Consider the following 56,261-nt stretch of genomic DNA (forward strand, 5'->3'; position numbering starts at 1 on the left):
CCGGGGCTGATCGTGCACCGGGCCCGGGTGGTCCGCGGCGAGGTACGCACCGGCGAGGCCGGGCTCGCCGAGATCGACGTGGTACGCCGGCGGGCGATCTCCCGGTCGCACACCGCCACCCACCTGGTGCACCAGACGATGCGCAACTTCCTCGGCGAGTCGGCCACCCAGGCCGGTTCGCTGAACGCACCGGGCCGGCTGCGGTTCGACTTCAACACCCCGACCGGGGTGGCGCCGAGCGTGCTGCACGACGTCGAACAGCAGGTCAACGAGGTGCTGCTGGCCGACCTGGAGGTGCACGCCTTCATCACCTCGCAGGAGGAGGCCCGCCGGCTGGGCGCGATGGCGCTGTTCGGCGAGAAGTACGGCGACGAGGTGCGGGTCGTCGAGGTCGGCGAGTACGCCCGGGAGCTGTGCGGCGGTACCCACGTGGCCCGGTCGGCCCAGCTCGGCCTGGTGAAGATCCTCTCCGAGTCCTCGATCGGCTCCGGGGTACGCCGGGTCGAGGCGCTGGTCGGGCTGGACGCGTTCCAGTTCCTGGCCAAGGAGCACCTGCTGGTCTCCCGGCTGGCCGAGCTCTACCGGATCCCGGGTGACCAGGTCGCCGACCGGGTCGAGCAGACGGTCGCCCAACTGCGGGACGCCGAGCGGGAGCTGGAGAAGCTGCGCGCCCAGTTGGTGCTCGGCGGTGCGGCGGCGCTCGCCGCGGCGGCCCGGGACGTCCGTGGGGTGGCCTTCGTCGGCACCGAGGCGCCGGAGGGCGCGGCCGGGAACGACGTGCGTACCCTCGCCCAGGAGATCCGGGGCAAGATCGACCCGGCCCGTCCGGCGGTGGTCGCGGTGGCGGCCCGGGCGAACGGCAAGGCGTCGCTGGTGGTCGCGGTGAACGGCGCGGCCAAGGATCGGGACGTCTCGGCGGCGGCCCTGGTCAAGGGTGCGCTCTCCGGCCGGGGCGGTGGCAACGCCGACCTGGCCCAGGGCGGCGGCCTGCCGGCCGGTGAGGCGCCGAGCCTGCTGGCGGCGGTCGAGAAGGCACTCGCCGAGGCGTGAGTTCGGGCTCTGGTTGCTCCCCGGCGGGCCGTTGTGATTGGATCTTCAGCCACGACGGCCCGCCGGTTCGGGCGGATCTGCCCGGAGCCGGCCGACAGGATACGGATGATCCAGTTTTCCGGTGCGTAACACGATGAACCGACCTTCCCCTGGCGCGGCACGATGACGGCTCTTCCTCGTGGCGTGCGGCTCGGCGTGGACGTCGGCCAGGTGCGCGTGGGCGTGGCGCTCTCCGACCCGGACGGCATCCTGGCGACTCCGCTGGTCACGCTGGCCCGGGACCTGAAGACCGGTATTGAGGCGATTCCCGCCGATATCTCAGAAATCGCGCGGCTCGTCGAACTCCACGAGGTGGTCACGGTGGTGGTCGGTCTGCCGGTGACACTCGCCGGGGGGCACGGACCGGCGGCGACCCAGGCGAAGGCGTACGCCCGGCGGCTGGCCGCGGCGATCGCGCCGGTGCCGGTCGATCTGGTGGATGAAAGGATGTCGACCGTCGTGGCTTCTCGTAGGCTAGCCGAGCGGGGCGTCCGAGGACGACGTCAACGGGCGGTGGTCGATCAGGCGGCCGCGGTGGAGATTCTGCAGAGCTGGCTAGACAGGCAGCGGAGGCGGACGGAATGATCGACGAGTTGGAGCTCGCGTTCGACGAGCGTGCGGAGAAGGGACGACACCGCCGCGGCGCGCAGCGCAAACGCAACGGCAAGAAGAAGCGTGGCGGGCGGGGGCGTACCGTCGCGGCACTGCTGATGACGTTCGTGCTGCTCGGCGTCCTGGGCGGTGCCGGCTGGTACGGCTTCGACCGGGTGCAGGGATACTTCGTCACCCCGGACTACGACGGCAGCGGCAGCGGTGAGGTCCAGGTCCAGGTCGAACAGGGCCAGAGCATCGCCGAGATCGCCAACACGCTGGTCGCGGCCGGCGTCGTCAAGAGCACCAAGGCGTTCATCGAGGCGGCCCAGGAGAACTCGCGGAGCCAGAACATCCAGCCGGGTGTTTACAAGATCCGCAAGGAGATGAACGCGAAGGCGGCGCTGGGCCTGCTGCTCGACCCGAAGAACAAGCTGGTCAACGGCTTCCTGGTCAGGGAGGGCGCGACCGCCAAGCAGATCTTCAAGGCGCTGGCGGCCGAGACGAAACTTCCGGTCAAGGACTTCGAGACCGCCGCCAAGGACCTGAAGGGGCTTGGCATCGCCGACTTCTGGTTCAACCGCGACGACAAGCAGTCGGTACGCAAGTCGATCGAGGGCTTTCTCTTTCCCGACACCTACGAGCTACCGCCGAACGCCACCGCCGAGGCGATCCTCAAGCTGATGGTGCAGCGCTTCATGTCGGTCGCCGAGGAGATCGACTTCGTCGACCGGGTGCAGAAGGAGCGCGAGATCAGCCCGTACGAGGCGCTGATCGTGGCGTCGCTGGCCCAGGCCGAGGCGGGCAACGCCGACGACCTCGGCAAGGTCGCCCGGGTGGCGTACAACCGGATCTACAGCGGCGACCACTACTGCAAGAACGGCGACGGCCTGACCGGCTGCCTGGAGTTCGACGTCGGGGTCAACTACTACTGGGAGCTGACCGGCAAGAAGACAAAGCGGTCCGGGGACATGACGGACGCGGAACTCTTCGACTCGAAGAACCCGTACCGGATGCACGGCAAGGCCGGTCTGCCCCCCGGGCCGATCAACAGTCCGGGCCAGCAGGCCCTGGAGGGGGCGATGAACCCGCCGCCGGGCAAGTGGCTGTTCTTCGTGGCGATCGACAAGGAAGGCCACTCGGCGTTCGCGGAGACGAACGAGCAACACGAGCGGAACATCCAGAAGGCCCGAGAGAACGGCGTGCTCTGAGGTGACGGCGAGGTGACGCACGAGCGCCGGGCGGCGGTGCTGGGCAAGCCGATCGCCCACTCGCTCTCCCCGGTGATCCACAACGCCGGTTACGCGGCGGCCGGGTTGACCGGGTGGTCCTACGGTGCGATCGAGTGTGCCGAGGCCGAACTGCCCGACCTGGTGGCCGGGCTCGGCCCGGAGTGGGCGGGGCTCTCCCTGACCATGCCGCTGAAGGAGGCGGCGCTCGCGGTGGCCGGCGAGGTCTCGCCGGTCGCCGCCGCGATCGGCGCCGCCAACACTCTGGTACGCCGACCGGACGGCTCCTGGGCCGCCGACAACACGGACGTACCGGGGATGGTCGACGTGCTGACCGGCGCCGGTGTGCCGGCCGGTGCCGAGGTGGTGTTGCTCGGTGCCGGCGGTACCGCCCGGGCCGCGCTCGCCGCCGCCGACCACCTGGCCGCCCGCCGGGTCACCTGCCGGGTACGCCGGCCCGCCGCCGGTGTGGAACTGGCCCGGCTGGCCGACACGCTCGGGCTGCGGTTCGAGATCGCGGACTGGGCGGCGCCGGCCGAGCGGGACGGCGCGGATCTGGTGATCTCCACCGTGCCGAAGGGCGCCGCCGACGGTTTCACGGCGGCGGCCCGGTCCTGGCGGCCCGAGACGGTCTTCTTCGACGTCGTCTACGACCCGTGGCCGACCCCGCTCGCCGCCGCTGCGGCGGCGGCCGGCTGCCGGATCGTCTCCGGCCTCGACCTGCTGCTGGCCCAGGCGATCGGGCAGTTCGAGCAGTTCACCGGGGTGTCCGCCCCGGTGTCCGAGATGCGTTCCGCCCTCGCCGCCGCCCTCGCCGCGAGGTCGATGTAGTTCGGAGACTCGCCCGGACAAAGGCCCGCCCCGGAACGCCGAGGGGAAGGCGGCGGACCGAGGCAGGCCGGTCGGGTGACGAGGCAGGTCATTGGCGGCGCCGGGGCACCCAGTAGAGGATCTGTCCGGCGATCAGCGCGGGGTGGGTGTCGGGCATGGCTTGCAGCGCCCGGGTGAGGTGTACGCCGAGATACATCATCAGTCCGACCCGGTTGCCCTTGAAGCCGATCAGCAGGGCCAGCCGGGCGGGCGCGCAGGGCCAGGGGTCCCGACAGGTCTCGCAGTCATACGACTGGGCCGGAGTGTGTCTGCCGGTCGGGTAGCGCCGCTGGGCGAGCCGCCGCATGTGCCGGTACCAGCGCTCCTGCGGCCCGATCACGGCTAGATCGGGCCGGCTCGCTCGGCACGGTGTGACCGCTCTCCGTAGCGGCCCCGATGGATCTGGGCGGGGGTCAGCGCGCCGGCCCGGCCGATCTGGTGCCGTCCGGACGGCGAGTTCCAGATCGGGTCGTCTCTGCCGTCCCTGCCCTGTCGTGTCCAGTGCACATTGGCCGGCGGCGGTCCGATCGGAGCCGAGCGGGTTACCTTGGGCGAGAACGCCTCCATGCCGGCCCGGTACTCCGCCTCGGTCATCGGTCGCAGCGGGGGGCCGAATGGCAGCGGTATCCGGTTGAGTGAGTCTGGGCAGACCCAGCGGTGACCGCATCGGCAATAGCGCCACAGTCGCCGCCAGTCTCGTCGGTGGGGCCGCCTTCCCTGCGTCATTGGGTCACCTCTCAGTCTCTTCGTCTGCCCTCCACCCTGGACTGAAAGCCGCCTGGAGCGGAAGATAAGCGAGCGAGAGTATCGGAGGATATCGACTAGTTGATCTGGAGTCGGGTGGATTAAGTGAATGACCTACGCGAGATCCTCAGGACACAGCGAACACGGGCGAAGCGAACCCGGGATCAGGTGGGGGCGGCCGTTGGCCTGAGCGGAGCGTCGATCGCGGCGTTCGAGCAGGGCCGGATGATCCCTCAGCCGGACACCGCCGAACGCCTTGACGAACATTTCAAGACCGGAGACCAGATCCAGCGTGCAGCCAGGGAGGCGCGGGAGGATGCCCGGCCCACCTGGCTGCGCCCGTGGACGGAGCACGAGCAGCGGGCAACCATGTTGCGCTGCTTCGAACACAGCCTGATTCCCGGACTACTCCAGACCGAGGCGTACACCCGGGCGCTGCTGGCCAGCGGGAGGCTGCCCGGGGAGGTGATCGACCGGACAACGCAGGTGCGGCGTGAACGACAGGCCGCGACGATCGACCGGCCCAACCCTCCGATGCTGTCTGCGCTCATCTGTGAGGTTGCCCTCAGCTATGGGCCTGTCGACGTCATGAAGGAGCAGCTAGAGCATCTGATCGAGGTGAGTCGCCGGCCGCAGGTGCAGATCCTGGTTGTGCCCCGGGCCGCTGGCCTCCATCCTGGCCTCCAGGGAGCGTTCGTGCTGGCGACCCTTCCGGCACGGGGCCGGGCCGTCTATCTTGACGACCAGCTTCGAGGACGTTCGGTGACCGACGGGGCGGACGTGGACGAACTGGAGCGATCGTGGGAGATCGTCCGCGGTCTGGCCCTGCCGGTAAGCTTGTCGCAAGACCTGATCATGAAGGCGGTCAACAACCATGACTGAGCCGAACTGGCACAAGAGCAGCCGCAGCGGCACCAACCAGGGCAACTGCGTGGAGGTTGCCGACAACCTTCCGGGCCGGGTGCTGGTTCGGGACACCAAGGACCGGGATGGCGGGACCCTGACGTTCGGGCCGGCCGCTTGGCGGGCGTTCGTCGGTGAGGTAGCCCGGCGGTCGTAACCGCCGGAGCCGCGACCAGCGCCCCGCTATCCGGTCAGCCCGGGTGGTGGGGCGTTCCGTCGTCTCTAGCCGTGTGGGGCAACACCTCGCCACGCGGGGTGTCAAGCCTGGAGGCCCAGCGTCGGCACCTAACGGTTGCTTCCCCGGGTGCTGCTGCGGGACGGTCGTTGATGGTTCGAGGACGGTTCGTAGCTCGACGACCAGCTACCTGGGCGGACTCGCACGTCGATGACATACGCGCCTTAGAACTCCTAGCAGAATGACGTTGGGCGTGTCCGACGGTTGCGAGGATCGTTCTGTCCGGACGTGAGGAGGGGTGAGCAGCCGCCGTGGATCGTCTCGGACGAGTTGTGGGCCGAGATCGAACCACTGATGCCACCCCGCCCACCATGCCGGCACCGGTTCCCGTCTGTTCAGCCGGGAAGTTCGGTGATGCTGAGGGCGAAGTCCAAGTTTCCCACCCCGTGGTTGGCGAGGCCCACCGTGACCACGCCCGCTCCTTCCAGCCAGTGCGCCATTTTCAGGCCGCCGACGTCCAGCGGGCGCAGCCCGAGGCTCTCGATGAACGCCTCCACACTTGCCTTGGCCTGCGCATTGTCGCCGGCGATGAAGACGTCGGGCCGACCCTTCTCCAGGACATGACGGAAGATGGTGTTGAACGCCTTCACCACGCTGGCGCTGGCCGGGGCCGCCTTGGCGACTTCCTGCGCGATCGAGGTTTCCTCGCTGTGGGCCAGTCCGTCGAACGTGGCGTTGAAGGGGTTGCTGATGTCGACGATGACCTTGCCGGCGAGAGCGTCTCCGTACTGGGTGACGGCCGGCACGACACCGTCGTACAACAGGGCCACGATGACGATGTCCCCGGCCGGGGCGGTGCCCCATTCTCCCGTCGTGGTGCCGCCGCCGAGAGCCTTGGCTAGGTCAGCGGCCTTGGACTGATCGCGTCCCATGACCTCGACGGTGTTGCCGCCCGCTAACGCCCGCGCGCCGATGGTGCGGGCCATGTTCCCGGTACCGATGATGCTGATGTTGCTCATGAGATGTCCTGCCCTGGTTGTGGTTGTTCGATTCAGATGGCGGTGGTGCCGCCGTCGGCGACGAGTTCCATGCCGTTGACATAGCTGGAGTCGTCGGAGGCGAGGAAGAGGGCGACGGTGGCGATTTCGTCGGGTCGGCCCATCTGGCCGCGGGGGATGAGGGACTCGAACTGGCGCTTGGTGGCCTCGTCGAAGAGTTCTTCCTGCTTGGCGGTGGCGACCTGGCCGGGGGTCAGGACGTTGACCCGGATCTTGCGGTCGCGCAGTTCGTTGAGCCAGACGCGGGCCCAGGCCTGCTGGACGGCCTTGCTGCCGGCGTAGACGCTCCAGCCGGGGAAGGCGCCGAGGGAGGCGTTGGAGCCGGTCATGAGGATGGAGCCGCCGTCGTTGAAGAGCGGCAGGGCCTTCTGGACGGTGAACAGGGTGCCCCGGGCGTTGAGCCCGAACCAGGTGTCGAACTGGGCCTCGGTGATCTCGCCGAGCAGGGCGGGCTCGCCCCCGCCGGCGCTGGCCCATAGCACGTCGAGGCCGCCCTTCTCCCGCTTGACCGTGTCGTACAGGCGGTCCAGGTCGTCCAGGTCGGCGGCGTCGCCCTGGACGCCGGTGACGTTGCGGCCGATCTGCTTCACGGCCTCGTCCAGGGCGTCCTGGCGGCGGCCGGTGATGAAAACGTGCGCTCCCTCGTCGACGAACAGCTTCGCGCCTGCCAGCGCCATGCCGGTGGTGCCGCCAGTGATGACCGCTACCTTGCCGTCAAGCTTTCCCATGATCGCTCCCTTGGGTCGGTGGTGCCGTAAGTACCTGAGGCGACGATGTTATGTACACCGCCCTGTGTGCCTACGGTACGGGGCAGGCCGCCGGGGCGCAAACTATGTACACCGGTCGTTACCCAACTGGGGTACCATGGAGGCTATGACGGAGTTGGAGAAGGGCCCCACGGGCCGCCGCCGCGGCCGGGGCGCCCGCGAGCGCATCCTCAGCGCCTCCCAGCAGCTGTTCCGCGAGCAGGGGATCAACCGCACCGGCATGGACCAGCTTTGCGCAACGGCCCAGGTGTCCAAGCGCACGGCCTACCAGCACTTCCCCGGAAAGGATGAACTCGTCGCCGAGTACCTGCGCCGGTTCGACCCCTCCGTTCTGTCCGGCGTGTTCGACCGCACCGACCTCACGCCCCGCGAACGGCTCCTCGCCGCCCTCGACATCCCCCCCACCACCCCCCTGTGTCCCTACATCGGCGCCGCCGTCGAACTCCACGACCCCCAGCACCCCGCATCCCAGTACGCGCGCGACTACAAGAAAGCCGTCGCCGCGCGGCTCGCCGACACCGCCCGGGAAGCCGGCGCCGCCGACCCTGAACAGCTCGGCGAGCAGCTCGCGCTGCTCATCGACGGCGCCGCGACCCGCACCCGGGTCCTCGACGCCGACGCTTTCCCCACCGCCGCCGCCATCGCCGCCGTCCTCATCGACAACGCCATCCCCGCCACAGCCGGCGACGACCGGCGACGGGAGGAAGTGTCAAGTTAACCTGGCACTCCGCGACCGGGCCGGACGCGCCGCCGGTCGCGCGGCTGCACCCGCTGGTACGCCACACCAGCCGCCCGGCACCTGGCCCCGAGCCGGCGGAACCAGTGCAGCAGGGCGATGGTCCGTTCGACTACCCAGCGGGCGGGTGCCGAGCCCGGACCCGTGCGGTTGGCCGCGTCGGGCGATGACCGGAACGATATGCCTGTCGCGTAGGCGCTGCCGGTGGGTGTCGAAGTCGTAGCCACGGTCGGCGAAGAGCAGGTCAGGACGTTGTCGGGGGCCGGCCGGGCTTGCCGGGTATCGGTGGGATCGCGTATGAGTACACCTACGCCGAACTGGCGGAAGAGCAGTCGCAGCGGCACCCCTGACGTTCGGGCCGGCTGCTTGGCGGGCGTTCGTCGGCGAGATGGCCCGGCGGCCGTAACCGCCAGAGTCACGACCAGCGCCCCGCTACCCGGCCGGTGGGGCGCTCATCTGCGTTCCGCCGGAGCGGGACTGGCGGACGTACGCGACCGCTCAGGTGTCCGTCGGCTCAGGCGCTCCGGTCGGTCCGCCGTCGGTTCGGCCGGCTCCCGTCCCCGGGCGATGGTGAAGACCACCAGCGCGGAGAGGGCGGTGCTGCCGAGCATGAGTACGGCCATCGGCACCGCGCTGTCCTCCGGGCCGAGCCCGGCCAGCGGTGCCAGGGCGGCGGCGATGGACAACTGGAGCGCGCCGAGCAGCGCGGCGGCACTGCCGGCGTGCCCGGGGTGCCGGTCCAGGGCCAGGGCCAGTCCGTTCGGCAGGGTCATCCCGATGCACGAGACGAAGACGAAGAGCGCGACCAGGACGGTCGGGACGTTCTCGGTGACCGCCCCGCCGAGCAGGGCGGCGGCGGCCAGCAGGCTGGCGACCAGCGCGGTGCCGAGTAGCCGGCGGGTGCCGTACCGGTCGAGCAGCCGGGCGTTGAGTTGGCCAACTGCGGTCATCCCGACGGCGTTCACCGCGAAGACCAGGGTGAACCAGCCGGCGGAGAGCGCGAAGACGTCCTGGATCACGAACGAGGACCCGGAGATGTACGCGAAGAGCGCGGCGAAGGCCAGCCCCTGGGTGAGTACGTAGCCGAGGTAGACCCGGTCGGTGAGCAGTCCCCACATCACCCGGGCGGTAGCGGCCGGCCCGCCGGTGTGCCGCCGCTGCGGCGGGAGAGTCTCCGGCAGCCGCCAGGCCACGGCGGCGAGCACCAGCAGACCGATCGCCGACAGCGCGACGAAGACGGCCCGCCAGGAGCCGAACCGGAGTACCAGGTTGCCGAGGGCCGGCGCGGCGGCCGGGGCGACCCCGAAGATCAGGATCAGTCGGGAGAAGTACTTCGCCGCCGCCGCGCCGGAGTAGAGGTCCCGGACGATGGCCCGGGCGACGACCACGCCCGTCCCGCTGGCCACCCCCTGGAGCAGCCGGAGCGCGGCCAGTGCCTCGGCCGACGGGGCGAACGCGCAGAGCAGGCTGGTCACGGTGTACGCGACGACGCCGACCAGTACCGGCCGGCGGCGTCCCCACCGGTCGCTGAGCGGCCCGGTGACGAGCTGGCCGAGGGCGAGGCCGAACAGGAAGGTGGTGAGGGAGAACTGCACCTGCGCCGGGGTGGCGGCGAGGTCGCCGGTCATCTCGGGGAACGCCGGCAGGTACATGTCCAGGGACAGTGGACCGACCGCGGTCAGGGTACCGAGCAGCAGCAGTTGTCCGACTCCCGAGGCGCGGCGGGGCGGTGCTGCGGAGCGCGCTCTGCCCACTGCGGTCCCCCTAGTCTTGGGATAGCCGACACTTTAGCTCTGTGGGCAGAGGTATTGCGATGTGAAGTAGCCGACCCCGGAGGCACCGAGGCGCCCGGGTGACGACGGCAGGGGTGCCGGACCAGGACGGTGCCGGACGAGACGGTGACAGGGGATCGTGACGGTGACGGGATCGAGGATGACCGACGACGTGACGGCCGGCGCGGCGGAGGCGCTCGGCAGCGCCGTGGCCGACCTGCACCGGGTGCTGCGCCGGTCGACGAGTCGACGGATCGGCCGGGCACCGCTGCCGGACGCCCAGGTGGAGGTGCTGCGGCTGGTCGAACGCTGCCCGGAGATCAGCGTCAAGGAGGCGGCGGAACGGCTGCACACCGCCGCCAACACGGTCAGCACGCTGGTCGGCGACCTCGCCGGTGCCGGCCTGCTGGAACGCGCCCGGGATCCGCACAACCGGCGGATCGTCCGGCTCCGGCTGACCCCGGCCGCGCACCTGCGGATCGCCGAGTACGTCGCGCACCGGCGCGACCTGCTGCTCGACGCGCTGCACCGGCTCGACGAGCCGGCCCGCCGGGACATCGTGCGGGCCGCCGGCCAGCTCCACCGGCTCGCCGACCTGCTGGTTGACCAGGAGCGGGCCGACCAGCCGCCCGGGGCGCCGGGTGCTGCCCGTCCGTAGAGCGGGACGGTACGGGCGGTGGGCGGCAGCACACCGGGGCCGTGCCAAACTTGACCGGCGGGCGGCCGGCCCGGTCGCCACGAGGAGAGGGTTGGTCGTGTTGCGCTGGTTGACGGCGGGGGAGTCCCATGGTCCCGCCCTGGTTGCGGTGCTGGAAGGCTTGCCGGCCGGGGTCGAGGTGACCAGCGAGGAGATCGTCCGCCAGTTGGGCCGCCGCCGGCTCGGCTACGGCCGGGGCGCCCGGATGTCCTTCGAGCGGGACGAGGTCGAGATCGTCGGCGGTCTCCGGCACGGCCTGACCCTGGGCAGCCCGGTGGCGATCCGGGTGGGCAACTCCGAGTGGCCCAAGTGGCAGACGGTGATGGCGGCCGACCCGGTCGACCCGGAGCTGCTTGCCGGTCAGGCCCGCAATGCCCCGCTGACCCGCCCCCGACCCGGGCACGCCGACCTGGCCGGCATGCAGAAGTACGGCCACACCGACGCCCGGCCGATCCTGGAACGGGCCAGCGCGCGGGAGACCGCCGCCCGGGTCGCGGTCGGCACCGTCGCCCGGGCCCTACTCCGGCAGGCGCTCGGCATCGAGATCGTCTCGCACGTGGTGGAACTCGGCTCGGTGGCCGCCAAGCCCGGGCTCCAGCCCCGGCCCGAGGACGCCGAGCGGATCGACGCCGACCCGCTGCGCTGCCTCGACCCGGAGGCGAGTGCCCGGATGGTCGCCGAGGTGGACGCCGCCAAGGCCGACGCCGACACCCTCGGCGGCATCGTCGAGGTGCTCGCCTACGGCGTACCGCCGGGGCTGGGCAGCCACGTGCAGTGGGACCGCAAGCTCGACGCCCGGCTCGCCGCGGCGCTGATGTCCATCCAGGCGATCAAGGGTGTGGAGATCGGCGACGCCTGGCAGCAGGCCCGGTCCCGGGGCTCGGTGGCGCACGACGAGATCGTCCCCACCGCGACCGGGGTACGCCGGGTCACCGACCGGGCCGGTGGCCTGGAGGGCGGGATCACCACCGGCGAGCCGTTGCGGGTACGTGCCGCGATGAAGCCGATCTCCTCGCTCAACCGAGCACTGTCCACCGTGGACGTCACGACCGGCGAGCCGGCGACCGCGATCAACCAGCGCTCCGACGTCTGCGCCGTACCCGCCGCCGCGATCGTCGCCGAGACCATGGTCGCGCTGGTGCTGGCCGAGGCGGCGCTGGAGAAGTTCGGCGGCGACTCGGTCACCGAGATCCGCCGCAACCTCGCCGGCTACCTGGACAATCTGGTGATCCGCTGATGGCGCCGGTCTGTGTGCTGGTGGGCGTGATGGGCGCCGGCAAGACCAGCACCGGGCTGCTGGTCGCCAAGGGACTCGGGGTCGACTTCCGGGACACCGACAGCGACATCGAGGTCACGGCCGGCAAGCCGATCCCGGAGATCTTCGTCGACGACGGCGAGGAGCACTTCCGTACCCTGGAACGGGCCGCCGTGGCGACCGCGCTGGCCTCCTTCGACGGGGTGCTGGCGCTCGGCGGCGGCGCGATCCTCGCCAAGGAGAACCGGGCCGCGCTCGCCGGTCACCGGGTCGTCTATCTCTCGGTGGAGCTGTCGGACGCGGTCAAGCGGGTCGGTCTGGGCACCGGCCGGCCGCTGCTCGCGATCAATCCCCGGGCCACCCTGAAGCACCTGCTCGACCAGCGGCGTCCGCTCTACACCGAGGTGGCCACCTGGACCGTGGTCACCGACGGGCGGACCCCGGAGCAGGTGGCCGACGAGATCCTGGCCGGGCTGGCCGGCGACCGGGTCGGCTAGGGTTCGGCCCGTTGGGCTCGGCCCTTTCGACGGTGTGGGGGCACAAGCGGGGCAGCTCGACAGCCTCCCCGCCGGACACCTACCGGCCACCCCTACCCGGCGGGGACGCCCGAGCCGCCGTGCGGCAGGCGTACCGGGTCGGTGGCGGCGCGCAGCGGCTGGCCGGTGGCACGCTCCCGGAGCAGGTCCAGGGACTCGTCGTCCAGCCCGGCCAGGTTGACCGGGTCGGCGGCCGGGTCCCAGGCCGGCGGCGGCAGGTGTCCGTCGCCGATCAGCGCCCGGAGCCGGTCCTGCTCCTCCGGCGGGTGGGTGCTGCTGGAGACCGACCTGGAACAGGTCCGCCGCCGGGTGCCGCCCAGCATCGGCGAGCTGGCTCCCACCGCCGACGGCATCCTGCTGCGGACCCGGGCCGAGGACCTGACCGGGATGGCGCAGCTCCTCGCCGGGTACGCCGCCCGGCGACCACCGCCTGCGGCGGACCCCATCCTCTAGGCTCTAGCCCGATGGACGAACTGACCCGAATTCCGGTCGGCGGCGACCGGCCGTACGACGTCCTCGTCGGCCGGGACCTGCTGGCCGCGCTGCCGCCGCTGCTGGACGGTGCCGAGCGCGCCGCCGTGCTGCACGCCCCGCCGCTGAAGGCGCACGCCGACGAGCTGGCCGAGCGGCTCCGCGCCGCCGGGATCGACCCGCTGACCGTGCCGGTGCCGGACGCCGAGGCCGGCAAGGACATCGAGGTCGCGGCCGGCTGCTGGGAGCGGCTCGGTGCGGCGGGCTTCACCCGTACCGATGCGGTGGTCGGGGTGGGCGGCGGCGCCGTGACCGACCTGGCCGGCTTCGTCGCCGCCTGCTGGCTGCGGGGGGTCCGCTGGGTGCCGGTCTCCACCTCGCTGCTCGGCATGGTCGACGCGGCGGTGGGCGGCAAGACCGGGGTCAACACGGCCGCCGGCAAGAACCTGGTCGGTGCGTTCCACCCGCCGGTCGGGGTGCTCTGCGACCTGGCGATGCTGGACTCGCTGCCGGCGGTCGACCTGGCCGCCGGGCTCGCCGAGGTGGTGAAGTGCGGCTTCATCGCGGACCCGGCGATCCTCGACCTGATCGAGTCGGATGCGACGGCGGCGACGGACCCGTCCGGAGCGGTGGTCCGGGAACTGGTCGAGCGGGCGATCCAGGTGAAGGCGGACGTGGTCTCCGGCGACCTGCGCGAGGCGGGCCGGCGGGAGATCCTCAACTACGGACACACCCTCGGACACGCGATCGAGAAGGTCGAGGGCTACCGCTGGCGGCACGGGCACGCGATCTCCGTCGGCCTGGTCTACGCCGCCGGGCTGGCCTGGCGGGCCGGCCGGCTGGACGAGCCGACCGTGGCCCGGCACCGGACGGTGCTGACCACGCTCGGGCTGCCGACGAGCTACCGCGCGGACGCCTGGCCGGAGTTGCTGGCCGCAATGCGGGTGGACAAGAAGGCCCGGGGCAACCGGCTGCGGTTCGTGGTGCTGGACGGGCTGGCCGAGACCGGGATCCTGGACGGCCCGGACGACGAGCTGCTGTACGACGCGTACGCCGAGGTGGCGGCATGAGGGTCTACGTGCTCAACGGGCCCAACCTGGGCCGGCTCGGCATCCGGCAGCCCGAGGTGTACGGCGCCACCAGCTACGCCGACCTGGTGGCGAGCTGCCAGGCCACCGGCGAGGAGTTGGGCCTGGAGGTGGAGGTCCGGCAGACCGACGCCGAGGCGGAGTTGATCGGCTGGCTGCACCAGGCGGCCGACGAGGAGGCGGGGGTGGTGCTCAACCCGGCCGCCTGGTCGCACTACTCCTACGCGGTCCGGGACGCCTGCGCCATGCTGCGCGGCCCGCTGGTCGAGGTGCACATCTCCAACATTCACGCCCGGGAGGAGTTCCGGCACCACTCCGTGGTCTCGGCCGTCGCGACCGGGGTGATCTGCGGCCTCGGGGTCGACGGTTACCGGCTGGCCCTGCTGCACCTGGCCGCACTGCGGGACCGCTCCGCCCGGGGCTGACCGGCCGTCCCGTCCCGTCGAAACGGGCTGGTCCTGATCAACTGGACGCCCCTAGTAGACTTGCCGGGTCTGTCCGCCCGAATTAAAGATCAAGGCAGGAAATGGCCACCACCAACGACCTGAAGAACGGGCTGGTTCTCAACCTCGACGGCGAGCTGTGGGCCGTCGTGGAGTTCCAGCACGTCAAGCCCGGCAAGGGCGGTGCCTTCGTGCGCACCACGCTGAAGAACGTGCTGTCCGGCAAGGTGGTCGACAAGACGTTCAACGCGGGTACCAAGGTCGACACGGCCACCGTCGACAAGCGCACCATGCAATACCTCTACATCGACGGCGAGGACTACGTCTTCATGGACCTGGAGACGTACGACCAGATCCCGGTGCCCGGCGGCACGGTCGGCGAGGCGGCCAACTACCTGCTGCCCGAGGCGGAGGCGATCGTCGCCACCCACGAGGGCGTGCCGCTCTACGTCGAACTGCCGACCAGCGTCGTGCTGGAGATCACCTACACCGAGCCCGGCCTGCAGGGCGACCGCTCCACCGGCGGCAACAAGCCGGCGACGGTCGAGACCGGCGCCACCGTCCAGGTGCCGCTCTTCATCACCACCGGCGAGAAGATCAAGGTCGACACCCGCGACGGCCGCTATCTCGGCCGAGCCTGATGGCGGAGGGTCCCAAACAGCAGATGCCGGCGCGCCGCAAGGCACGCAAGCGGGCCCTGGACGTCCTCTACGAGGCGGACATGCGGGCCCGGCCCGTCGCCGAGGTGCTGGCCGGCTATCTCCAACGGTTGGAACAGCCGCGCCCCGAGCACCTGGGCTATGCGGTGGGCCTGATCGAGGGTGTGGCGGAGCACCAGGCCCGAATCGACGAGCTGATCGACAGCTACGCCGAGGGCTGGACGCTGGACCGGATGCCGGTCGTCGACCGCAACCTCGCCCGGACCGCCATCTACGAACTGCTCTACGTCGACGAGATCGACGACGCGGTGGCGATCAGCGAGGCGGTCGAGCTGGCCCGGCAGATGTCGACCGACGACTCGCCCCGGTTCCTCAACGGCCTCCTGGGCCGGATCGCCGAGTACGCGACCCGCTGAGCCTTCGGTAGCCGGTCCGTCCGGCGTGGGGGGTTCCCCGGCGTGGTGGGTTCCGTCCGGCGTGGCGAGATTCCGCCCGGTGTGGTGGGTTTCCGCCCGGTGTGGTGGTTCCGGGTTCCTGTGTTCCCGGCATCGCGGTTTCACCCGGGCCGGAGCCGTTCCGGTCGGTTCCGGCCGGCGCGACGACCCGGTCGGCCGCCGAGGTGCCGGTGTCGGCGCCGACCGGGCGACGTCTGTGCACGGCACTGTCGAGCTGCCCCGTTTGTGCACCCAACGGTCGTCGTGTTCCCCGGCGATTTCCCTTGCGACCCTGAGCCGGTTCGCGATGCTCTTGTCGCGCGGGTGCTGCCATTCCATGCCGGCCGGGAGGCCCGGGGGACCGACGCCGGCCGGGGCCGGCCGCGCTGCGGCCGACGGGCCGGGTCACTGGACCTTTCGCGACCGGGACAGCGGGGCGCACAGACGGGGCAGCTCGACAGTCTCCGGCTCGGACTCTGTGCGGGTGGTTGGTGGGGGACCGCGGCGGGGGCGCGGGGATCGTCTCCGGCTCGGACGTGTGCGGGTGGTTGGTGCCGGGAGACCGCGACGGGGACGCGAGGGCCGTCTCCGGCCCAGACCTGGCGAGGAGCGGCGACGGGCAGTGAGGGCGGCTCGGGGGCGAAACGGCTCGCGGGGCCCGCGCCCAGTAGGCACGGACCCCGCGAGTCGGGGGGATCAGGACGCGAAGAGCGCCCGGGGGTCGGCGACGAGCACACCATGCTCGGTGAGCCGCTCGATCAGGCCGGAGGGGGAGGAGTCGTAGACGATCGCGAGCGCCCGCAGGTCGTCCGCGCGAATCGACAGCACCCGTCCGTTGTAGTCACCGCGCTGCTGCTGGATGGCGCGGGCATAGCGGGCGACATAGGCGAGGTCCTCGGAGGCCTCGTCGTACAGCCGCTCGAGGTCGAGCACGATCTTGTTCGTCGGCTCGTGACGGACGCCACTGCCGTCCGGCAGCAGCTCCGAGACGGGCACCCGGTAGAAGTCCGCGAGTTCGGCGAGACGGGAGACCGTCACCGCCCGGTCGCCCCGCTCGTACGAGCCGACCACGACGGCTTTCCACCGTCCGTTTGACTTCTCCTCCACCCCCTGCAGGGACAATCCCTGCTGCTGACGGATAGAGCGCAGGCGCGCGCCCAACGACTTGGCGTATTCAGAGGGCATTCGGCACTCCCAGTGCTGGTCGGGGATCTCCCCAGCGATCGCTACGGAGCGTGACGGTACGGGGATAACGACACGTGGTCAAGTGCTAGTTACCTACCTATTACAAAGATCGTGTTCAGCCGGGCGGTTTCGGCTCGCTGATCCGGAGGTCAGCGACCCGCCGGGGCCGGCCCCGTGGCCAGTGGTAACGTGGCTAGAGCCCCGGCCCGGGCCGCGTCAGGCAAGCGCCGGAATCCGACGTCCTTTAACGACCCGTCCCGTGAGGCGGGGAAGGGGGTCCGCCGTGGCGTACCCGCAGGCTGCTCAGCCGCAGCCGGTCTCACCACCGTCCGTGAAGGTCATCCTGACCAGCGCCGAACTGGCCCGGGTGGTGGACCGAATCGCACACCAGATCCTCGAGAAGACCCAGGGCGCGGCCGGTACCGTACTGCTCGGGATACCCACCCGGGGCGCTCCGCTGGCCCGCCGGCTGGCAGCCCGGATCAACGCCTTCGAGGGCATCGCCGTACCGGTGGGTGTGCTCGATATCACTCTCTATCGTGACGATCTCCGTCGGCACGCGGTACGCGCGATCGGCCCGACCCAGGTCCCCCCGGAGGGGATCGACGGCAAACGGGTGATCCTGGTCGACGACGTCCTCTTCTCCGGCCGGACCGTCCGAGCCGCCCTCGACGCGCTCAGCGACCTCGGCCGGCCCAGTTCGGTGCAGCTCGCTGTGCTGGTCGACCGGGGCCACCGGGAGTTGCCGATCCGGGCCGACTACGTGGGGAAGAACATCCCGACCGCGCTCGCCGAGAGCGTCAAGGTGACTCTCGCGGAGACCGACGGCACCGACGAGGTCAAGCTGATCGGAGGGGCGGCATGAAGCTCAAACACCTGCTTTCCGGTGCGGATCTCGACGCGGCCACCGCCACGCTGATCCTGGACACCGCCGCCGAGATGGCGACGGTGGCCGGCCGCGAGGTGAAGAAACTGCCCGCGCTGCGCGGCCGTACCGTGGTCAACCTCTTCTACGAGGACTCCACCCGGACCCGGATCTCCTTCGAGGCGGCGGCCAAGCGGCTCTCCGCCGATGTGATCAACTTCTCCGCCAAGGGCTCCAGCGTCTCCAAGGGTGAGAGCCTGAAGGACACCGCGTTGACCCTCCAGGCGATGGGGGCCGACGCGGTGGTGATCCGGCACCCGGCCTCCGGGGCGCCGCACCGGCTCGCCAACTGGGTCGAGGGCTCCGTGCTCAACGCCGGCGACGGTACCCACGAACACCCGACCCAGGCGCTGCTGGACGCGTACACGATGCGGGCCCGGCTGGGGCGGATCGCCGGGCTGTCGGTCGCGGTGGTCGGCGACGTGCTGCACAGCCGGGTCGCCCGCTCCAACGTGCTGCTGCTGGCCACCCTGGGCGCCAAGGTGACCCTGGTCGGGCCGCCGACGCTGATCCCGGTCGACATCGGCACCGCGCTGGCGCCCGGCACCGAGGTGTCGTACGACCTCGACGCGGTGCTGCCCACCTCGGACGTGGTGATGATGCTGCGGGTGCAGCGGGAGCGGATGGCCGACTCCTACTTCCCGTCCGCCCGGGAGTACGCCCGGCGCTACGGACTCGACGGGCCCCGGATGGCCCGGCTGCCGGACCACGCCATCGTGATGCACCCGGGTCCGATGAACCGCGGGATGGAGATCGCGCCCGAGGTGGCCGACTCGCCCCGCTCCACGATCGTCGAACAGGTCGCCAACGGAGTCTCCGTCCGGATGGCCGTCCTGTACCTGCTGCTGGGGGGAATGAAGTGATGACCGACGTGACCACCGGAGGTGGCCCGGGGGCGGCGACGCCGGCGTACCTGATCCGGGGAGTGCGGGTGCTCGGCGCCGAGCCGACCGACCTGCTGCTGGCCGGCGGGGTGGTGGCCGAGGCGGGCCACGGCCTGGCCGCCCGCGGGGCCAGGGTGGTCGACGGTGACGGGCTGGTCGCGCTGCCCGGCCTGGTCGACCTGCACACGCACCTGCGGGAGCCGGGCCGGGAGGACGCCGAGACGGTCGAGTCCGGCTCGCGGGCGGCGGCGCTGGGGGGCTACACCGCCGTCTGCGCGATGGCCAACACCTCGCCGGTCGCCGACACGGCCGGCGTGGTGGAGCAGGTGTGGCGGCTCGGCCGCGAGGCCGGGCTGGTCGACGTGCAGCCGATCGGCGCCGTCACCGTCGGGCTGGCCGGCGAGCGCCTGGCCGAGCTGGGTGCGATGGCCGAGTCCGCGGCCCGGGTGCGGATCTTCTCCGACGACGGGCACTGCGTGGCCGACCCCCGGCTGATGCGCCGGGCCCTGGAGTACGTCAAGGCGTTCGACGGGGTGATCGCGCAGCACGCCGAAGAGCCCCGGCTGACCGAGGGCGCCCAGATGCACGAGGGCGAGGTCTCGACCCGGCTCGGCCTGACCGGCTGGCCGGCGGTGGCCGAGGAGGCGATCATCGCCCGGGACGTGCTGCTGGCCGAGCACGTCGGCAGCCGGCTGCACGTCTGCCACCTCTCCACCGCCGGCAGCGTCGAGGTGCTCCGGCACGCCAAGAAGCGCGGGGTACGGGTCACCGCCGAGGTGACCCCGCACCACCTGCTGCTGACCGACGAACGCGCCGCCAGCTACGACCCGGTCTTCAAGGTGAACCCGCCGCTGCGCACCGCCGCCGACGTCACCGCGCTGCGTGCCGCACTGGTCGAGGGGATCATCGACATCGTCGCCACCGACCACGCCCCGCACGCGCTGGAGGACAAGGAGTGCGAGTGGGCGTACGCCCGGCCGGGCATGCTCGGGCTGGAGACGGCGCTCTCGGTGCTGCTCGACGTACTCGGCGAACGGTGGGACCTGATCGCCGAGCGGATGTCCCGGACCCCGGCCCGGATCGCCGGGCTGGCCGAGCACGGCCGCAACCCGGCACCGGGGGTACCGGCGAACCTGACCCTGGTGGATCCGGCGGCCCGCCGCACGATCGACCCGGGCGAGCAGGCCAGCCGCAGCCGCAACACCCCGTACGCCGGGCTCACCCTGCCCGGCCGGATCGTCGCGACCTTCCTGCGCGGCGAGCCGACGGTGCTGGACGGAAAGGCTGTTCGATGAGGCGGCGACCGGCGATCCTGGTCCTGGAGGACGGCCGGACCTTCCGCGGCGAGGCGTACGGCAGCGTGGGGGAGACCTTCGGCGAGGCGGTCTTCAACACCGGGATGACCGGCTACCAGGAGACGCTGACCGACCCGTCGTACCACCGCCAGGTGGTGGTGCAGACCGCGCCGCACATCGGCAACACCGGGGTGAACGCCGAGGACGACGAGTCGGGCCGGATCTGGGTGGCCGGGTACGTCGTCCGGGATCCGGCCCGGATCGGCTCGAACTGGCGGGCCACCGGTGCCCTGGAGGACCGGCTCGCCACCGAGGGCGTGGTCGGGATCGCCGGGGTGGACACCCGGGCGCTCACCCGGCACCTGCGGGAGCGCGGCGCGATGCGGGTCGGGGTCTCCAGCCTGACCGAGGACCCAACGGAGCTGCTGGCCCGGGTGCGCGAGGCGCCCCGGATGGAGGGGGCGGACCTCTCCGCCGAGGTGACCACGGCGCAGCCGTACGTCGTGCAGGCCGAGGGGGAGCACCGGTACACGGTGGCCGCGCTCGACCTGGGGATCAAGCGGAACGTGCCGCGCCGGCTCGCCGCGCGCGGGGTCACCACGCACGTGCTGCCCGCCTCGTCCAGCATCGACGACCTGCTGGCCACCGGCGCCGACGCGGTCTTCTTCTCGCCCGGACCGGGCGACCCGGCCACCGCCGACCATCCGGCCGGGCTGGCCCGCGAGGTGATGCGCCGGCAGCTCCCGCTCTTCGGGATCTGCTTCGGCAGCCAGATCCTCGGCCGGGCGCTCGGCTTCGGCACCTACAAACTGGGGTACGGGCACCGGGGCATCAACCAGCCGGTGCTGGACCGGTCCACCGGCAAGGTCGAGGTGACCAGCCACAACCACGGCTTCGCGGTCGCCTGGCCGGGCCGCGAACAAGGGCTCGGCGCGGTCGACGCGCCGCTCAACGAGGTGATCGACACCGACTTCGGCGGGGTCGAGGTGAGCCACGTCTGCCTGAACGACAACGTGGTCGAGGGGCTGCGGGCCAAGGACGTACCGGCGTTCACCGTTCAGTACCACCCGGAGGCGGCGGCCGGCCCGCACGACGCGGACTACCTCTTCGACCGCTTCGCCGAGCTGATCGGCGACAGGCAGAGTGAAGGCGGCAAGCATGCCTAGGCGGACAGACCTGAAACACGTCCTGGTGATCGGCTCCGGGCCGATCGTGATCGGCCAGGCCTGCGAATTCGACTACTCCGGCACCCAGGCCTGCCGGGTGCTGCGCGCCGAGGGGCTGCGGGTCAGTCTGGTCAACTCCAATCCGGCGACCATCATGACCGACCCGGAGTTCGCCGACGCCACGTACGTCGAGCCGATCACCCCGGAGTTCGTCGAGCTGGTCATCGCCAAGGAGCGGCCGGACGCCCTGCTGCCCACCCTGGGCGGCCAGACCGCGCTGAACACCGCCGTGGCGCTGCACGAGTCCGGGGTGCTGGCCAAGTACGGCGTCGAGCTGATCGGCGCCGACATCGACGCGATCCGGCGTGGCGAGGACCGGCAGCTCTTCAAGGAGATCGTCGCCAAGGCCGGCGGCGAGACCCCGCGCAGCCGGGTCTGCCACTCGATGGAGGAGGTCCGCTCCACCGTCGCCGAGCTGGGCTTGCCGGTGGTGATCCGGCCGTCGTTCACGATGGGCGGGCTCGGCTCCGGGATGGCGCACAACGACGAGGACCTGGAGCGGATCGCCGGGGCGGGCCTGGCGGCCAGCCCGGTGCACGAGGTGCTCATCGAGGAGAGCGTGCTCGGCTGGAAGGAGTACGAACTCGAGCTGATGCGGGACCGGCACGACAACGTCGTGGTGGTCTGCTCGATCGAGAACGTCGACCCGATGGGCGTGCACACCGGGGACAGCGTCACCGTCGCACCGGCGATGACCCTGACCGACCGGGAGTACCAGCGGCTGCGCGATCTCGGCATCGCGGTACTCCGCGAGGTCGGGGTGGACACCGGCGGCTGCAACATCCAGTTCGCGGTCAACCCGCGCGACGGCCGGCTGGTCGTGATCGAGATGAACCCCCGGGTCTCCCGGTCGTCCGCGCTGGCCTCCAAGGCGACCGGCTTCCCGATCGCCAAGATCGCCGCGAAGCTGGCCGTCGGCTACACCCTGGACGAGATCCCGAACGACATCACCCTGAAGACTCCCGCCGCGTTCGAGCCGACCCTCGACTACGTGGTGGTGAAGATCCCCCGGTTCGCCTTCGAGAAGTTCCCGGCCGCCGACAGGGAACTCACCACCACGATGAAGTCGGTCGGCGAGGCGATGAGCCTGGGCCGGAACTTCCCCGAGGCGCTGAACAAGGCGATGCGCTCGATGGAGACGAAGGAGGGCGGCTTCTGGACCGTCCCCGACCCGGAGGGCGCCACTCTTGACGGCACTCTCGCCGCGCTGCGTACCCCGCACGACGGGCGGCTCTACAGCGTCGAGCGGGCGCTCCGGCTCGGCGCCTCGGTGGCGCAGGTGTCGGAGGCGTCCGGCGGGATCGACCCCTGGTTCCTGGACCAGATCGCCGGGCTGGTCGAGCTGCGCGCCGAAATCGTCGGCGCCGCCGTACTCGACGAGGAGCTGTTGCGCCGGGCCAAGCGCGCCGGCCTCTCCGACCGGCAGCTCGCGGCGCTCCGCCCGGAGCTGGCCGCCGAGGACGGAGTACGGACGCTCCGGCACCGGCTCGGGGTACGACCGGTCTACAAGACCGTGGACACCTGCGCCGCCGAGTTCGCCGCCGGTACGCCGTACCACTACAGCAGTTACGACGAGGAGACCGAGGTGTCCCCGTCGGACCGGCCCAAGGTGCTGATCCTCGGCTCCGGGCCGAACCGGATCGGCCAGGGCATCGAGTTCGACTACTCCTGCGTGCACGCGGTACAGGCGCTGCGGAGCGCGCCGCTGGGCTCAGCCGTTGCGTCCGGTCCCGGCGCAGAAGGCGCCGGCTACGAGACCGTGATGGTCAACTGCAACCCGGAGACGGTCTCCACCGACTACGACACCGCCGACCGGCTCTACTTCGAGCCGCTGACCTTCGAGGACGTGCTGGAGGTCTGGCACTCCGAGGACAGCTCGGGCAGGGCGGCCGGCGGGCCGGGGGTGGTCGGGGTGGTCGTGCAGCTCGGCGGGCAGACCCCGCTGGGCCTGGCGCAGCGGCTCAAGGACGCCGGTGTGCCGATCGTCGGTACCAGCCCGGAGTCGATCCACCTGGCCGAGGAGCGGGGCGCGTTCGGCGCGCTGCTGGACCGGGCCGGGCTGCGCTCGCCGGCGCACGGCACCGCCACCTCGTACCCCGAGGCGCACGCCATCGCCGCCGAGATCGGCTATCCGGTGCTGGTCCGGCCCTCGTACGTGCTCGGCGGGCGGGGCATGGAGATCGTCTACGACGACGACACGCTGCGCGGGTACATCGCCCGGGCCACCGACATCTCGCCGGACCATCCGGTGCTGGTGGACCGCTTCCTCGACGACGCGATCGAGATCGACGTGGACGCGCTCTGCGACGCCGACGGCGAGGTCTACGTCGGCGGGGTGATGGAGCACATCGAGGAGGCCGGGATCCACTCCGGCGACTCGTCCTGCGCGCTGCCGCCGATCACCCTGGCCAGCTCGCACCTGGCGGCGGTACGCCACTACACCGTCCAGATCGCCCGGGGGATCGGGGTACGCGGCCTGCTCAACGTGCAGTACGCGCTGAAGGACGACACCCTCTACGTGCTGGAGGCGAACCCGCGGGCCTCCCGTACCGTGCCGTTCGTCTCCAAGGCGACGGCGGTGCCGCTGGCCAAGGCGGCCGCCCGGATCATGCTCGGCGCCACCATCGCCGAACTGCGCGCCGAGCGGCTGCTCCCGCCGACCGGCGACGGGACGACGACGCCGGTCGACGCCCCGGTGGCGGTGAAGGAGGCGGTGCTGCCGTTCAAGCGGTTCCGCACCCCGACCGGCAAGGGCATCGACTCGCTGCTCGGTCCGGAGATGAAGTCCACCGGCGAGGTGATGGGCATCGACACCGCCTTCGGGCACGCCTTCGCCAAGTCGCAGGCGGCGGCGTACGGCTCGCTGCCGGTCCGGGGCAAGGTCTTCGTCTCGGTGGCCAACCGGGACAAGCGCGGCATGATCTTCCCGGTCAAGCGCCTCGCCGACCTCGGCTTCGAGATCGTCGCCACCACCGGAACCGGTGAGGTGCTGCGCCGGCACGGCATCTCCTGTCAGCTGATCCGCAAGCACTACGAGGAGGGCGCCGACTCGCCGGACGCGGTCACGCTGATCGCGGCCGGCGAGGTGGACCTGGTGATCAACACCCCGCAGGGTTCCGGGGCGAGCGCCCGCTCCGACGGGTACGAGATCCGCAGCGCGGCGGTCGGCGCGGACATCCCGTGCATCACCACCGTGCCCGGCGCGGCGGCTGCGGTGATGGGGATCGAGGCACTGATCCGGGGCGACATGTCGGTCCGGCCGTTGCAGGAGTTGCACGCGGCGCTGCGGGCCGGCGAGTGAGCGCGCCGACGGCGACGGCGGAACCGGGCCGGCGTACGGCGGGCGGGGGAGCGGTCTTCGACCGGGTCGTCCGGCCGGCACTGTTCCGGCTCGGCGGCGGGGACGCCGAGACGGCGCACGAGTGGACGCTGCGCCGGCTGGCCGGGCTGTCCCGCAACCCGGCCGCGCTGGCGCTGCTGCGGGCCCGGTACGCCGTCTCCGCCCCGCGCACCGTCTTCGGGGTCAGCTTCCCCAACCCGGTCGGGCTGGCCGCCGGGATGGACAAGGACGGTGCCGCACTGCCGGCCTGGCCGGCGCTGGGCTTCGGCTTCGTCGAGGTGGGTACGGTCACCGCGCACCCGCAGCCGGGCAACCCCCGGCCGAGGCTGTTCCGGCTGCCGGGCAGCGCGGCGGTGATCAACCGGATGGGCTTCAACAACGCCGGTGCCGAGGCGCTGGCCGCCCGGCTGGCCGCGCTGCGCCGGCCGTTGGGGGTGCCGCTCGGCATCTCGCTGGGCAAGTCCAAGGTCACCCCGCTGGACGACGCCGTCGCCGACTACCTGGCCTCGTACCGGGCGCTGGCGCCGTACGGCGACTACTTCGCGGTCAACGTCTCCTCGCCGAACACCCCCGGGTTGCGGGCGCTGCAGGACCGGGCGCACCTCGACGCCCTGCTGACGGCGCTGGTCGGGGAGAAGCCGATCCTCGTCAAGATCGCTCCGGACCTGACCGAGGCGGCCATCGCCGAGCTGCTCCAGGTCTGCCTGGACCGGGGTGCCGCCGGGGTGATCGCCACCAACACCACGCTGGGCCGGGACGGGATCGCCCCGTCCGACGCGCACCGGGCCGGCGAGGCGGGCGGGCTCTCCGGGCGGCCACTGACCACGCGTACCCGGGAAGTGGTCTCGTTCGTGCACGCCGAGACGAACGGCGCGCTGCCGGTGGTCGGGGTGGGTGGCATCCTCGAGCCGGCGGACGCCACCGCGCTGCTGGACGCCGGAGCCAGCCTGGTGCAGCTCTACACCGGCTTCGTCTACGGCGGGCCGGGGCTGGTCCGCGCGGTGGCCCGGGCGACCCGGCGATGAGCCCGGGAGAGCCCGCCACAGCGGGGGCGGAGGAGCGCCGGTGACCCCCGAGGAGATCGTCGCGGCCGACCGGGCACACGTCTGGCACCCGTACGCTCCGATGCCGGCCAGCACCGACCCCTCCGTGGTGGAAAGCGCCGAGGGGGTCCGGCTGCGCCTGGCCGACGGCCGGGAACTCGTCGACGGCATGTCGTCGTGGTGGGCGGCGATCCACGGGTACCGGCATCCGGTGCTGGACGCCGCCGTCACCGACCAGCTCGGCCGGATGAGCCACGTGATGTTCGGCGGCCTCACCCACGAGCCCGCCGTCCGGCTGGCAAGCACCCTGGTGGAGATCACCCCACCCGGGCTGGAACACGTCTTCCTCTGCGACTCCGGCTCGGTCTCCGTCGAGGTGGCGGTCAAGATGGCGGTGCAGTACCAGCGCGGCCGGGGGCGCCCCCAGCGGCACCGGCTGGCCACCTGGCGGGGCGGCTACCACGGGGACACCTTCCATCCGATGAGCGTCTGCGACCCGGTCGGCGGGATGCACTCGCTCTGGACCGGTGTACTGCCCCGGCAGGTTTTCGCCGGCCTGCCCCCGCCCGGCTTCGACGCCCCGGTCGACCCCGGGTACGCGGCCGCGCTCGCCGCCGCGCTGCACCGGCATACCGGCGAACTCGCCGCGGTGATCGTCGAGCCGGTGGTGCAGGGCGCCGGTGGGATGCGCTTCCACAATCCGGAGTACCTGCGACTGCTCCGCGAGCTCTGCACCGAGCACGACATCGTGCTGATCTTCGACGAGATCGCCACCGGCTTCGGTCGGACCGGCGCGCTCTTCGCGGCGGAGCACGCGGGGGTGACCCCGGACGTGATGTGTCTGGGCAAGGCACTCACCGGCGGCTACCTGAGCCTGGCCGCCACGCTCTGCACCCCCGAGGTCGCCGAGGGGATCTCCGCGACCGGGGTGCTGGCGCACGGCCCCACCTTCATGGGGAACCCGCTTGCCTGTGCGGTCGCAAACGCCTCCATCGGGCTGCTGGAGGCCGGAAACTGGGCGGCGGACGTGGCGAGGATCTCCGCCGGGCTCTCGGCCGGTCTGGCGCCGTTACGGGGCGCTGCCGCAGTGGCCGACGTCCGGGTGCTGGGCGCGATCGGCGTGGTGCAGCTCGACCACGACGTGAAGCTGGGGGCGGCGACCGAGGCCGCAGCGGCGCACGGGGTCTGGCTGCGCCCGTTCCGGGACCTGATCTACACGATGCCGCCGTACGTCACCGGGGACGACGACCTCGCCCGGATCTGTACGGCGATCGGCGCGGCCGCCGAGGCCGGCTGACCGCGCGGCTACCGGGGCCGGCCGACCGGACGCGCCGAGAGGTCCCCGGTGCGGTGGTGCCCGCCGCCGCGGTATCCCGGCCGGCCGGGTGCGGCGGACCGAAGACATGACGGTTAGTCGCGGCGACATGACAGAAAGTCATGGCGCTGGTGGAGAGGAGAGGCGAATGGAGACCTTCGGCAGTCGGCTGCACCGGGCGATGGCGGAGCGCGGACCGCTCTGCGTCGGCATCGACCCCCATCCCGCGCTACTGGCCCGGTGGGGCCTGACCGACGACGTCGACGGGGTGGCCCGGTTCAGCGAGACGGTGGTCGAGGCGCTCGGCGACCGCGTCGCGGTCGTCAAGCCGCAGTCGGCATTTTTCGAGCGCTTCGGGTCGCGCGGGGTCGGCGTACTTGAGTCAATTATCCGACAGTTGCGGGGCGCGGGCGTGCTCGTTCTGCTTGACGTCAAGCGCGGCGACATCGGCTCCACGGTCGCCGCGTACGCCGACGCGTACCTGGATCCATCCAGCCCGATGTATGTCGACGCGGTCACCGCGAGCCCCTTCCTGGGGGTCGGCTCGCTCGCCCCGATGTTCGACGCGGCACGCAAGCACGGCGGCGGCGTCTTCGTGTTGGCGCTCACCTCCAACCCCGAGGGCGCCAGCGTCCAGCGCGCCGTCGGCACCGACGGGCGCACCGTCGCACAAACGATCATTGAAGAGATTTCGCAGCTCAACGCGGGTGCGGAGCCGCTCGGCAGCTTCGGATTGGTGGTCGGCGCCACCATCGGCGAGACCGGGCACGACCTCTCCGGGGTGGGCGGTCCACTGCTCGCGCCGGGCCTCGGCGCGCAGGGCGGACGCGCCGACGACCTGCGTACGGTCTTCGGTGGCGCGCTCGCCGGAGTGCTCCCGTCGTACTCCCGGGAGGTGCTCGGCGCGGGCCCCGATCCTGCCGCGTTACGCGCCGCGGCGGACCGGGCGCTGGCCGATTGTCGGGCCGCGCTGACCGCTGCCGGTCAGTGATCTCATGGTTACGCTGACATGATCATGGCGTGCCCACGTTGCCGAAAGCTCCGTTGGCCGCTAGTTTTCCCGGCGCTGGGAACCACATACCCCTTTGGTTGCCAGGCACACCACGTTTCACAGATGCGACGGCGCGTCCCGCCCGTCGCGATAGGGACCTGAGGAGAACTGGTGCCGCTCCCCCAACTGAGCCCCGAACAGCGCGCAGCCGCGCTGGAGAAGGCCGCGGAGATCCGCAAGGCCCGGGCGAAGCTCAAGGAAGAGCTCAAGCAGGGCAAGACCAACCTCGCCGCCGTCCTCGACCGTGCGGAGTCGGACGACGTGGTCGGCAAGCTGAAGGTATCGGCCGTACTTCAGGCCATGCCGGGAATCGGCAAGATCCGGGCCACCCAGATCATGGAGAAGCTCAAGATCGCCGACAGCCGTCGCCTCCGTGGCCTCGGCGAGCAGCAGCGCAAGGCACTGCTTGGAGAATTCTCGGCGAACTAGTTCCACTCGCCGTGTAGAAACAAGCAGTGGGTACGCATGACGATGTCCGCCCAGCGGCTCGTCTCACGGTCCTTGCCGGTCCCTCCGGGGCCGGCAAGGACAGCGTGACAGAACTCGTCCGGGCCCGATCGCGCCAGTTGTGGCTACCGGTCCCGGTGACCACCCGGCCCCGTCGTCGCTACGAGATCGACGGAGTGCACTATCGCTTCGTCGGCCGCGCCGAATTCGGCCGGCTACTCGACGACGGACAGTTGCTGGAGTGGTCGGAAATTGGCGTCCACCGGTACGGCACGCCGGGCGAGCCGGTGCGGATCCGGTTGTCGACCGGCCAACCGGTGCTGCTCCCGATCGACCTCCGGGGCGCCCGGCAGGTGCGGGCGGCGATGCCGGAGGCCCGGCTGGTCTACCTGGCCCCGACCTGGGACCACGCCCGCGCGGCGGGTCGCGAATTCGACGCAACGGTCGTGAACGACGTGCTCGGGCGCGCCGCGGATGAACTGGTAAGCTTGCTCGGTTCGTCCTTTCTGACGCCGACCTGAGGCAACGCCGACGCGGTCGACGCGGATTCGAGTCGGGCACAGACCATGAGCCAACTCCGACCTGACCGCCGCGCCCGGCGGTCGAGAAGACACCGAGGTTTATCTCCGTGGGATCCATCGCCAGTCCCGAAGGCATCACCAACCCGCCGATCGACGAGCTGCTCGAGAAGACCACCTCGAAGTACGCTCTGGTGATCTTCGCCGCCAAGCGCGCCCGCCAGGTGAACGCCTACTACAGCCAGCTCGGCGAGGGCCTGCTGGAGTACGTCGGCCCGCTGGTGGAGACCACCCCGCAGGAGAAGCCGCTCTCGATCGCGATGCGGGAGATCAACGCAGGTCTGCTCACCGCCGAGCCGACCGACCAGCCGTAGGGTCGTCCGGGCGTCGGCGATGACCGCGGTCGTACTCGGGGTGGGCGGTGGTATCGCCGCCTACAAGGCCTGCGAGCTGCTCCGGCTCTTCACCGAGTCGGGGCACCGGGTCCGGGTCGTGCCGACCGCCTCCGCGCTGCGCTTCGTCGGCGCGCCGACCTGGGCGGCGTTGAGCGGCCAGCCGGTCGCCGACGAGGTCTGGGCCGACGTGCACGAGGTACCGCACGTCCGCCTCGGCCAGGCCGCCGACCTGGTGGTCGTCGCCCCGGCAACGGCCGACCTGCTGGCCAAGGCCGCGCACGGTCTCGCCGACGACCTGCTCACCAACACGCTGCTGACCGCCCGCTGCCCGGTGGTGCTCGCCCCGGCGATGCACACCGAGATGTGGGAGCACCCGGCGACGGTGGAGAACGTCGCGACGCTGCGCCGCCGCGGCGTCCTGGTGATCGAGCCGGCGAGCGGCCGGCTGACCGGCGTCGACACCGGCAAGGGCCGGCTGCCCGACCCGGCCGAGATTTTCGCGGTGGCCCGCCGGGTGCTCGCCCGCGGCGTCGCCGAGCCCCGGGACCTGGTCGGCCGCCGGGTGGTGGTCACCGCTGGCGGCACCCGGGAGCCGCTGGACCCGGTGCGGTTCCTCGGCAACCGGTCGTCGGGCAAGCAGGGCTACGCCTTCGCCCGGACGGCGGTGGCCCGGGGTGCCCAGGTGACGGTGGTTGCCGCGAACGTCTCGCTGCCGGACCCGGCCGGGGCGGACGTGGTCCGGGTCTCGACCACCGAGGAGCTGCGCAAGGCCACCCTGGAGGCGGCCGAGACGGCCGACGCGGTGGTGATGGCGGCGGCGCCGGCGGACTTCCGGCCGGCGACCTACGCCGCCGACAAAATCAAGAAGTCGGACCGGGGCGGCACGCTCACCGTCGAGCTGGTGGCCAACCCCGACATCGCCGCCGAGCTGGGCGAGCGCCGACGGCCGGACCAGGTGCTGGTCGCCTTCGCCGCCGAGACCAGCGACGCCGAGGCGAACGCCCGGGCCAAGCTGACCCGCAAGCGCGCCGACCTGATCGTGGTCAACGAGGTCGGGCCGGACAAGGTGTTCGGGGCCGACCGCAATACCGCCGTCGTGCTCGGCGCCGACGGTTCGGCGACAGTGTTTCCCGAGCAATCCAAGGAAGATCTCGCCGACGGCGTCTGGGATCTGGTAGTAACGCGCTTAACCGGCCTGTCATGACCGGGTAGCACGCTACCGGGCACGGGTCGGGGGACCAGGCGGCCGTGACTACACTGCCGCGCCAACTCAATTCGAGATCTTTAGGAGCACCGTGGTACGTCGCTTGTTCACCTCGGAGTCGGTCACGGAAGGCCACCCCGACAAGATCGCTGACCAGATCAGCGACGGCATCCTCGACGCGCTACTTGACCAGGACCCGCGTAGCCGGGTCGCGGTCGAAACTCTCATCACGACCGGCCAGGTGCACGTCGCGGGCGAGGTGACCACGAAGGCGTACGCCGACATTCCGGCGATCGTCCGCGAGACGATCCTCGGCATCGGCTACGACTCGTCGAAGAAGGGCTTCGACGGCGCCTCGTGCGGCGTCAGCGTGTCGATCGGTTCGCAGTCGCCGGACATCGCGCAGGGTGTGGACAGCGCCATCGAGCTGCGCTCCGGCTCGTCGGAGAGTGCGCTGGACGCCCAGGGCGCCGGCGACCAGGGCATGATGTTCGGTTTCGCCTGCTCGGAGACGCCCGAGCTGATGCCGCTGCCGATCGCCCTGGCGCACCGGCTGGCCCGCCGGCTCTCCGCCACCCGCAAGGACGGCTCGATTCCCTACCTGCGGCCGGACGGCAAGACCCAGGTGACGATCGAGTACGACGGGCTGCGCCCGGTCCGGCTCGACACCGTCGTGGTGTCGTCGCAGCACGCCGCCGACATCTCGCTTGAGTCGCTGCTCACCCCGGACGTCCGCGAGCACGTCATCGCGCCGGAGCTGGAGGAGCTGGGCCTCGACATCGACGGCTACCGGCTGCTGGTGAACCCGACCGGCCGGTTCGAGATCGGCGGCCCGATGGGCGACGCCGGACTGACCGGCCGCAAAATCATCGTCGACACCTACGGCGGGTACGCCCGGCACGGCGGTGGGGCGTTCTCCGGTAAGGATCCGTCCAAGGTCGACCGTTCGGCCGCGTACGCGACCCGCTGGGTGGCGAAGAACGTGGTGGCCGCGGGGCTGGCCGAGCGCTGCGAGGTCCAGGTCGCGTACGCGATCGGCAAGGCGCACCCGGTGAGCCTCTTCATCGAGACCTTCGGCACCGAGAACGTGCCGGTGGACCGGATCGAGCGCGCGGTGGGCGAGGTCTTCGACCTCCGTCCGGCGGCGATCATCCGGGACCTGCACCTGCTCCGCCCGATCTACCGGCAGACCGCCGCCTACGGCCACTTCGGCCGTGAGCTGCCCGACCTGACCTGGGAGAACACGGACCGCGCCGCCGACCTCAAGTCGGCCGCGGGAGCCTGACCACCAGCAAGCGCAGCGACCGGCAGCCCGCGCCTGGGCTGCCGGTCGCTCGCGTCTGCGTGGACGTGCCGCTGGCCCACCTGGACCGGCCCTTCGACTACCTGGTCCCGGCCGAGCTGGCGGACCAGGCGCGGCCGGGTACCCGGGTCCGGGTGCGCTTCGCCGGCCAGTTGGTCGACGGCTGGCTGTTGGACCGGACCGAACTGTCCGCACACGACGGCCGGCTGAGTTACCTGGAACGGCTGGTCTCGCCCGAGCCGGTGCTCACCCCGGAGATCGCCCGGCTGGCCCGGGCGGTCGCCGACCGGTACGCCGGCAACCTCGCCGACGTGCTGCGACTGGCCGTCCCGCCCCGGCACGCCCGGGTCGAACGGGAAACCGCCCCGCCCCCGGCGGCCGGCACCCACGCCGGACCCGAGCCGGCGACTCCGCAGGACTCGGTCGGGCCGGAGTCCGCGCAGGGCGTTGCCGGGTCGGAGTCCGCGCAGGACTCGGTCGGGCCGGGGTCCGCGCAGGATGTGGCCGGGTCGGAGCCCGCGCGGCGTCCGGCCGGGTCGGAGTCGCCGGAGAGCGCCGCCGGGCCGGCGGCGGTGCAGGGCGCGGCCGGGTCCGAATCGGCCGCGGGCGACACCGGTCCCATCGACGCGGCCTGGCGGAGCTATCCGGCCGGACCGGGGTTCCTGCGGGCCCTGGCCGACGGTCGGGCACCCCGGGCGGTCTGGTCGGCGCTGCCCGGCGAGGACTGGGCGAGCCGGTTCGCGGAGGCGGCGGCGGCGACGGTACGCAGTGGTCGCGGCGTGGTGGCGGTGGTGGCCGACGCCCGGGACCTGGAACGACTCGACGCCGCGCTGACCGGGCTGCTCGGCACCGGGCGGCACGTGGCGCTCTCCGCGGCCGTAGGGCCGGCCCGGCGGTACCGGGCGTTCCTGGCCGCCTCCCGGGGCCGGGTGCCGGTGGTGATCGGTACCCGGGCCGCGATGTTCGCCCCGGTAGCCGACCTCGGGCTGGTGGCGATCTGGGACGACGGGGACGACCTGCACGCCGAGCCCCGGGCGCCGTACCCGCACGCCCGGGAGGTGCTGCTCACCCGGGCGCAGCTCGGTGACGCCGCGGTGCTGGTCGGCGGGTACGCCCGCACCGCCGAGTCGCGGCTGCTGGTCGAGACGGGCTGGGCGAAGGAGATCGTGGCCGACCGGTCGACGCTGCGGGCGCGTACCCCGAGGATCACGCCGACCGGCGACGACCCGCAACTGGCCCGGGATCCCGCCGCGGCCTCGGCCCGGCTGCCGAGCCTGGCCTGGGACGCGGCCCGGGCGGCGCTGAAGGCGGACACGCCGGTACTGGTCCAGGTGCCCCGGCGCGGCTACCTGCCCTCGGTGGCCTGCGCCGAGTGCCGGGCACCGGCCCGGTGCCCGCACTGCGCCGGGCCGCTGGCGCTGCGCTCGGCCAGCGCCACTCCCACCTGTCGCTGGTGCGCCCGGGTCGCCGCCGGGTACGCCTGCCCGCAGTGCGGCGGACGGCGGCTCCGGGCGGCGGTGGTGGGTGCCCGGCGTACCGCCGAGGAGCTTGGCCGGGCGTTTCCCGGCGTGCCGGTGCGGACCTCGGGGCGGGAGGAGGTGCTGCGCGCGGTGCCCGGCGATGCGGGCCTGGTGATCGCGACACCCGGCGCCGAGCCGGTTGCCGAGGGCGGTTACGGGGCGGTGCTGCTGCTGGATTCCTGGGCGCTGCTGACCCGGGCCGACCTGCGGGCCGGCGAGGAGGCGCTGCGCCGCTGGCTGGCGGCGGCGGCGTTGGCCCGGCCCGGTCCGGCCGGTGGCCGGGTGGTGGTGGTCGCGGACGGTTCGCTGGCGCCGGTGCAGGCGCTGTTGCGCTGGGATCCGGGTTGGTTCGCCGGCCGGGAACTGACCGAGCGGCGCGAGTTGGGTTTTCCGCCGGCCGCCCGGATGGCCAGCCTGACCGGGGTGGCGGCGGCGGTGGCGGAGCTGCTCGACGAAGCCCGGCTGCCGCCGGCCGCCGAGGTGCTCGGTCCGGTGCCGGCCCCGGACGGGCAGGAGCGGATGTTGGTCCGGGTGCCCCGGTCCGGGGCGGCGGCACTGGCCGCCGCCCTGCACCAGGCGGCGGCGCTCCGGACGGCCCGCAAGGCCGGCCAGCCGGTGCGGATCCAGGTCGATCCGCAGGACATTTTCTGACCGGGTACCGACCGAGAACCCGACACGGAGGGTTGTTTCGGCTACCGTCCGCAGTGGGTATCCGGAGGCGGACGCACCCAGAGTCCGACCTGTGGTGGGAGATCCGGGTGATACCATCGCCCCTCATGCTCCACGCAGGAGGCGTGACGGAGAGTGACCGCGCCGGTTCGGCGTTCAAACTATTGATCTTGAGCAATCTGGGATCAGGGGTGGGTAGGTCGTGACCGGTCGTCAGTCGATCGTCCTGAACGGTGACCTTGGCAGCGGCAAGAGCACCGTCTCCATCGAGCTGGCCAAGCGGCTCCGTCTGCGCCGGGTCAGCGTGGGTGACCTCTACCGGGAGATGGCCCAGCAGCGGCAGATGACCGCGCTTCAGCTCAACCTGCACGCCGAGCTGGACCAGGCGGTCGACGGCTACGTCGACCAGCTCCAGCAGGACATCGCGGACTCCGGCGAGCAGTTGATCGTCGACAGCCGGCTCGCCTGGCACTTCTTCAAGGACGCCCTCAAGATCCATATGATCACCGAGCCGACCGAGGCGGCCCGCCGGGTACTCGCCCGGCCGTCCGGCCCGGCGGAGAGCTACACCTCCATCGAGGAGGCCCGGGCCAAGCTGCACGAGCGCAGCGAGAGCGAGCGCAACCGCTTCCTGGTCCGCTACGGCGTCGACAAGGCGAAGCTGCGCAACTACGACCTGATCTGCGACAGCACCAAAGCGTCCGCCGACGAGGTGGTCGAGCACGTCATCGCCGCCTACGAGGGCTCCTTCGGCCAGCAGATCCTGCGCGACTCCCCGCCGCTGCTGCTGCTCGACCCGGCCCGGATCTATCCGACCCAGGAGATCCAGGGACTGCGCGGTCTCTGGGAGTCGGACTTCGTCGCACAGATCGGGCAGGCCGGCGAGGAGGCCCTGGAGCCGCTGCGGATCGGCTACACCGGCGAGAAGTTCTTCGTGGTCGACGGGCACCGGCGGCTCAGCGCGGCGCTGCGCAACGGCTTCAAGCTGGTGCCGGGGCAGCTCGTCGCCGAGTGCGACGAGCAGGTGGTCGGCGGGCTCAGCGCGATCGAATACTTCCGGGCCGAGGTCGGGCTGAGCGTGATCTACGACTGGGACGCCGCGCACGGCACCCAGCTTCCGCTTCCCGAGCACATCCTGGAGCGCACCGACGCCGTGCTGGCCGGCGAGCCGGGCACCCAACCCTGACCCGTCGCCGTACAGCTTCCGCACCACCGCGTCGGCCCGGCCCGGGGCGTGACCGATGTCACGGCCGGCCCCGCCGATCTCGCCGCGCACCGTCGCGGGCCGGCTCGCCGGTCGTCTCCCCGGTGCGCCCGTAGACTGGGTACGGCACCACCGAACCCATCCGTGAAGGAGCCGTCCCGCGTGACCGTCCAGCCCATCCGTCTGTTCGGGGACCCGGTGTTGCGCACCCCGGCCGAACCGGTCGTCGACTTCGACGCCGAGCTGCGCAAACTGGTCGCCGACCTGACCGACACGATGCGGGAGCAGAACGGTGCCGGCCTCGCCGCGCCGCAGCTCGGCGTGGGCCTGCGGGTGTTCGCCTTCGACGTCGACGACGTGCTCGGGCACCTGGTCAATCCGGTACTGGAGTTCCCCGACTCCGACGAGCAGGATGGTCCGGAGGGCTGTCTCTCCATCCCCGGGCTCTACTTCGACACCAAGCGCCGGCTCAACGTGATCGCCAAGGGCTTCAACGAGTACGGCGACCCGCTGCAGATCGTCGGCACCGGCCTGATGGCCCGGTGTGTGCAGCACGAGACCGACCACCTCGACGGGGTGCTCTTCCTCGACCGGCTCGACGCCGAGGGGCGCAAGGAGGCGATGAAGGCGATCCGGCAGGCGGACTGGTACGACCAGGACGCCCCACCGGTGATCAAGGTCAGTCCGCACGACCCGCCGGCCAACCGGCGCCAGGGACTCGGCGCCAAGCTGGGACTGGGCGGCTCGGACCGCTCTGCCAGCCCGTTCGGTCTGGGTCGGTGACACCGCCGGTGCGCCTGATCTTCGCCGGTACGCCGGCCGTCGCCCTGCCCAGCCTGGACGCCATCGCCGCCTCCGGGCACGAACTGCTGGCCGTGGTGACCCGGCCGGATGCCCCGGCCGGTCGGGGCCGGGGAGTGACCCGATCACCGGTCGGTGCCTGGGCCGACGAGCGGGGCATCGAGGTGCTGACTCCGGTCAAGCCCCGGGAGCCTGAGTTCCTCGACCGGCTGCGCCAGCTCGCGCCGGAGTGCGTACCGGTGGTCGCCTACGGCGCGCTGGTGCCGCCGGTGGCGTTGGAGATCCCCGCACACGGCTGGGTCAACCTGCACTTCTCGCTGCTGCCCGCCTGGCGCGGTGCCGCGCCTGTACAGCACGCGGTGCTGCACGGCGACCAGGTCACCGGCGCCAGCGTCTTCCAACTGGAGGCCGGGCTGGACACCGGCCCGGTCTTCGGCACCGTGACCGAGGAGATCCGGCCCTCCGACACCGCCGGTGACCTGCTGGAGCGCCTCGCCCACAGTGGCGCCGGGCTGCTGGTCACCGTCCTCGACGCGATCGGGCAGGGCACCGCCCGGGCGGTGCCGCAACCCGCCGACGGAGTCTCGCTGGCGCCGAAGCTGACCGTCGCCGACGGTGAGGTCCGCTGGTCGGAGCCGTCCTTCGCGGTGGACCGGCGGATCCGGGCCGCCACCCCGGCGCCCGGTGCCTGGACCCAGTTCCGGGGCGACCGGGTCAAGCTCGGCCCGGTGCGGCCGGTCGGCAACGCACCCGAACTCAAGCCCGGCGAGCTGCTGGTCGAGCGTGGCCGGGTGCTGGCCGGTACCGCCAGTACGCCGGTGGAGTTGGGCGAGGTGCGAGCGGCTGGCAAGCGTGCGATGCCGGCACCGGACTGGGCCCGGGGCGTCCGGGTCGCCGGTGGGGAGCAGTTCGGGTGAGCGAGCGCATCGGACAGGTCGACGGCACCGCACGGGCCGGAGCCGACCGGAACCGCGACGAGCGTGCGCCGGGCGGCGGCACCGAGCGCCACCGCGACGATCGTCGACGCGACGACCGGGGGCGTACCGGCCAGGGCGGCGGCGACCGGGAAAGCGCGCGGGACGGCGCAGACCGGGGTGGCCGGGCGCGGGACGGCGCCGACCGGGGTGGCCGGGGCGGCGACCGGCGGGACCGGGGTGGCCGGGGCGGCGACCGGCGGGACCGGGACGGCCGGTCGCCCCGAGCGGGGCGACCGGCGGTCGACCTGCCCCGGCAGGCGGCGTACGAGGCGATCGAGGCGGTGCACCGGGACGACGCGTACGCGAACCTGGTCCTGCCGGGGATCCTGCGCGACCGGCGGCTGCACGGCCGGGACGCGGCCTTCGCCACCGAACTGACCTACGGCACGCTGCGGGTCCGGGGCACCCTGGACGCGATCCTCAGCGCCGCCGCCGGCCGGGACGTCGCGCGGATCGACCCGCAACCCCGGGACGCGCTGCGGCTCGGCGCCTACCAGCTTCTCTACACCCGGGTCCCGGCGCACGCCGCCGTCTCCTCCACGGTCGACCTGGTCCGGTCCGTCGCGCCGGGAGCGTCCGGGTTCGCCAATGCCGTGCTCCGGGAGGTCGCCGGCAAGGACCTCGACACCTGGCTGGCCGAGCTGGCCCCGTCGGCCGAGACCGACCCGGTCGGGCACCTGGCCGTCACCTACAGCCATCCGGAGTGGATCGTGCGGGCCTTCGCCGAGACGCTCGGCGGAGACCTGGGGGAGACCGCCCGGCTGCTGATCGAGGACAACCAGCCTCCGCCGGTGCACCTCTGCGCCCGCCCGGGCCGGGCGGACGCGGTCGAGGTCGCCGACGAGGTGGGCGGGGCCCCGGGCGCCTTCTCGCCGTACGCCGTCTATCTGCCCGGCGGTGCTCCCGGGGAGCTGGCGGTGCTGGCCGACGGCCGGGCGCACGTCCAGGACGAGGGCTCCCAACTGGTGGCCGCCGCGCTCGCCGCCGCCGAGGTCGACGGCACCGACGAACGGTGGCTGGACCTCTGCGCCGGGCCGGGTGGCAAGGCCGGACTGCTCGGCGCGCTGGCCGCCCAGCGGGGCGCCCGGCTGACCGCGGTCGAGGTGGCCGAGCACCGGGCCCGACTGGTGTCCCAGGCCGTACGCGGGCTGCCGGTGACCGTGCTGACCACCGACGGGCGTACCGTCGGGCGCGATCCGGACCTGCCGGAGAACTCCTTCGACCGGGTGCTCGTCGACGCCCCCTGCACCGGTCTCGGCTCGCTGCGGCGGCGTCCGGAGTCCCGCTGGCGCCGCCAGCCCTCCGACCTGCCGGCGCTGACCCGGTTGCAGCGGGAACTGCTCGGCGCCGCGCTCCGGGCGGTCCGCCCGGGCGGGGTGGTGGCGTACGTGACCTGCTCGCCGCACGTGGTGGAGACGCACGTCTCGGTCACCGAGGCGGCGCGGCGCTCCGGCGTACCGGTCGACTTCGTCGACGCCCGGCCGCTGCTGCCGGCCGGCATGCCCGGCCTCGGCGACGGCCCGACCGTGCAGCTCTGGCCACACCGGCACGGCACCGATGCGATGTTCCTGGCGGTACTGCGTCGGGGCTGAGACCCGCACCCACTCGTACCCGTCGTCGGTGGGCACCGGGGCTACCGCGGGTGGCGGCGGCCGGTATTTGGGCCCACTTCCACCGAAGCGGGTGGTCGGGGATGGTTCCTTACATACATTGCAGGTGTGGACGGGAAGACACTGCCGGTCCGGGCCATCGGCACTCCGCTGGACAGGCTCGACGGGCCGGCGAAGGTGACCGGCACCGCCCGGTACGCCTTCGAGCACCCCGTCGACCGGCCGGTCTATCTGTTCGGTGTGCAGGCCACCGTCGCGGTGGGACGGATCACCGCCGTGCACACCGAGGTGGCGTCGGCCAAGCCGGGTGTGCTGGCGGTGCTGACGCACGAGAACACGCCCCGGGTCGCCTCGTTCGACGACCCGGAGGTGGTGATCCTGCAGACGCCCGAGGTGGCGTACCGGGGGCAGTTCGTCGCCGCGGTGGTGGCGGAGAGCTCGGAGATCGCGCGCCTGGCGGCCAGCCTGGTCCGGGTGGACTACCAGGCCGGTCCGCACGACGTCCGACTGCGGGCCGACCATCCGGACCGGTACGCCCCGGAGGTCATGAACGGCGGGTTCGCCACCGACAGCGTGCGTGGCGACCCGGAGGCGGCGCTGGCCGGCGCGGCGGTACGCCTGGACGCCACCTACACCACACCCTGGTACCAGCACGCCCAGTTGGAGCCGCACTCGACGATCGCGGAGTGGGGCGACGACCGGCTCACCCTGCACGTCGGCAGCCAGGGGGTGCACGGGCTGCGGAAGTCCCTGGCCACGCTCTTCGGACTCGACCTGGAGCAGATCCGGGTGATCTCGCCGCACGTCGGCGGCGCGTTCGGCGGCAAGCTGCACACCCATCCGGACGTCGTGCTCGCGGTGCTGGCCGCGTTCGCCGTGCCCGGCCGTCCGGTGAAGCTGGCACTCACCCGGCAGCAGATGTTCTCCCAGGTCGGCTACCGCACCCCGACGGTGCAGCGGATCCGGCTCGGTGCCGGGTCGGACGGCCGGCTGGTCGCGATCAGCCACGAGGTGGTGCAGCAGACCGCGCGGCACAAGGAGTTCGCCGAGCAGACCGTCACGCCGACCCGGGTGATGTACGCGGCGCCGCACCGCGCCACCACACACCGGATGGTCCGGCTCGACGTGCCAGTCCCGACGATCATGCGCGCCCCCGGCAAGACCCCGGGGATGTACGCGCTGGAGTCGGCGATGGACGAAATGGCGATCGCCTGCGGGCAGGACCCGGTCGAGTTCCGGATCGCCAACGAGCCGCCACTCGACCCGGAACTGGACCGGCCGTTCTCCACCCGCAACCTGGTGGCCTGCCTGCGCGACGGCGCCCGCCGGTTCGGCTGGGCCGGCCGGGACCCGACTCCCGGCGTCCGGCGGGCCGCCGGGGGCTGGCTGGTTGGCACCGGGGTGGCCGCCTCGATGTACCCGGTCTACCAGCTCCCCGGCTCGTCGGCGACGATCCGGGTGGAGCCGGACGGCCGGTACGTCGTCTCGATCGGTGCCGCCGACCTCGGCACCGGCACCTGGACCTCGCTGACCCAGATCGCGGCCGACGCGCTGGCCGTACCGGTCGACCGGATCGTGCTGCGGATCGGCGACACGGACCTGCCGGCCGCGATGTCCGCCGGCGGCTCGTCCGGGATGACCTCGTGGGGCAGCACGGTGGTCGAGGCCGCCCGCCGGCTCCGGGCCCGGATGGCCGCCGAACACGCCGACCCGCCGTCGCACGGCATCGAGGCCAGCGCCGACATGCCGGCCAACCCGGACCGGGAACGCTTCTCCATGTACGCGTTCGGGGCCCAGTTCGTCGAGGCCCGGGTGCACGAGGCGACCGGGGAGGTACGGGTGCCCCGGATGCTCGGGGTCTTCGCCGCCGGCCGGATCATCAACCCGAAGATTGGCCGCTCCCAGTTGCTCGGCGGGATGACGATGGGGCTGTCGATGGCGCTGCACGAGCAGTGCGTGCTCGATCCCCGGTTCGGTCACGTGGTCAACCACGACCTCGCCGAGTACCACATCGCGACCAACGCCGACGTCGGCTGCGTCGAGGTGCACACGCTCGTCGAGGACGACCCGTACGTCAACCCGATGGGCTCGAAGGGCATCGGCGAGCTGGGCATCGTCGGCACCGCCGCGGCGATCGCCAACGCCGTGTACCACGCCACCGGGGTACGCGTCCGTGACCTGCCGATCACCCCGGACCGGTTCTTCGCGGGTGCCACCGCGATGCGAGGGTGACGAGCACGCGGGGTGGCCGGCATTCGTACACTGGCGCGGTGACCGTACCAGCGCCGATCGTCGCGCCCAGCATCCTCGCCGCAGACTTCGCCCGGCTCGCCGACGAGGTGCACGCGGTGGAGTCCACGGCGGACTGGCTGCACGTCGATGTGATGGACAACCACTTCGTGCCGAACCTGACCATCGGGCTGCCGGTGGTGCAGAGTCTGCTGGCCGCGAGCACGCTGCCGTTCGACGTACATTTGATGATCGAGGACCCGCGACGCTGGGCGCCGAGCTACGCGGACGCCGGGGCGTACAACGTGACGTTCCATGCCGAGGCCTGCGACAACCCGGTCTCGCTGGCCAAGGACCTCCGCTCGGCGGGGGCGAAGGCCGGGCTGGCGATCGACCGGGACACTCCGATCGAACCGTACCTTGACCTTTTGCCCAGCTTCGATACATTGCTGATCATGACTATCAAGGCGGGCTTCGGGGGGCAGCGGTTCATCCCCGAACTGCTCGACAAGGTCCGCACCGCCCGCCGGCATGCCGACGCCGGCCACCTCGAACTCCGGATCGAGGTCGACGGCGGCATAGCGGCCGACACCATCGAGCAGGCGGCGGCGGCCGGCGCGGACGCCTTCGTCGCCGGCACCGCCGTCTACGGCGCGGCGGACCCGGCCGCGGCGGTCATCCAGCTACGGCGCCTCGCCGAGCGCGCCGCACATTCAGCATGAGCGTCGACGGGGTCGCCGAGGAGCGGCCCGACCTGATCCTGGTGGTCGACGACGACGAGGACATCGTTCGGTTCGTCTCGTTCAACCTGCGGCTGCACGGCTTCGAGGTGGCGCAGGCCAGCGACGGCCAGGAGGCGCTGGAGGTGATCGAGCGGCGCCGGCCCGACCTGGCCGTGGTCGACCTGCGGATGCCCCGGATCGACGGGCTGGAGCTGACCCGCCGGCTGCGGGCCAACCCGATGACCTCGGCGCTGCCGGTGATCATGCTCACTGCCAAGGGGCTGACCGTGGACAAGGTGCACGGCCTCACCGCCGGTGCCGACGACTACCTGGTCAAGCCCTTCGACACCGCCGAACTCGTCGCCCGGATCAGCTCCACGCTGCGCCGCAACAAGGAGTTCCGCGAGGTCTCCCCGCTGACCGGGCTGCCCGGCAACACCCGGGTCCGCCGGGAGATCGGCGACCGGGTGCGCAGCGGTGTCGACTACGCGGTCGGCTACGTCGACATCGACCGGTTCAAGAGCGTCAACGACCGGTACGGCTTCGTCCGGGGCGACGAGTTCATCAGCGCGCTGGCCCGCAGCCTGCACCGGGCGGTGGTCTCGGTCGGGCTGCCGCCGGCCTTCCTCGGGCACATCGGCGGCGATGACTTCGTGATCGTCTGCGCTCCCGAGCAGGTCCGGCCGCTCACCGAGCGGGCCGTGGTCGACTTCGAGAAGACCGCCGACGAGCTGTACGACCCGGAGGACGCCAAGCGCGGCTACGTGGAGCTGAAGGACCGGCGCGGCAACATCCAGCGGGCCCACCTGGTCACGCTCTCCATCGGGGTCTCGCTCTCGGTGCCCGAGCGCCGGTTCACCGACCCGCTCGAGGTGATCGCCGCCGCCTCCGAGATGAAGTCGGTGGCCAAGAGCCAGCCCGGTTCGTACGTGGCGATGGATCGGCGGCGTACCCCGGGGGCACCGGCGGCCGACGCGGGGGAGCGGCGGCGCGGGGCGAAGTGATCACGGTCACGTCGCTGTGAGGTCGGTCGCCTCACTGGCCCGACAGCCCCGGTTCCGTGTAAGACTCGATCCGTACCCACCACGCGCTGGCGGGACTCGGTGTAATTCCGAACCGGCGGTGATCCGGGCGCAAGCCCGGTAAGCCCGCGACCCGGTCGGCCTCGGCCGCCCGGTGGACCTGGTGAGAATCCGGGGCCGACGGTTGGGGGCGGGCAGTTTCCGCACCCAGACAGTCCGGATGGGAGACAGCGCGCGGGACGGATGGGTCCGCCGGCCGGCGCGTGTGCGCCGACCCGTGGTCCGCCGGGGTCGGCGCCTGCCGTCCCCACGCTCCGCCGCCGCACGCCCGGCCACCGGCCGGCACCCCTCCCACACCCCGCCCGCGCGCCACGACGACGGGCGAGGAAGAGGGAAACGGCATGGGGGGCGTCTCCGCCGACGAGGCGATGCGCCGGGCTATCGCGCTGGCGGCCCGCGGCCTGGGCACGACGAGTCCCAATCCCCTGGTCGGCTGCGTGTTGCTCGACCCACACGGCGAGATCGTCGGCGAGGGTTTCCACGCGTACGCCGGTGGGCCGCACGCCGAGATCGTCGCGCTGGCCCAGGCCGGTGAGCGGGCCCGCGGCGGCACCGCCGTGGTGACCCTGGAACCCTGCGACCACACCGGGCGTACCGGGCCGTGCAGCGGGGCGCTGATCTCGGCCGGGGTCCGCCGGGTGGTGATCGGCGTACCCGATCCGAACCCGATCGCGGCCGGCGGCATCGAGCGGCTGCGGGCGGCCGGTGTCGAGGTCGAGGTCGGGACACGCGCCGCCGAGGCGGAGGCGGGCAACCTGGCCTGGCTGACCGCGGTACGCCGGGGCCGGCCGTACCTGATCTGGAAGTACGCGGCGACCCTGGACGGGCGGATCGCGGCGGCCGACGGCACCAGCATGTGGATCACGTCCGAGGCGGCCCGGATCGACGTGCACGCGCTGCGCGGCACGGTCGACGCGGTGATCGCCGGGGTCGGCACCGTACTCGCCGACGACCCGAGACTGACCGCGCGGAACCTGCGCGACGGCACCCTGGCCATCCGGCAGCCGCTGCGGGTGGTGGTGGACAGCGCCGGTCGTACCCCGCTCGACGCCCGGGTCCGGGACGGCGCCGCGCCCACCTGGGTGGCGACCGCCAAGGAGGTCGGCACCGGCCCGGACGGCCGGGTGGAGCTGGCCCGGCTGCTCGCGGAGCTCTACCGGCGCGGCGTCCGGGCGGCGCTGCTGGAGGGCGGCCCGACCCTGGCCGGCGCCTTCCTCGCCGCCGGCCTGGTCGACAAGGTGGTCGGCTACCTGGCGCCGAAGCTGCTCGGCGCCGGCCCGGCGGCACTCGCCGACGCCGGCCCACAGACCATCTCCGAGGTCATCGACCTGGAGTTCACCGACATCACACCGGTCGGCCCCGACCTGCGGGTCACCGCGTTTCCCCGGAAGACGGAGGGCTGAATCAGATGTTCACCGGCATCGTGGAGGAGTTGGGCGAACTGGTCCGGCGGGACGACACCGGCGGCGACTCCGCCCTGGTCGCGATCCGCGGCCCGATCGTCACCTCGGACGCCCGGCACGGCGACTCGATCTCCGTCAACGGGGTCTGTCTGACCGTGGTGGAGGTCGACGGTGACACGTTCACCGCCGACGTGATGGGCGAGACGTTCCGGCGTACCTCGCTCGGGGCGCTGCGCCCGGGTGACCCGGTCAACCTGGAGCGGGCCGCCACCCTCGGCAGCCGGCTCGGCGGGCACCTGGTGCAGGGCCACGTCGACGGGGTCGCCGAGATCGTCGGGCGGACGCCGGCCGAGCAGTGGGAGACGGTCACCTTCGGCCTCCCCGCAGACCTCGCCCGATACGTCGTGGAGAAGGGCTCGATCACCGTCGACGGGGTGTCGCTGACCGTCGCCGCGCTGACCGCGCAGACCTTCTCGGTCGGGCTGATCCCGACCACGCTGGCCGCTACCACGCTGGGCCGCAAGGGTGTCGGCGAGCCGGTCAACCTCGAGGTTGACGTCCTCGCCAAGTACGTCGAACGACTGCTGACGACCGGTGGGCGACTGCCGGTCGGCGGACTGGAGGCCGTGGAAGTGAGCGAGCGTAGTGAGCGAATCAGCCAGCTCAGCGCCAATGTGCCTCATGACGGCACGGAGCGAAGCGGAGTGCCGGCATGAGCACCGAATTCGGCACCATCGAGGCAGCACTGGCCCAGGTCGCGGCCGGCCGACCGGTCGTCGTGGTCGACGACAAGGACCGGGAGAACGAGGGCGACCTGATCTTCGCTGCCGACCGGGCGACCCCGGAACTGGTCGCGTTCATGGTCCGCTACACCTCCGGCTACATCTGCGCGCCGCTGACCGAGGAGGACTGCGACCGCCTCGAACTGCCGCCGATGTACCACACCAACCAGGACAAGCGGGGCACCGCGTACACGGTGACGGTGGACGCGCGGGAGGGGGTCAGTACCGGCATCTCGGCCGCCGACCGGGCGCACACGATCCGGCTGCTCGCCGACCCGTCGACCGACGCCACCGACCTGAGCCGGCCCGGGCACGTGGTGCCGCTGCGGGCCAAGACCGGCGGCGTACTGCGCCGTCCCGGGCACACCGAGGCGGCCGTCGACCTGGCCCGACTCGCCGGGCTCCGCCCCGCCGGGGTGCTCTGCGAACTGGTCAACGACGACGGCACCATGATGCGCCTGCCCGACCTGGAGAAGTTCGCCGCCGAGCACGGCATCACGCTGATCACCATCGCGGACCTGATCGCATACCGGCGGCGTACCGAGACGGACGTCGAGCAGGTCGTCGAGACCCGGCTGCCGCTGCCGTACGGGCCGTTCCGGGCGGTCGGCTACCGGGCCCGGCAGGACGGCACCGAGCACATCGCGCTGGTCTACGGCGACCTCGGCGACGGCCAGGACGTGCTGGTACGGGTGCACTCGGAGTGCCTGACCGGGGACGTCTTCGGCTCGCTGCGCTGCGACTGCGGCCCACAGCTCGACGCCGCGCTGGCCCGGGTCGCCGCCGAGGGGCGGGGCGTGGTGCTCTACATGCGCGGGCACGAGGGGCGCGGCATCGGGCTGCTGCACAAGCTCCAGGCGTACCAGTTGCAGGACCTCGGCCGGGACACCGTCGACGCCAACCTGGACCTTGGGCTGCCCGCCGACGCCCGGGACTACGGGACCGGGGCGCAGATCCTCTACGACCTCGGGGTCCGCTCGATGCGGCTGCTGACGAACAACCCGGCCAAGCGGGCCGGGCTGGAGGGGTACGGGCTGACCGTGGTGGGCCGGGAGGCGATGCCGGTCCGGGCCACCCCGGAGAACGTGCGTTACCTGCGTACCAAGCGGGACCGGATGGGGCACCTGCTGGACGAGTTGGAGACTCCGGCCGACGCCGGGGAGCTGACGGAACTCGCGGAGATGACGGAAAGGTTGGCGTGACGATGGCGGGGTTCGGAGAGCCGGGACTGTCGACGGTGGACGCCTCCGGGCTGACCGTGGGAGTGGTGGCCGCGCGCTGGCATGGCGAACTCACCGACCACATGGTCGACCGGGCGGTGACCGCGGCGAAGGCGTGCGGGGTGGACGACGTGGTCGTGGTCCGGGTGGCCGGCTCGGTGGAGCTGCCGGTGGTGGCCCAGGCGCTGGCCCGGCGCTGCGACGCGGTGGTGGCGCTCGGCGTGGTGATCCGGGGTGCCACCGCGCACTTCGAGTACGTGTGCCAGTCGGTGACCGAGGGGCTGACCCGGGTCGCGCTGGACAGCGGGAAGCCGGTCGCGCACGGCGTGCTGACGGTGAACAACCTGGAGCAGGCCCGGGACCGGGCCGGGCTGCCCGACTCGGCCGAGGACAAGGGCTGGGCGGCCACCACTGCGACCCTGGAGGCCGCCGTGGCCATCCGGGACATCGCCGCCCGCCCGTAGCCCGAGGCCCGGCCGCCGGCCGCCAGCCGGGGCGGTGGCGCGGCTTGGCTTGGCTTGCGGTGGACCCGGGCGGCGGCGACCGGTCGGCCTGGCTCGCGCTGAAGAGCGGCGGCGTGCGCGTCAGGGGACAGTACCCGATCGCGAGGCTGTCGAGCTGGGTGCACAGACGGGGCACCGTCTCGGCCACAGTTCCGGCTTGTGGGCGGCGGCGGCCTGGCCCAAGGGTGGCGGCCGGTCTTACCCGCGGCCTGGCCCAAGGGTGGCGGCCAGCCATACCGGCGGCGGCCTGCCGTCCGGGTGCACGAGCGGGGCAGCTCGACAGTCTGCTGGCGGGTGGTTCGCCGGCGGCTGTGGTTGGGGGCGGGTGCACGAGCGGGGCAGCTCGACAGTCTCCGGACGGAGGGCGTCAGGCGTCGGCCGTCGGCGTGAGCTGTGGTCAGCCGACCTGGAGCCGGCCCGCCTCGATGATCCGGCGGAGGAACTGCCGGGTACGGGGCTGGGTCGGCTCGCCGAGCACCTGCTCCGGCGGCCCCTCTTCGATCACCCGGCCGCCGTCCAGGAAGCAGACCCGGTCGGCGACCTCGCGGGCGAAGCCCATCTCGTGGGTGGCCAGCACCATCGTCATGCCGTCCGCCTTCAGATCCCGGATCATCGTCAGCACCTCGCCGACGAGTTCCGGGTCCAGCGCCGAGGTCACCTCGTCGAGCAGCAGCAGTCGGGGCGAGTTGACCAGCGCCCGGACGATCGCCACCCGCTGCTGCTGGCCGCCGGAGAGCCGGTCGGGATAGTCGGCCACCTTCTCGGCCAGCCCGACCCGGGCGAGCAGTTCCCGGGCCTGCGCCTCGGCCTCGCCCCGGTTCCGCCGGTGCACCCGGACCGGCGCCAGCGTGATGTTGTCCAGCACCCGCAGGTGCGGGAAGAGGTTGTACGCCTGGAAGACGATGCCGATCCGCCGGCGTACCAGATCGGGGTCGGTGCGCGGGTCGGTGATGTGCTCGCCGTCCAGGTGGATGGTGCCGTCGTCGAGCTCCTCCAGCAGGTTCACGCAGCGCAGCAGGGTGGACTTGCCGGAGCCGGAGGCGCCGATCAGCGCCACGACCTCGTGCTCGGCCACGTCCAGGTCGAGATCGTCGAGTACGATGTGCCCGCCGAAGACCTTGCGTAGCCCTCGGCAGCGCAGCACATGTGCATTCATCGGGCGGCCTGCCGGCGGGCGGCGCGCAGGGTCACCCAGTCGGTGACCGCGATCAGTGGAATGGCGAGCAGCACGAAGAGCACCCCCGCGACAATGTACGGCGTGTAGTTGAAACTCTCGGCGGTGGCGATCTGGGCAGCGCGTACCGCGTCGATCGGTCCGGCGAGCGAGACCAGTCCGACGTCCTTCTGGAGCGCGACCACGTCGTTGAGCAGCGGCGGGGCGACCCGGCGGACCGCCTGGGGCAGCACCACGTGCCGCATCGTCTGCCGGTAGCTGAGCCCGAGCGACCGGGCGGCGGCGAGCTGGCTCGGATGGATCGACTCGATGCCGGCCCGGAACACCTCGGCCAGGTAGCCGCCGTAGGTGAGGACCATGGCGATCCCGCCGAGCACCAGCACCGACGGCATGCCCTGCAACCGCAGCCCAGGCACACCGAGAGTGAGCACGTAGATCACGATGATCAGCGGCAGCCCGCGGAACGTGTAGGTGTAGCCGGCGGCCAGCGCCCGGACCGGGAAGAAGACCGGGCCGCGCAGGGTACGCAGCACCGCCACCACCAGGCCGAGGGCGAGCGCCCCGAGCGCGCAGAAGAACAGCAGCCGGACGTTGAGCCAGAGTCCGGTGAGGATCTCCGGCAGTGCCTCCCGGCCGATGCGCGGGTCGAGGAAGGACTGTCGTACCCGCTCCCAGCCGGGTGAGCCGGTCACCGCGACCACCAGCAGGGTGCCGAGTACTCCGGTCGAGGCGGCGGCGACCAGCACCGAGCGGACCGTCTGCCGTTTCCGGTAGGCGGTCCGCTGGCGGGCGATCGGTGAGGGGTGGTGGTCGAGCAGGCTCACGTGATGTCGGTGACGCCGGCCACCTCGGAGAGCCAGGTCTTCTCCAGGTTGCCGAGCGTGCCGTCGGCGCGGAGGGCGTCGACCGCGCCGCTCACGCAACCGGTCAGCGGCGAGCCCTTGTCGAGCAGCAGGCCGAAGGCCTCCGGCAGCCCTACCTGCGGCAACTGCCCGACGATGGTGGCGTCCTTGACCTCGGCCGAGGTGATGTAGAAGGCGGTGGGCAGGTCCACCACGATGCCGTCGAGCTGGCCGTTCTGCAGGGCCTTCTTCGCGTCGTCGTTGGTGTTGTAGACCTGCGGCTTGACCGTCGGCTTGATCACGTCGGTGATCGCCTGGTAGCTGGTGCTGCCCACCTGGGCGCCGAGCTTGGCATCCTGGAGGTCGGCCAGCCGCGACCTACCGGTGATCTTGGAACCCTTGCCGGCGACCACCGCCTGTCGGACCAGATAGTACGGCGAGGTGAAGTCCACCGCCTGCTTGCGCTCGTCGGTGATGGAGAACTGGTTGATGTCGAAGTCGAACTCCTTCGGCCCCGGCGCGATCGCGGTGTCGAACTTGACCCGTACCCACTGCACGTCGATCCGGGCGAAGCCGAGCTGCTCGGCGACCTCGTAGGCGACCGCGGACTCGAAGCCCTTGCCGTTGGCCGGCAGGTTGTCGGCGAACCAGGGTGCGTACGCCGGGTCGTCGGTGGCGATGGTGAGCTTGCCCGGCGTACGGGTCTTCAGCTCGGCCTTGGTACAGGTGGCCTGCGGTGCAACGGGCGCGGGTTGGTTCTGGGGCGCGCAGCCGACGAGGGCCGCGAGAACGAGGGTGGCGGTCGTGAGCGCGACCGGCAGAGATCGGCGAGCCATGGCCGACAGCATAGGCACACGTCGACGGGTACCCATAGATATCTCTCTCGATCCGATCGGGATATCAGCCGGTCGGGTGGGTGATCGGCCTGTCGAGTGGTGTCGACCCGGCGCGGCGGGTAAACCGGAACGGGGGGTCGGGCGTCATCCTGCCGTGACGACCCAACTGGTCTCCGACCCGCCCGGCGGGAGGACCATGACACGATCGGGACCACCACGGTGGTCGGCGGACGAGGCGATCACCAGCCTCTTCGCCGCCCACTACCGCCCGCTGGTACGACTCGCCACGCTGCTCCTGCACGACCAGGGTGCGGCAGAGGAGATCGTGCAGGACGGTTACGTCGCGCTGCACGGGCACTGGTCCCGGCTGCGGGACGCCGACCGCGCTCTCGGCTACCTGCGGACCAGCGTGCTGAACAGGTGCCGGTCGGCGCTGCGGCACCGTCGGGTGGTGACCGCGTACCTGGCCGGAGCCGGGCCGGTGGCGGACGCGCCGAGCGCCGAGGCCGGCGCACTCGACCTGCTTCAGCACGACGCGGTGATGGCGGCGCTGCGTACCCTGCCGACCCGGCAGCGGGAGGCGCTGGTGCTGCGCTACTACCTCGACCTCTCCGAGGCCGAGACCGCCGAACTGATGGGTGTCAGCCGGGGCGCGGTGAAGAGCCACACCTTCCGGGGGCTGGCCGCGCTGAAGCAGAGCATGGGGGCGGAGCGATGAGCGAGCAGCGGCGACCCGGTACGCATTCCGAGCCGGCGTGGACGTCGGGGCCGGGGGCGACGTCGGGGTCGGGGGAGCGGGCACCGGGGGACGAGGACCTGCTGCGTCGGGTACTCGCGGCCGAGGCCGACCGGATCGAGCCGGGACCGGGCGCGCTGCCCGAGATCCAGCGGCGGATCGGGGCCGGCGACCGCGGCGGCGCGCGGCGCCGGTGGCGCCGGCCGGAATGGTCAATTCCTCGACTCGCCGGGGGCCGGTGGCGCGGCTGGTCACCACTGGCGGCCGGTGCCGTGACGGTCGCCACGCTGAGCGTGGCGGCGGTGGTGGTCGGGCTGGCCAGCACGGTCGTGCCGACGCCGTCCGACCGGGTGGAGCCGCCGCCCGGAACGGTCGGCGCGCAGCGGTCGGCGGGTGCGACACCGGACGAGGTGCAGCCCGGGCCGACCCCGCCGGATGGCGCGGTCGCCCCGTCGGCCGGCGCCGGCACGGGTACGCCGGCACCCGGCGCCACCGAGAGCACCGCCGGCCTGCCGGTCTACTACCTCGGCGGCGATCCGGGCCGACCCCGGCTCTACCGCGAGTTCCACCGGCTGTGGCTGCACGACGGCTCGGCCCGGGACCGGATCACCGCCGCGCTGCGGAACCTGCTGGACGGGCCGGTCGGGATGGACCCGGACTACCGCAACCCGTGGCCGGCGGGGACCGACCTGCGGGAGGTGACCGTCGACGGCGACGGCATCGCCACCGTCGACCTCACCGGGGCGGCCCGCGACGGCGTCGACGAGGTCACCACACGGCTGGCCGTGCAGCAACTGGTCTGGACCGTCACCGCGGTGCCCGGGGTCTCCGGGCTGCGGCTGCGGCTCGACGGGGCACCGGTCGACCGGCTCTGGGGCCGGGTCGACACCTCCGGGGTGCTGCGCCGGGCCCCGGCGATGGAGGTGCTCGCCCCGGTCTGGCTGATCTCGCCGCAGCACGGCGACGCGGTCAGCCGGAGCTTCCAGGTACACGTCGCCGGGATCCTGCCGGAGGCGACCGCCCAGCTCCGGATCCAGCGGGGTACGCGTACCGTGCGGGAGCAGGTGGTCACGCTCTCGGTCGCCGGGCCGGCTCAGGGGGAGGCGAGGTTCCGGGTCACGCTGCCGCCGGGCCGGTACACGCTGACCACGTACGCGATCTCGCTGGAGGACGGGTCCGAGCGGTTCCTCGACGACCACACCGTGACGGTGCGCTGAACCGGCCGACGGTCCACCTGGTGGGCCGCCGGCCGACCCGGCGGCCGACCCGGTGCCGGCCGGCTGCGAGAATCGGATGCCGTGAAGACGTTCGAGGAGCTGTTCGCCGAGTTGCAGGCCAAGGCCGCGGCCGGCACCCCCGGCTCGGCGACGGTGGCCGCGCTGGAGCGCGGCGTGCACGCGATCGGCAAGAAGGTCGTCGAGGAGGCGGCCGAGGCGTGGATGGCCGCCGAGCACGAGGGTCCGGAACGGGCCGCCGAGGAGATCTCCCAGTTGCTCTACCAGGCGCAGGTGCTGATGCTCGCCACCGGTCTGGACCTCAAGGACGTCTACCGACATCTGTAGTGCCCCGCCGCGTCCCGTCGACCGCACCGGACGCGTCCGTCAGCCCGATTCCGATCCCTGACCGCGAGGAGCACTCCCGATGCTGCGCATCGCCATTCCCAACAAAGGCACCCTGTCCGGACCGGCCGCCCAGATGCTGCGCGAGGCGGGTTACCGGCAGCGCGGTGACGACCGTGACCTGATCTGCCGGGACGACGCCAACGACGTCGAATTCTTCTACCTCCGCCCCAAGGACATCGCCACCTACGTCGGCTCCGGCGACCTCGACCTCGGCATCACCGGACGGGACCTGCTGGTCGACTCGGCCAGCCCGGCCGAGGAGATGCTCGACCTCGGTTTCGGCGCGGCGACGTTCCGGTTTGCCGCCCGGCCGGAAACCGTCTCGACGGTCGACCAGATCGCCGGCCGGCGCATCGCCACCGCCTATCCCGGGGTGGTCGAGGGTTATCTGACCGAACACCAGCTCACCGCGACGGTGATCCGGCTCGACGGCGCGGTCGAGAACGCCGTACGCCTCGGCGTGGCCGACGTGGTCGCGGACGTCGTGGAAACTGGTGCCACGCTGCGCCAGGCCGGCCTGGTGATCGTCGGTGAGCCGATCCTGCGTTCGTCGGCCGTACTGGTACGCCGGACCGGTGCCCCGGCCAACGGGCAGGTGGACCAGCTCGTCCGGCGCCTCCAGGGGGTGCTGGTCGCCCGCCGTTACGTGATGCTCGCCTACGACGTCCGGGCCGACCTGCTGGAGAAGGCCAGCGCGCTCACCCCGGGAATCGAGTCCCCGACCATCTCGCCGTTGCACCGGGAGGGCTGGGTGGCGGTCCAGGCGATGGTACTGCGCCAGGACGTACACCGGATCATGGACGAGCTGTACGACGTCGGCGCCCGGGCGATCCTGGTCACCGACATCCACGCCTGCCGGCTGTAGTCCGCCGCCCGGTCACCGTCTGGTGGCCAAGACCACCGTCCGCCCCTCGTGGCCAAGGCCACCGTCCGGCTGCCCTTCGCCCTCGTGGCACCACCCGAAGGGTCGCCGGACGGTGGCCATCCCCCGCATCGGCACCGACAACCGTACGACGTCCCGGACGCCAGTCGCGAGGGAGCGATCTGCACAGCGACCCCGCGAACCGTCCCGCCGTGCACAGTGACTGCGGTGCCGACCCGCCGTGCACAGCGACCGCAGCGTGGTCCCGCCCCGCACCGCACAGTGACCGCGGTGCCGGCCCGCCGTGCAACGGTGACCACCGATCCGGCGGTCAACCGTCCGCCAGCTCGACCGCGCGGAGGGCGAGCCAGAGTTCGTGCCGGGCGTCCGGGGCGTGCCGCAGCGAACGCCCGAGCGCCTGTTCGGCCCGGGCGAGCCGCTTGCGGGTGGCCGACACGGAGATGTCGAGCCCGGCCGAGGTGGCCGAGAGGTTGGCGTCGGCGGCCAGCCAGGCCCGTACCGTCTCGAACCCGGTCGACCGGTCGGCCGCGCGTAACGGCCGGAGCCGGGCCCGGGCCCACGCCGTCACGGCCGGGGCGGCGAGCAGGTGGTCCAGGGTGACCTCCCGGGCGGCCGGTACCGTTCCGGCCGGCACCGCACCGGCCCGCGGATCGTCCGGCCGGGGCGCGGCGCGCACCCGCAGCGCCAGCCAGGCGGCGGAGCGGTCGGGGACCCGGAGGAGATCCATTCCGAGCAGTGCGTTGAGCAGTCGTAGCCGACCGGTCAGGGTGTTGCGGTGGATCTTCAGGTGCCGGCTGGCCGCGGTGTCGAAGGCCAACCACGAGCTGAGCGTGCCGAGCAACTCCACCGCACCCGGGTCGGCCCGGCGGGCCGGGACGTGGTCGAGGCAGGGTTGCAGCAGCCGCTGGGCCCAGGAGTGCCCGTCCGGACCGGTGAGCGGCACGAGGTCGTGCTGCCGGTCGAACCGCGCGTACCCCTCGGTCGCGGCCCGGGCCACCGCCAGTGCGTGGAAGGCCTGCTCGTAGCCGGTGGCCGTGTCCGGCAGCGCGACCGGTTCGCTCATCCCGACCCGGCACTGCCGGGCCCGGGCGGTAATCAGCCGCCCGAGCCGGTCCGCCGGATCGGCCCGACCCGCGCCACCCCGGGCGGCCTCCCGGCTCGGCGCCGACTCGTCGCCGGACGGCTCGGCCGGTACGAGTGCGATGAGGTGGTTCGAGCGGACCGGGCAGGGCACGATCCAGGCCCGGCCGGCCAGCGAACGGTCGATCTCGGCGGCGACCTCGTACCGTTGCCGGCCGACGCACTCGATCACACAGACCCGCAGCGTGTCGGGCAGGTGCGGCCGCAGCGCCGAGGCGATCCGCCGGGCGGGCGGCACGTCGCCGACCATCAACAGGTGCAGTACCGCCTCCCGGCCGTGCGCGTCGGCGGCGACGATCCGCCGGCGGGCCCGCTCCGCCTCCTCGATCCGCCAGCACAGCGAGAGCGTCCGCGCGGCGTCGGCGAGCAGTTCGCCGAGCTGCCGCTCCGGGGCGGCGACGACCGCGAGGTAGCCGACCTGTTCCTCGGCCCGGGCGACCAGTGACGCGGCGGACCTGTCCGGGGCGCCGCTGCCGAGCCTCAGCAGGTGGACCCGGGGCGGTCCGCCGGTGTCCACCACGGCGGCGCTCGACCCGCGCCGGGACAGGTCCGCGACGGCGGTGCCGACCGCCCGCGACATCCGGGTGCCGGGTCCGAGCCGGTCGACGGGCCCGGCGAGTACCTTTCCGTCGGCCCCGACCAGCAGGGCCGCGCCGCCGGTACGCCGCCCGAGCCAGTCCAGGATGTCGCGCACCGCGTCCCGCCCCACCGAGAGGCGGGCGAGGGTCAGCAGGTCGGCATCACGGCTCGGCGTGGCCACGTCCTTTGGTTCCCGGCTCATCGGGTGCTGACTCCTCGGTACGTCCTCCCGGGTCGGCGAACTCCGGTGCGAATCCGTCGTTCCCGGCCGCGACGCCCTTGCCGACCCGGTGGGCGGAGCAAGCGTACCGGGCTGTTTCCGGAGCCCGACCGCGCTCTCCGGCCCGCCTGTGGATCCCGCTCCGGTGCCCCAGGACGCTGTCTCGTTCGACACTTGAACCTGACGTAACGGGAGGTCGTAGCGTTTCGGGCGTGACCGGGAGAGGCGACACCGGACGTCGGTGGAGCATCGGTGAGCTGGCCCGGACCACCGGGACCACGGTGCGTGCCCTGCACCACTACGACGAGATCGGCCTGCTGCGGGCCCGCGAGCGCACCAGCTCGGGGCACCGCCGGTACACCGGGGGTGACCTGCGCCGGCTGTACCGGGTACGGGCGCTGCGCGGGCTGTCATTGGAGGAGATCGCGGGCGTACTCGCGGGGTCGACGGACGACCTGGCGGCGATGCCGGATCTGCTGACGGCCCAACCGTGCGGGCTGGCGGCACAGGCCGTCCGGCTCGACCAGCTCATCGCGCGGCTGCACGGCCTGCACGACCAGATCGACGGCGCGTCGATGCCCGGTCCGGACCAGTTCCTGACGACCCTGGAGATGATCTCTGTGTTCGAAACCTCGTTCAGCGGCGAAGAGCGGGAGCAACTGGCGCAGCGGCGGGCGGAGCTCGGCCCGGCCGGAGTCGAGGCGGCCCGGGCCGAATGGGCGGAACTCGTGGTGGAGCTGCTCCGGCAGGTACAGCACGGCACCCCGACCGACGACCCGGCCTAGGCTGCGGGGGTGCGGATCGACCTGGTGACCATCGTGGTGGCGGAGTACGACCCGGCGATCGAGTTCTTCACCGGAGTGCTCGGCTTCGACCTGGTCGAGGACTCGCCGTCGCTGACCAACGACGGTCGCCCGAAACGGTGGGTGGTGGTCCGGCCACCCGGTGCCGAGACCGGCATCCTGCTCGCCCGCGCCGACGGCGAGCGGCAGGGTGCCGTGGTCGGCGACCAGCTCGCCGGTCGGGTCGGGTTCTTCCTCCGGGTCGACGACTTCGACGCCGCGTACGACCGGATGGTCGCCGCCGGCGTCGAGTTCGTGAGCCTGCCGAGGGCCGAGCCGTACGGCCGGGTGGCGGTGTTCCGGGACGTCGCCGGCAACCGTTGGGACCTGCTCGGCCCGGCCTGAATCGAACCCTGCGGCGAGCGGCGGTGCCGGCCGCAACCGTGCGATCCCGGTGGCGACGAGCAGCGGCGCGGGTTCCTGCTGACCCCGGCCGGTGACCGGCATCCGCCGCTGCGGCCTTCGCGGGGCGCGGGGTCCAGAGCGGGTGCGGCAGCGGTAAAGCGCTTGCCGGGGTTACCGGGCGTCTGTTGTCCTGACCCTGCCCGGCGGCCAGAGCCGACCGGAAGCCGACCGAGAGGAGACGGCCATGCCACGAGTGCCCATGTCCAGTCAGCGAGCAGGCGGCGTCTACCCGAAGGATATGAGGCTTCATGAGTACGTCGGTCTCCACGACCAGCACAGCGGCGGGCGCCGGTAGGACGCGCCCGACCGAACTTCCGCCGGCCGCTCGGCCGGCCGGGCGCGAGGAGGGCGACTGATGTCGCTCCTCGACGATCCCGGACTCTTCGGCCGGCTCTGGGCCGCCGGCTACGACAACGGCTCCAACCCCGATCCGGCCCCGGCGGTGGACTTCCTCGAAGGTCTCGCCGACGGCGGCCCGGTGCTGGAACTCGCGATCGGCACCGGCAGGGTCGCACTTCCGCTGGTCGCCCGCGGCCTCGCCGTCGAGGGCGTCGAGGCATCCGAGGAGATGGTGGCGCGGCTACGTGCCAAACCCGGTGGCGAGCAGTTGCC

57 protein-coding genes and 2 pseudogenes (2 of these 59 cut by a window edge) are annotated in these 56,261 nt (G+C 72.3%); 47 read left to right on the forward strand and 12 right to left on the reverse strand.

Annotated elements, in window-relative coordinates; all coding sequences use genetic code 11:
* The 4 genes from alaS to R6Y94_RS19965 all read left to right on the forward strand — a co-directional run.
* Positions 1-1,050: the end of an alanine--tRNA ligase gene (alaS, locus tag R6Y94_RS19950; RefSeq protein WP_318397381.1), read on the forward strand. Its footprint begins 1,632 nt before the window's first position; only the last 1,050 of its 2,682 coding nucleotides appear in the window; its start codon lies beyond the left edge, outside the window; the stop codon is at positions 1,048-1,050.
* Positions 1,051-1,212: 162 nt separating this feature from the next.
* Positions 1,213-1,674, forward strand: a complete 462-nt coding sequence (ruvX, locus tag R6Y94_RS19955; RefSeq protein WP_318397382.1) for a Holliday junction resolvase RuvX — start codon at positions 1,213-1,215, stop codon at positions 1,672-1,674.
* Positions 1,671-2,891, forward strand: coding sequence for an endolytic transglycosylase MltG (gene mltG / locus R6Y94_RS19960; RefSeq protein ID WP_318397383.1), 1,221 nt, complete (start codon positions 1,671-1,673; stop codon positions 2,889-2,891). Before ruvX ends, mltG begins: the two co-directional genes overlap by 4 nt.
* Before the next feature lie 12 nt (positions 2,892-2,903).
* Complete coding sequence (locus R6Y94_RS19965) at positions 2,904-3,740, forward strand: shikimate dehydrogenase (protein WP_318397384.1); 837 nt, start codon at positions 2,904-2,906, stop codon at positions 3,738-3,740.
* An 88-nt stretch (positions 3,741-3,828) separates the two neighbouring features.
* Here R6Y94_RS19965 and R6Y94_RS19970 read toward each other — a convergent pair whose 3' ends face one another.
* Both R6Y94_RS19970 and R6Y94_RS19975 read right to left on the reverse strand, forming a co-directional pair.
* Positions 3,829-4,119 (reverse strand): hypothetical protein, encoded by a 291-nt coding sequence (locus R6Y94_RS19970; protein ID WP_318397385.1) that lies wholly within the window; start codon positions 4,117-4,119, stop codon positions 3,829-3,831.
* Between the two features lie 2 nt (positions 4,120-4,121).
* Positions 4,122-4,373: a hypothetical protein gene (locus tag R6Y94_RS19975; RefSeq protein ID WP_318397386.1), complete on the reverse strand. Its 252-nt coding sequence runs from the start codon at positions 4,371-4,373 to the stop codon at positions 4,122-4,124.
* Positions 4,374-4,628: 255 nt separating this feature from the next.
* Here R6Y94_RS19975 and R6Y94_RS19980 point away from each other — a divergent pair, with 255 nt between their 5' ends.
* Both R6Y94_RS19980 and R6Y94_RS19985 read left to right on the forward strand, forming a co-directional pair.
* Positions 4,629-5,405, forward strand: coding sequence for a helix-turn-helix transcriptional regulator (locus R6Y94_RS19980; RefSeq protein ID WP_318397387.1), 777 nt, complete (start codon positions 4,629-4,631; stop codon positions 5,403-5,405).
* Positions 5,398-5,583, forward strand: coding sequence for a DUF397 domain-containing protein (locus R6Y94_RS19985; RefSeq protein ID WP_318397388.1), 186 nt, complete (start codon positions 5,398-5,400; stop codon positions 5,581-5,583). The genes R6Y94_RS19980 and R6Y94_RS19985 overlap by 8 nt, the downstream gene beginning before the upstream one ends.
* A gap of 413 nt (positions 5,584-5,996) precedes the next feature.
* Here R6Y94_RS19985 and R6Y94_RS19990 read toward each other — a convergent pair whose 3' ends face one another.
* Together R6Y94_RS19990 and R6Y94_RS19995 are read right to left on the reverse strand one after the other, a co-directional pair.
* A complete protein-coding gene (locus tag R6Y94_RS19990; RefSeq protein ID WP_318397389.1) occupies positions 5,997-6,620 on the reverse strand; it encodes an NADPH-dependent F420 reductase in 624 nt (207 codons plus the stop codon).
* A gap of 32 nt (positions 6,621-6,652) precedes the next feature.
* The gene (locus tag R6Y94_RS19995; RefSeq protein WP_318397390.1) at positions 6,653-7,387 is read right to left on the reverse strand and encodes an SDR family NAD(P)-dependent oxidoreductase; all 735 of its coding nucleotides are present in this window, start codon (positions 7,385-7,387) and stop codon (positions 6,653-6,655) included.
* A 145-nt stretch (positions 7,388-7,532) separates the two neighbouring features.
* Between R6Y94_RS19995 and R6Y94_RS20000 the strand changes: the two genes are divergently transcribed.
* A complete protein-coding gene (locus tag R6Y94_RS20000; protein WP_318397391.1) occupies positions 7,533-8,144 on the forward strand; it encodes a helix-turn-helix domain-containing protein in 612 nt (203 codons plus the stop codon).
* A gap of 80 nt (positions 8,145-8,224) precedes the next feature.
* On the opposite strand, the pseudogene R6Y94_RS20005 reads toward R6Y94_RS20000, so the two are convergent.
* Both R6Y94_RS20005 and R6Y94_RS20010 read right to left on the reverse strand, forming a co-directional pair.
* A pseudogene (locus R6Y94_RS20005) lies at positions 8,225-8,457 on the reverse strand (IS5/IS1182 family transposase); the annotation flags it as partial.
* A gap of 265 nt (positions 8,458-8,722) precedes the next feature.
* Positions 8,723-9,916: pseudogene (locus R6Y94_RS20010) on the reverse strand (multidrug effflux MFS transporter); the annotation flags it as partial.
* Between the two features lie 178 nt (positions 9,917-10,094).
* Here R6Y94_RS20010 and R6Y94_RS20015 point away from each other — a divergent pair.
* The 3 genes from R6Y94_RS20015 (at position 10,095) to R6Y94_RS20025 (ending at position 12,383) form a co-directional block, all read left to right on the forward strand.
* Positions 10,095-10,592, forward strand: coding sequence for a MarR family winged helix-turn-helix transcriptional regulator (locus tag R6Y94_RS20015; RefSeq protein ID WP_318397392.1), 498 nt, complete (start codon positions 10,095-10,097; stop codon positions 10,590-10,592).
* A 97-nt stretch (positions 10,593-10,689) separates the two neighbouring features.
* Complete coding sequence (gene aroC, locus R6Y94_RS20020; RefSeq protein WP_318397393.1) at positions 10,690-11,868, forward strand: chorismate synthase; 1,179 nt, start codon at positions 10,690-10,692, stop codon at positions 11,866-11,868.
* Positions 11,868-12,383, forward strand: coding sequence for a shikimate kinase (locus R6Y94_RS20025; RefSeq protein WP_318397394.1), 516 nt, complete (start codon positions 11,868-11,870; stop codon positions 12,381-12,383). The genes aroC and R6Y94_RS20025 overlap by 1 nt, the downstream gene beginning before the upstream one ends.
* Before the next feature lie 92 nt (positions 12,384-12,475).
* Here R6Y94_RS20025 and R6Y94_RS20030 read toward each other — a convergent pair whose 3' ends face one another.
* Positions 12,476-12,745, reverse strand: a complete 270-nt coding sequence (locus tag R6Y94_RS20030) for a hypothetical protein (RefSeq protein WP_318397395.1) — start codon at positions 12,743-12,745, stop codon at positions 12,476-12,478.
* Between R6Y94_RS20030 and R6Y94_RS20035 the strand changes: the two genes are divergently transcribed.
* The 5 genes from R6Y94_RS20035 to nusB all read left to right on the forward strand — a co-directional run bounded on the left by R6Y94_RS20035 (position 12,732) and on the right by nusB (position 15,499).
* Entirely contained in the window at positions 12,732-12,875 is a 144-nt protein-coding gene (locus tag R6Y94_RS20035; protein ID WP_318397396.1) for a hypothetical protein, read from the forward strand. The two genes, R6Y94_RS20030 and R6Y94_RS20035, sit on opposite strands and share 14 nt — an antisense overlap.
* An 11-nt stretch (positions 12,876-12,886) precedes the next feature.
* Entirely contained in the window at positions 12,887-13,963 is a 1,077-nt protein-coding gene (gene aroB / locus R6Y94_RS20040; protein WP_318397397.1) for a 3-dehydroquinate synthase, read from the forward strand.
* The gene (gene aroQ / locus R6Y94_RS20045; protein ID WP_318397398.1) at positions 13,960-14,406 is read left to right on the forward strand and encodes a type II 3-dehydroquinate dehydratase; all 447 of its coding nucleotides are present in this window, start codon (positions 13,960-13,962) and stop codon (positions 14,404-14,406) included. The genes aroB and aroQ overlap by 4 nt, the downstream gene beginning before the upstream one ends.
* A gap of 101 nt (positions 14,407-14,507) precedes the next feature.
* Positions 14,508-15,065 carry an elongation factor P gene (efp, locus tag R6Y94_RS20050; protein WP_203859951.1) on the forward strand — a complete coding sequence of 186 codons (558 nt, stop codon included), beginning with the start codon at positions 14,508-14,510 and terminating at the stop codon, positions 15,063-15,065.
* 23 nt (positions 15,066-15,088) lie between these two features.
* Positions 15,089-15,499 (forward strand): transcription antitermination factor NusB, encoded by a 411-nt coding sequence (nusB, locus tag R6Y94_RS20055; RefSeq protein ID WP_318397511.1) that lies wholly within the window; start codon positions 15,089-15,091, stop codon positions 15,497-15,499.
* A gap of 714 nt (positions 15,500-16,213) precedes the next feature.
* Here the strand turns inward: nusB and R6Y94_RS20060 are convergent.
* Entirely contained in the window at positions 16,214-16,702 is a 489-nt protein-coding gene (locus tag R6Y94_RS20060) for a transcriptional regulator (protein ID WP_101366736.1), read from the reverse strand.
* Between the two features lie 283 nt (positions 16,703-16,985).
* Here R6Y94_RS20060 and pyrR point away from each other — a divergent pair, with 283 nt between their 5' ends.
* The 25 genes from pyrR to ribH all read left to right on the forward strand — a co-directional run bounded on the left by pyrR (position 16,986) and on the right by ribH (position 46,331).
* Positions 16,986-17,567 carry a bifunctional pyr operon transcriptional regulator/uracil phosphoribosyltransferase PyrR gene (pyrR, locus tag R6Y94_RS20065; RefSeq protein ID WP_318397399.1) on the forward strand — a complete coding sequence of 194 codons (582 nt, stop codon included), beginning with the start codon at positions 16,986-16,988 and terminating at the stop codon, positions 17,565-17,567.
* On the forward strand, positions 17,564-18,490 hold the full coding sequence (locus R6Y94_RS20070; RefSeq protein ID WP_318397400.1) for an aspartate carbamoyltransferase catalytic subunit: 927 nt from the start codon (positions 17,564-17,566) through the stop codon (positions 18,488-18,490). Before pyrR ends, R6Y94_RS20070 begins: the two co-directional genes overlap by 4 nt.
* Positions 18,490-19,806: a dihydroorotase gene (locus tag R6Y94_RS20075; RefSeq protein WP_318397401.1), complete on the forward strand. Its 1,317-nt coding sequence runs from the start codon at positions 18,490-18,492 to the stop codon at positions 19,804-19,806. The genes R6Y94_RS20070 and R6Y94_RS20075 overlap by 1 nt, the downstream gene beginning before the upstream one ends.
* A complete protein-coding gene (gene carA, locus R6Y94_RS20080; RefSeq protein ID WP_318397402.1) occupies positions 19,803-20,972 on the forward strand; it encodes a glutamine-hydrolyzing carbamoyl-phosphate synthase small subunit in 1,170 nt (389 codons plus the stop codon). Before R6Y94_RS20075 ends, carA begins: the two co-directional genes overlap by 4 nt.
* Positions 20,965-24,333, forward strand: a complete 3,369-nt coding sequence (gene carB, locus R6Y94_RS20085; RefSeq protein ID WP_318397403.1) for a carbamoyl-phosphate synthase large subunit — start codon at positions 20,965-20,967, stop codon at positions 24,331-24,333. The genes carA and carB overlap by 8 nt, the downstream gene beginning before the upstream one ends.
* Positions 24,330-25,397, forward strand: a complete 1,068-nt coding sequence (locus R6Y94_RS20090) for a quinone-dependent dihydroorotate dehydrogenase (RefSeq protein ID WP_318397404.1) — start codon at positions 24,330-24,332, stop codon at positions 25,395-25,397. The genes carB and R6Y94_RS20090 overlap by 4 nt, the downstream gene beginning before the upstream one ends.
* Before the next feature lie 40 nt (positions 25,398-25,437).
* Positions 25,438-26,712 (forward strand): adenosylmethionine--8-amino-7-oxononanoate transaminase, encoded by a 1,275-nt coding sequence (locus tag R6Y94_RS20095; protein WP_318397405.1) that lies wholly within the window; start codon positions 25,438-25,440, stop codon positions 26,710-26,712.
* Between the two features lie 166 nt (positions 26,713-26,878).
* The gene (gene pyrF / locus R6Y94_RS20100) at positions 26,879-27,721 is read left to right on the forward strand and encodes an orotidine-5'-phosphate decarboxylase (RefSeq protein ID WP_318397406.1); all 843 of its coding nucleotides are present in this window, start codon (positions 26,879-26,881) and stop codon (positions 27,719-27,721) included.
* A gap of 171 nt (positions 27,722-27,892) precedes the next feature.
* A complete protein-coding gene (gene mihF / locus R6Y94_RS20105) occupies positions 27,893-28,210 on the forward strand; it encodes an integration host factor, actinobacterial type (protein WP_101366727.1) in 318 nt (105 codons plus the stop codon).
* Positions 28,211-28,236: 26 nt separating this feature from the next.
* Positions 28,237-28,749 (forward strand): guanylate kinase, encoded by a 513-nt coding sequence (locus R6Y94_RS20110; RefSeq protein WP_318397407.1) that lies wholly within the window; start codon positions 28,237-28,239, stop codon positions 28,747-28,749.
* A 107-nt stretch (positions 28,750-28,856) separates the two neighbouring features.
* Positions 28,857-29,120: a DNA-directed RNA polymerase subunit omega gene (rpoZ, locus tag R6Y94_RS20115; RefSeq protein ID WP_101366725.1), complete on the forward strand. Its 264-nt coding sequence runs from the start codon at positions 28,857-28,859 to the stop codon at positions 29,118-29,120.
* 19 nt (positions 29,121-29,139) lie between these two features.
* Positions 29,140-30,345 (forward strand): bifunctional phosphopantothenoylcysteine decarboxylase/phosphopantothenate--cysteine ligase CoaBC, encoded by a 1,206-nt coding sequence (gene coaBC / locus R6Y94_RS20120; RefSeq protein ID WP_318397408.1) that lies wholly within the window; start codon positions 29,140-29,142, stop codon positions 30,343-30,345.
* A gap of 91 nt (positions 30,346-30,436) precedes the next feature.
* Positions 30,437-31,630, forward strand: a complete 1,194-nt coding sequence (gene metK / locus R6Y94_RS20125) for a methionine adenosyltransferase (RefSeq protein WP_318397409.1) — start codon at positions 30,437-30,439, stop codon at positions 31,628-31,630.
* 59 nt (positions 31,631-31,689) lie between these two features.
* Positions 31,690-33,819, forward strand: a complete 2,130-nt coding sequence (locus R6Y94_RS20130) for a primosome assembly protein PriA (protein ID WP_318397410.1) — start codon at positions 31,690-31,692, stop codon at positions 33,817-33,819.
* A 220-nt stretch (positions 33,820-34,039) separates the two neighbouring features.
* A complete protein-coding gene (locus R6Y94_RS20135; protein ID WP_318397411.1) occupies positions 34,040-35,023 on the forward strand; it encodes an AAA family ATPase in 984 nt (327 codons plus the stop codon).
* Between the two features lie 180 nt (positions 35,024-35,203).
* Complete coding sequence (def, locus tag R6Y94_RS20140; protein ID WP_412102814.1) at positions 35,204-35,824, forward strand: peptide deformylase; 621 nt, start codon at positions 35,204-35,206, stop codon at positions 35,822-35,824.
* A gap of 8 nt (positions 35,825-35,832) precedes the next feature.
* Positions 35,833-36,759, forward strand: coding sequence for a methionyl-tRNA formyltransferase (gene fmt / locus R6Y94_RS20145; RefSeq protein WP_318397512.1), 927 nt, complete (start codon positions 35,833-35,835; stop codon positions 36,757-36,759).
* Positions 36,756-38,411, forward strand: coding sequence for an RsmB/NOP family class I SAM-dependent RNA methyltransferase (locus R6Y94_RS20150; RefSeq protein ID WP_318397412.1), 1,656 nt, complete (start codon positions 36,756-36,758; stop codon positions 38,409-38,411). The genes fmt and R6Y94_RS20150 overlap by 4 nt, the downstream gene beginning before the upstream one ends.
* Positions 38,412-38,537: 126 nt before the next feature.
* Positions 38,538-40,661, forward strand: a complete 2,124-nt coding sequence (locus R6Y94_RS20155; protein ID WP_318397413.1) for a xanthine dehydrogenase family protein molybdopterin-binding subunit — start codon at positions 38,538-38,540, stop codon at positions 40,659-40,661.
* A gap of 38 nt (positions 40,662-40,699) precedes the next feature.
* Entirely contained in the window at positions 40,700-41,380 is a 681-nt protein-coding gene (rpe, locus tag R6Y94_RS20160; RefSeq protein WP_318397414.1) for a ribulose-phosphate 3-epimerase, read from the forward strand.
* Entirely contained in the window at positions 41,377-42,384 is a 1,008-nt protein-coding gene (locus R6Y94_RS20165; RefSeq protein ID WP_318397415.1) for a response regulator, read from the forward strand. The genes rpe and R6Y94_RS20165 overlap by 4 nt, the downstream gene beginning before the upstream one ends.
* Before the next feature lie 419 nt (positions 42,385-42,803).
* Entirely contained in the window at positions 42,804-43,865 is a 1,062-nt protein-coding gene (gene ribD / locus R6Y94_RS20170) for a bifunctional diaminohydroxyphosphoribosylaminopyrimidine deaminase/5-amino-6-(5-phosphoribosylamino)uracil reductase RibD (RefSeq protein ID WP_318397416.1), read from the forward strand.
* A gap of 5 nt (positions 43,866-43,870) precedes the next feature.
* Positions 43,871-44,581: a riboflavin synthase gene (locus R6Y94_RS20175; RefSeq protein ID WP_318397417.1), complete on the forward strand. Its 711-nt coding sequence runs from the start codon at positions 43,871-43,873 to the stop codon at positions 44,579-44,581.
* The gene (locus R6Y94_RS20180; protein ID WP_318397418.1) at positions 44,578-45,849 is read left to right on the forward strand and encodes a bifunctional 3,4-dihydroxy-2-butanone-4-phosphate synthase/GTP cyclohydrolase II; all 1,272 of its coding nucleotides are present in this window, start codon (positions 44,578-44,580) and stop codon (positions 45,847-45,849) included. Before R6Y94_RS20175 ends, R6Y94_RS20180 begins: the two co-directional genes overlap by 4 nt.
* A 2-nt stretch (positions 45,850-45,851) precedes the next feature.
* Positions 45,852-46,331, forward strand: a complete 480-nt coding sequence (gene ribH / locus R6Y94_RS20185) for a 6,7-dimethyl-8-ribityllumazine synthase (protein WP_318397419.1) — start codon at positions 45,852-45,854, stop codon at positions 46,329-46,331.
* 436 nt (positions 46,332-46,767) lie between these two features.
* Here the strand turns inward: ribH and R6Y94_RS20190 are convergent, their stop codons facing one another.
* From R6Y94_RS20190 to R6Y94_RS20200, 3 genes are read right to left on the reverse strand one after another with little or no spacing between them, the layout of a single operon-like run.
* Entirely contained in the window at positions 46,768-47,526 is a 759-nt protein-coding gene (locus R6Y94_RS20190; protein WP_318397420.1) for an amino acid ABC transporter ATP-binding protein, read from the reverse strand.
* Positions 47,523-48,368 carry an amino acid ABC transporter permease gene (locus R6Y94_RS20195; RefSeq protein ID WP_412102816.1) on the reverse strand — a complete coding sequence of 282 codons (846 nt, stop codon included), beginning with the start codon at positions 48,366-48,368 and terminating at the stop codon, positions 47,523-47,525. Before R6Y94_RS20195 ends, R6Y94_RS20190 begins: the two co-directional genes overlap by 4 nt.
* The gene (locus tag R6Y94_RS20200; RefSeq protein ID WP_318397421.1) at positions 48,365-49,222 is read right to left on the reverse strand and encodes an ABC transporter substrate-binding protein; all 858 of its coding nucleotides are present in this window, start codon (positions 49,220-49,222) and stop codon (positions 48,365-48,367) included. The genes R6Y94_RS20195 and R6Y94_RS20200 overlap by 4 nt, the downstream gene beginning before the upstream one ends.
* Positions 49,223-49,418: 196 nt before the next feature.
* Here R6Y94_RS20200 and R6Y94_RS20205 point away from each other — a divergent pair, with 196 nt between their 5' ends.
* The 4 genes from R6Y94_RS20205 to hisG all read left to right on the forward strand — a co-directional run bounded on the left by R6Y94_RS20205 (position 49,419) and on the right by hisG (position 52,445).
* On the forward strand, positions 49,419-49,940 hold the full coding sequence (locus R6Y94_RS20205; protein WP_318397422.1) for a SigE family RNA polymerase sigma factor: 522 nt from the start codon (positions 49,419-49,421) through the stop codon (positions 49,938-49,940).
* The gene (locus tag R6Y94_RS20210; protein WP_318397423.1) at positions 49,937-51,175 is read left to right on the forward strand and encodes a GerMN domain-containing protein; all 1,239 of its coding nucleotides are present in this window, start codon (positions 49,937-49,939) and stop codon (positions 51,173-51,175) included. Before R6Y94_RS20205 ends, R6Y94_RS20210 begins: the two co-directional genes overlap by 4 nt.
* An 81-nt stretch (positions 51,176-51,256) precedes the next feature.
* Positions 51,257-51,520: a phosphoribosyl-ATP diphosphatase gene (locus tag R6Y94_RS20215; protein ID WP_208811799.1), complete on the forward strand. Its 264-nt coding sequence runs from the start codon at positions 51,257-51,259 to the stop codon at positions 51,518-51,520.
* A 79-nt stretch (positions 51,521-51,599) separates the two neighbouring features.
* Positions 51,600-52,445, forward strand: coding sequence for an ATP phosphoribosyltransferase (gene hisG / locus R6Y94_RS20220; protein ID WP_318397424.1), 846 nt, complete (start codon positions 51,600-51,602; stop codon positions 52,443-52,445).
* Positions 52,446-52,773: 328 nt separating this feature from the next.
* Here the strand turns inward: hisG and R6Y94_RS20225 are convergent, their stop codons facing one another.
* Positions 52,774-54,384, reverse strand: a complete 1,611-nt coding sequence (locus R6Y94_RS20225; RefSeq protein ID WP_318397425.1) for a helix-turn-helix domain-containing protein — start codon at positions 54,382-54,384, stop codon at positions 52,774-52,776.
* 230 nt (positions 54,385-54,614) lie between these two features.
* On the opposite strand from R6Y94_RS20225, the gene R6Y94_RS20230 reads away from it, so the two are divergent.
* From R6Y94_RS20230 to R6Y94_RS20240, 3 genes are all read left to right on the forward strand, one after another.
* Positions 54,615-55,187 carry a MerR family transcriptional regulator gene (locus R6Y94_RS20230; RefSeq protein ID WP_318397426.1) on the forward strand — a complete coding sequence of 191 codons (573 nt, stop codon included), beginning with the start codon at positions 54,615-54,617 and terminating at the stop codon, positions 55,185-55,187.
* Positions 55,188-55,196: 9 nt separating this feature from the next.
* Positions 55,197-55,589, forward strand: a complete 393-nt coding sequence (locus R6Y94_RS20235) for a VOC family protein (protein ID WP_318397427.1) — start codon at positions 55,197-55,199, stop codon at positions 55,587-55,589.
* 415 nt (positions 55,590-56,004) lie between these two features.
* Positions 56,005-56,261: the 5' portion of a class I SAM-dependent methyltransferase gene (locus tag R6Y94_RS20240; protein ID WP_318397428.1), read on the forward strand. It continues 478 nt past the right edge of the window; 257 of the gene's 735 nt are visible here — the first part of the coding sequence; it begins with the start codon at positions 56,005-56,007; its stop codon lies beyond the right edge, outside the window.

The sequence above is a fragment of the Plantactinospora sp. KLBMP9567 genome (genome assembly GCF_033446045.1).
Lineage (GTDB): Bacteria > Actinomycetota > Actinomycetes > Mycobacteriales > Micromonosporaceae > Plantactinospora.

Coding starts and splice junctions, on each gene's coding strand:
- ruvX (WP_318397382.1), top strand. CDS start 1,213: ATGACGGCTCTTCCTCGTGGCGTGCGGCTCGGCGTGGACGTCGGCCAG.
- mltG (WP_318397383.1), top strand. CDS start 1,671: ATGATCGACGAGTTGGAGCTCGCGTTCGACGAGCGTGCGGAGAAGGGA.
- R6Y94_RS19975 (WP_318397386.1), bottom strand. CDS start 4,373: ATGACCGAGGCGGAGTACCGGGCCGGCATGGAGGCGTTCTCGCCCAAG.
- R6Y94_RS19985 (WP_318397388.1), top strand. CDS start 5,398: ATGACTGAGCCGAACTGGCACAAGAGCAGCCGCAGCGGCACCAACCAG.
- R6Y94_RS19990 (WP_318397389.1), bottom strand. CDS start 6,620: ATGAGCAACATCAGCATCATCGGTACCGGGAACATGGCCCGCACCATC.
- R6Y94_RS19995 (WP_318397390.1), bottom strand. CDS start 7,387: ATGGGAAAGCTTGACGGCAAGGTAGCGGTCATCACTGGCGGCACCACC.
- R6Y94_RS20000 (WP_318397391.1), top strand. CDS start 7,533: ATGACGGAGTTGGAGAAGGGCCCCACGGGCCGCCGCCGCGGCCGGGGC.
- R6Y94_RS20015 (WP_318397392.1), top strand. CDS start 10,095: ATGACCGACGACGTGACGGCCGGCGCGGCGGAGGCGCTCGGCAGCGCC.
- R6Y94_RS20025 (WP_318397394.1), top strand. CDS start 11,868: ATGGCGCCGGTCTGTGTGCTGGTGGGCGTGATGGGCGCCGGCAAGACC.
- R6Y94_RS20030 (WP_318397395.1), bottom strand. CDS start 12,745: ATGCTGGGCGGCACCCGGCGGCGGACCTGTTCCAGGTCGGTCTCCAGC.
- aroB (WP_318397397.1), top strand. CDS start 12,887: ATGGACGAACTGACCCGAATTCCGGTCGGCGGCGACCGGCCGTACGAC.
- aroQ (WP_318397398.1), top strand. CDS start 13,960: ATGAGGGTCTACGTGCTCAACGGGCCCAACCTGGGCCGGCTCGGCATC.
- efp (WP_203859951.1), top strand. CDS start 14,508: ATGGCCACCACCAACGACCTGAAGAACGGGCTGGTTCTCAACCTCGAC.
- nusB (WP_318397511.1), top strand. CDS start 15,089: ATGCCGGCGCGCCGCAAGGCACGCAAGCGGGCCCTGGACGTCCTCTAC.
- R6Y94_RS20060 (WP_101366736.1), bottom strand. CDS start 16,702: ATGCCCTCTGAATACGCCAAGTCGTTGGGCGCGCGCCTGCGCTCTATC.
- R6Y94_RS20070 (WP_318397400.1), top strand. CDS start 17,564: ATGAAGCTCAAACACCTGCTTTCCGGTGCGGATCTCGACGCGGCCACC.
- R6Y94_RS20075 (WP_318397401.1), top strand. CDS start 18,490: ATGACCGACGTGACCACCGGAGGTGGCCCGGGGGCGGCGACGCCGGCG.
- carA (WP_318397402.1), top strand. CDS start 19,803: ATGAGGCGGCGACCGGCGATCCTGGTCCTGGAGGACGGCCGGACCTTC.
- carB (WP_318397403.1), top strand. CDS start 20,965: ATGCCTAGGCGGACAGACCTGAAACACGTCCTGGTGATCGGCTCCGGG.
- pyrF (WP_318397406.1), top strand. CDS start 26,879: ATGGAGACCTTCGGCAGTCGGCTGCACCGGGCGATGGCGGAGCGCGGA.
- coaBC (WP_318397408.1), top strand. CDS start 29,140: ATGACCGCGGTCGTACTCGGGGTGGGCGGTGGTATCGCCGCCTACAAG.
- R6Y94_RS20165 (WP_318397415.1), top strand. CDS start 41,377: ATGAGCGTCGACGGGGTCGCCGAGGAGCGGCCCGACCTGATCCTGGTG.
- ribD (WP_318397416.1), top strand. CDS start 42,804: ATGGGGGGCGTCTCCGCCGACGAGGCGATGCGCCGGGCTATCGCGCTG.
- R6Y94_RS20175 (WP_318397417.1), top strand. CDS start 43,871: ATGTTCACCGGCATCGTGGAGGAGTTGGGCGAACTGGTCCGGCGGGAC.
- R6Y94_RS20180 (WP_318397418.1), top strand. CDS start 44,578: ATGAGCACCGAATTCGGCACCATCGAGGCAGCACTGGCCCAGGTCGCG.
- ribH (WP_318397419.1), top strand. CDS start 45,852: ATGGCGGGGTTCGGAGAGCCGGGACTGTCGACGGTGGACGCCTCCGGG.
- R6Y94_RS20190 (WP_318397420.1), bottom strand. CDS start 47,526: ATGAATGCACATGTGCTGCGCTGCCGAGGGCTACGCAAGGTCTTCGGC.
- R6Y94_RS20200 (WP_318397421.1), bottom strand. CDS start 49,222: ATGGCTCGCCGATCTCTGCCGGTCGCGCTCACGACCGCCACCCTCGTT.
- R6Y94_RS20205 (WP_318397422.1), top strand. CDS start 49,419: ATGACACGATCGGGACCACCACGGTGGTCGGCGGACGAGGCGATCACC.
- R6Y94_RS20210 (WP_318397423.1), top strand. CDS start 49,937: ATGAGCGAGCAGCGGCGACCCGGTACGCATTCCGAGCCGGCGTGGACG.
- hisG (WP_318397424.1), top strand. CDS start 51,600: ATGCTGCGCATCGCCATTCCCAACAAAGGCACCCTGTCCGGACCGGCC.
- R6Y94_RS20225 (WP_318397425.1), bottom strand. CDS start 54,384: ATGAGCCGGGAACCAAAGGACGTGGCCACGCCGAGCCGTGATGCCGAC.